This is a genomic window from Bifidobacterium sp. M3-N-101 (assembly GCF_023656805.1).
In the GTDB taxonomy this organism is placed as follows: Bacteria; Actinomycetota; Actinomycetes; order Actinomycetales; family Bifidobacteriaceae; genus Bifidobacterium; species Bifidobacterium breve.
On sequence record NZ_JAMOKQ010000008.1, the window covers coordinates 115343 to 157127 of the forward strand.

Annotated in this window: 36 protein-coding genes, 1 rRNA gene and 2 pseudogenes (1 of these 39 only partly in view); 12 read left to right on the top strand and 27 right to left on the bottom strand. The window is 56.5% G+C overall.

Annotated elements, in window-relative coordinates; translation table 11 throughout:
• Both lexA and NBH12_RS07995 read left to right on the top strand, forming a co-directional pair.
• Window positions 1-256 carry the final stretch of a transcriptional repressor LexA gene (gene lexA / locus NBH12_RS07990; protein WP_025221882.1) on the top strand. The gene continues 458 nt to the left of window position 1, outside the view, so only the last 256 of its 714 coding nucleotides appear in the window; its start codon lies off the left edge, out of view; the stop codon is at window positions 254-256.
• A 150-nt stretch (window positions 257-406) separates the two neighbouring features.
• Window positions 407-1351, top strand: a complete 945-nt coding sequence (locus NBH12_RS07995) for a cation diffusion facilitator family transporter (protein WP_060618455.1) — start codon at window positions 407-409, stop codon at window positions 1349-1351.
• 253 nt (window positions 1352-1604) lie between these two features.
• Here NBH12_RS07995 and NBH12_RS08000 read toward each other — a convergent pair whose 3' ends face one another.
• A complete protein-coding gene (locus tag NBH12_RS08000; RefSeq protein ID WP_003830428.1) occupies window positions 1605-2567 on the bottom strand; it encodes an L-lactate dehydrogenase in 963 nt (320 codons plus the stop codon).
• 184 nt (window positions 2568-2751) lie between these two features.
• On the bottom strand, window positions 2752-4257 hold the full coding sequence (gene hflX, locus NBH12_RS08005; RefSeq protein ID WP_014483587.1) for a GTPase HflX: 1506 nt from the start codon (window positions 4255-4257) through the stop codon (window positions 2752-2754).
• A gap of 123 nt (window positions 4258-4380) precedes the next feature.
• On the opposite strand from hflX, the gene NBH12_RS08010 reads away from it, so the two are divergent.
• Both NBH12_RS08010 and NBH12_RS08015 read left to right on the top strand, forming a co-directional pair.
• Window positions 4381-5037 carry a class I SAM-dependent methyltransferase gene (locus NBH12_RS08010; RefSeq protein WP_014483586.1) on the top strand — a complete coding sequence of 219 codons (657 nt, stop codon included), beginning with the start codon at window positions 4381-4383 and terminating at the stop codon, window positions 5035-5037.
• Window positions 5027-9163 carry a DUF3418 domain-containing protein gene (locus NBH12_RS08015; RefSeq protein WP_250819344.1) on the top strand — a complete coding sequence of 1379 codons (4137 nt, stop codon included), beginning with the start codon at window positions 5027-5029 and terminating at the stop codon, window positions 9161-9163. The genes NBH12_RS08010 and NBH12_RS08015 overlap by 11 nt, the downstream gene beginning before the upstream one ends.
• 8 nt (window positions 9164-9171) lie before the next feature.
• Here NBH12_RS08015 and NBH12_RS08020 read toward each other — a convergent pair whose 3' ends face one another.
• Together NBH12_RS08020 and glnA are read right to left on the bottom strand one after the other, a co-directional pair.
• Window positions 9172-10377: an MFS transporter gene (locus NBH12_RS08020; RefSeq protein WP_025299922.1), complete on the bottom strand. Its 1206-nt coding sequence runs from the start codon at window positions 10375-10377 to the stop codon at window positions 9172-9174.
• 210 nt (window positions 10378-10587) lie between these two features.
• Complete coding sequence (gene glnA, locus NBH12_RS08025) at window positions 10588-11925, bottom strand: type I glutamate--ammonia ligase (RefSeq protein WP_003830419.1); 1338 nt, start codon at window positions 11923-11925, stop codon at window positions 10588-10590.
• Window positions 11926-12026: 101 nt separating this feature from the next.
• Between glnA and NBH12_RS08030 the strand changes: the two genes are divergently transcribed.
• Complete coding sequence (locus NBH12_RS08030; RefSeq protein ID WP_025299923.1) at window positions 12027-13463, top strand: DUF2252 domain-containing protein; 1437 nt, start codon at window positions 12027-12029, stop codon at window positions 13461-13463.
• 289 nt (window positions 13464-13752) lie between these two features.
• Here the strand turns inward: NBH12_RS08030 and priA are convergent, their stop codons facing one another.
• The 7 genes from priA to NBH12_RS08065 all read right to left on the bottom strand — a co-directional run bounded on the left by priA (window position 13753) and on the right by NBH12_RS08065 (window position 19568).
• Entirely contained in the window at window positions 13753-14478 is a 726-nt protein-coding gene (priA, locus tag NBH12_RS08035) for a bifunctional 1-(5-phosphoribosyl)-5-((5-phosphoribosylamino)methylideneamino)imidazole-4-carboxamide isomerase/phosphoribosylanthranilate isomerase PriA (protein ID WP_003832047.1), read from the bottom strand.
• Window positions 14479-14501: 23 nt separating this feature from the next.
• A complete protein-coding gene (gene hisH / locus NBH12_RS08040) occupies window positions 14502-15149 on the bottom strand; it encodes an imidazole glycerol phosphate synthase subunit HisH (RefSeq protein WP_065453280.1) in 648 nt (215 codons plus the stop codon).
• Between the two features lie 30 nt (window positions 15150-15179).
• On the bottom strand, window positions 15180-15926 hold the full coding sequence (locus tag NBH12_RS08045) for a hypothetical protein (RefSeq protein WP_014483582.1): 747 nt from the start codon (window positions 15924-15926) through the stop codon (window positions 15180-15182).
• On the bottom strand, window positions 15926-16525 hold the full coding sequence (hisB, locus tag NBH12_RS08050) for an imidazoleglycerol-phosphate dehydratase HisB (RefSeq protein WP_015438983.1): 600 nt from the start codon (window positions 16523-16525) through the stop codon (window positions 15926-15928). Before hisB ends, NBH12_RS08045 begins: the two co-directional genes overlap by 1 nt.
• Before the next feature lie 77 nt (window positions 16526-16602).
• Window positions 16603-17763 (bottom strand): histidinol-phosphate transaminase, encoded by a 1161-nt coding sequence (locus NBH12_RS08055; RefSeq protein WP_003830410.1) that lies wholly within the window; start codon window positions 17761-17763, stop codon window positions 16603-16605.
• On the bottom strand, window positions 17760-19157 hold the full coding sequence (gene hisD / locus NBH12_RS08060; protein WP_065452709.1) for a histidinol dehydrogenase: 1398 nt from the start codon (window positions 19155-19157) through the stop codon (window positions 17760-17762). Before hisD ends, NBH12_RS08055 begins: the two co-directional genes overlap by 4 nt.
• Before the next feature lie 87 nt (window positions 19158-19244).
• Window positions 19245-19568: an acylphosphatase gene (locus tag NBH12_RS08065; RefSeq protein WP_003830407.1), complete on the bottom strand. Its 324-nt coding sequence runs from the start codon at window positions 19566-19568 to the stop codon at window positions 19245-19247.
• Window positions 19569-19682: 114 nt separating this feature from the next.
• On the opposite strand from NBH12_RS08065, the gene NBH12_RS08070 reads away from it, so the two are divergent.
• On the top strand, window positions 19683-20510 hold the full coding sequence (locus NBH12_RS08070; protein ID WP_250819345.1) for an aldo/keto reductase: 828 nt from the start codon (window positions 19683-19685) through the stop codon (window positions 20508-20510).
• Between the two features lie 143 nt (window positions 20511-20653).
• Here NBH12_RS08070 and NBH12_RS08075 read toward each other — a convergent pair whose 3' ends face one another.
• The 8 genes from NBH12_RS08075 to NBH12_RS08110 form a co-directional block, all read right to left on the bottom strand.
• Window positions 20654-23005 carry a glycosyl hydrolase family 95 catalytic domain-containing protein gene (locus NBH12_RS08075; protein ID WP_250819346.1) on the bottom strand — a complete coding sequence of 784 codons (2352 nt, stop codon included), beginning with the start codon at window positions 23003-23005 and terminating at the stop codon, window positions 20654-20656.
• Between the two features lie 26 nt (window positions 23006-23031).
• A complete protein-coding gene (locus tag NBH12_RS08080; RefSeq protein WP_250819347.1) occupies window positions 23032-23925 on the bottom strand; it encodes a dihydrodipicolinate synthase family protein in 894 nt (297 codons plus the stop codon).
• Complete coding sequence (locus tag NBH12_RS08085; protein WP_250819348.1) at window positions 23922-24743, bottom strand: amidohydrolase family protein; 822 nt, start codon at window positions 24741-24743, stop codon at window positions 23922-23924. The genes NBH12_RS08080 and NBH12_RS08085 overlap by 4 nt, the downstream gene beginning before the upstream one ends.
• Window positions 24744-24753: 10 nt before the next feature.
• Window positions 24754-25545: an L-fucose dehydrogenase gene (locus tag NBH12_RS08090; RefSeq protein WP_250819349.1), complete on the bottom strand. Its 792-nt coding sequence runs from the start codon at window positions 25543-25545 to the stop codon at window positions 24754-24756.
• Window positions 25546-25560: 15 nt separating this feature from the next.
• On the bottom strand, window positions 25561-26838 hold the full coding sequence (locus NBH12_RS08095; protein ID WP_250819350.1) for an enolase C-terminal domain-like protein: 1278 nt from the start codon (window positions 26836-26838) through the stop codon (window positions 25561-25563).
• 91 nt (window positions 26839-26929) lie between these two features.
• A complete protein-coding gene (locus tag NBH12_RS08100; RefSeq protein ID WP_250819351.1) occupies window positions 26930-28315 on the bottom strand; it encodes an ABC transporter substrate-binding protein in 1386 nt (461 codons plus the stop codon).
• A gap of 114 nt (window positions 28316-28429) precedes the next feature.
• Complete coding sequence (locus NBH12_RS08105; protein ID WP_065504784.1) at window positions 28430-29407, bottom strand: carbohydrate ABC transporter permease; 978 nt, start codon at window positions 29405-29407, stop codon at window positions 28430-28432.
• The gene (locus tag NBH12_RS08110) at window positions 29407-30318 is read right to left on the bottom strand and encodes a carbohydrate ABC transporter permease (RefSeq protein ID WP_052792519.1); all 912 of its coding nucleotides are present in this window, start codon (window positions 30316-30318) and stop codon (window positions 29407-29409) included. Before NBH12_RS08110 ends, NBH12_RS08105 begins: the two co-directional genes overlap by 1 nt.
• A gap of 357 nt (window positions 30319-30675) precedes the next feature.
• On the opposite strand from NBH12_RS08110, the gene NBH12_RS08115 reads away from it, so the two are divergent.
• From NBH12_RS08115 to NBH12_RS08130, 5 genes are all read left to right on the top strand, one after another.
• The gene (locus NBH12_RS08115) at window positions 30676-31296 is read left to right on the top strand and encodes a LacI family DNA-binding transcriptional regulator (RefSeq protein ID WP_226790714.1); all 621 of its coding nucleotides are present in this window, start codon (window positions 30676-30678) and stop codon (window positions 31294-31296) included.
• The gene (locus NBH12_RS08120) at window positions 31202-31930 is read left to right on the top strand and encodes a substrate-binding domain-containing protein (RefSeq protein WP_437124133.1); all 729 of its coding nucleotides are present in this window, start codon (window positions 31202-31204) and stop codon (window positions 31928-31930) included. Before NBH12_RS08115 ends, NBH12_RS08120 begins: the two co-directional genes overlap by 95 nt.
• Window positions 31931-32046: 116 nt before the next feature.
• Window positions 32047-32169, top strand: coding sequence for a hypothetical protein (locus NBH12_RS10870; protein WP_022244567.1), 123 nt, complete (start codon window positions 32047-32049; stop codon window positions 32167-32169).
• Between the two features lie 296 nt (window positions 32170-32465).
• Window positions 32466-32777: a type II toxin-antitoxin system RelE/ParE family toxin gene (locus tag NBH12_RS08125; RefSeq protein WP_052789775.1), complete on the top strand. Its 312-nt coding sequence runs from the start codon at window positions 32466-32468 to the stop codon at window positions 32775-32777.
• Window positions 32771-33064, top strand: a complete 294-nt coding sequence (locus tag NBH12_RS08130; protein ID WP_052789767.1) for an addiction module antidote protein — start codon at window positions 32771-32773, stop codon at window positions 33062-33064. The genes NBH12_RS08125 and NBH12_RS08130 overlap by 7 nt, the downstream gene beginning before the upstream one ends.
• 50 nt (window positions 33065-33114) lie before the next feature.
• Here the strand turns inward: NBH12_RS08130 and NBH12_RS08135 are convergent, their stop codons facing one another.
• Window positions 33115-33390, bottom strand: a complete 276-nt coding sequence (locus tag NBH12_RS08135) for a hypothetical protein (protein ID WP_155465850.1) — start codon at window positions 33388-33390, stop codon at window positions 33115-33117.
• A 116-nt stretch (window positions 33391-33506) separates the two neighbouring features.
• Between NBH12_RS08135 and NBH12_RS08140 the strand changes: the two genes are divergently transcribed.
• Window positions 33507-33725 (top strand): hypothetical protein, encoded by a 219-nt coding sequence (locus NBH12_RS08140; RefSeq protein ID WP_250819352.1) that lies wholly within the window; start codon window positions 33507-33509, stop codon window positions 33723-33725.
• Window positions 33726-34207: 482 nt separating this feature from the next.
• On the opposite strand, the pseudogene NBH12_RS08145 reads toward NBH12_RS08140, so the two are convergent.
• From NBH12_RS08145 to rrf, 7 genes and pseudogenes are all read right to left on the bottom strand, one after another.
• Window positions 34208-34690 (bottom strand): annotated as a pseudogene (locus NBH12_RS08145) (hypothetical protein); the annotation flags it as partial.
• A gap of 81 nt (window positions 34691-34771) precedes the next feature.
• Entirely contained in the window at window positions 34772-36691 is a 1920-nt protein-coding gene (locus NBH12_RS08150) for an ABC transporter ATP-binding protein (RefSeq protein WP_250819354.1), read from the bottom strand.
• Window positions 36692-36694: 3 nt separating this feature from the next.
• Window positions 36695-37582 carry an ABC transporter permease gene (locus NBH12_RS08155; RefSeq protein ID WP_164463545.1) on the bottom strand — a complete coding sequence of 296 codons (888 nt, stop codon included), beginning with the start codon at window positions 37580-37582 and terminating at the stop codon, window positions 36695-36697.
• A 61-nt stretch (window positions 37583-37643) separates the two neighbouring features.
• Window positions 37644-38615: an ABC transporter permease gene (locus NBH12_RS08160; protein WP_065465007.1), complete on the bottom strand. Its 972-nt coding sequence runs from the start codon at window positions 38613-38615 to the stop codon at window positions 37644-37646.
• Between the two features lie 159 nt (window positions 38616-38774).
• Window positions 38775-40484: an ABC transporter substrate-binding protein gene (locus tag NBH12_RS08165; protein ID WP_052789772.1), complete on the bottom strand. Its 1710-nt coding sequence runs from the start codon at window positions 40482-40484 to the stop codon at window positions 38775-38777.
• Between the two features lie 560 nt (window positions 40485-41044).
• Window positions 41045-41520 (bottom strand): annotated as a pseudogene (locus tag NBH12_RS11155) (FAD-dependent oxidoreductase); the annotation flags it as partial.
• A 143-nt stretch (window positions 41521-41663) separates the two neighbouring features.
• A 5S ribosomal RNA gene (gene rrf / locus NBH12_RS08175) occupies window positions 41664-41780 on the bottom strand.
• Between the last annotated feature and the right edge of the window lie 5 nt (window positions 41781-41785).

Sequence of the window (41785 nt, forward strand, 5' to 3'; positions counted from 1 at the left end):
CATGTTGGAAGTACACGGCGATTCCATGGTTGATGCCGCCATCTGCGACGGTGACTTCGTGGTGGTGCGCGAACAGAACTCCGCCGTGAACGGAGATATCGTGGCCGCACTGCTGGATGACGAGGCCACCGTCAAGACCTTCCGCAAGGAAAACGGCCACATCTGGCTTATGCCGCATAATCCCGCATACTCCCCCATCGACGGCACTTACGCCACGATTATGGGCAAGGTCGTCACCGTATTGCGCAAGCTATGAATTTCTCTCGCAGCCGATTCGCTCATATCGTGCTATAGTCGCTCTCAGTTCATGAAACCCCGGCCTCGCGCCGGGGTTTCGTCGTATTTGCACCATAACGGAAATGGAAATGAGAAGCGGTTTCAACACCGTGCACAAGGAGGAACAGACATGGCTCACAATCATGCACCGGCACCATCACCATCATCCGGCGTCGACGCGGCCGCTCACCAGCGCCGCCTCATAGCCACGCTGGCCGTCACCGGCTCCGTTTTCCTTATCGAAGTCATATCCGCCGTGCTTACCGGATCCCTGGCCCTGCTCGTGGATGCCGGACATATGCTCACCGACATGTCAGTATTGGTTGCCTCGACCATCACCGCGGCACTGATGCGCCGCAAACCAAGCAATACGCGCACCTGGGGCTGGGCACGGCTCGAAGTAATCACTGCGGCCGCCGGCGCTGTTGTGCTGCTCATCGTAGGTATCTACGCACTGATCGAGGCCGGCATGCGTTTGTTCGGTGGATCCAAAGCGGAGATCGACGATATCGGACTGCTGCTGTTCGTCGGTATTCTCGGCCTCGCGGCAAACATCATCTCAATCTTTATTCTCGCCTCGCAACGCAAAGACAATATGAATATGAAGGCCGCATTCCTCGAAGTGATGAACGACGCACTCGGATCGGTTGCCGTGGTAGCCTCCGCATTGGTCATGATTTCCACCGGCTGGAATGGTTTCGATGCCGTGGCCGGCGCGGTCATCGCATTGATGATGATTCCCCGGGCCATCAAGTTGCTGTCCAACGCGGTCAAGGTACTGCTGGAAGAGACCCCTGAGGGGCTTGACCTCGACAAGGTTCGCGAGCATCTGGAGAACGTTCCCCATGTTGTCGCCGTTCACGATCTGCATGCCAGCACGGTTTCCACCGGCATGCCGATTCTTATGGCGCACGTGGTAGTGGAACGGGGACTCACCATGGAACAGGCATCGGGCATCCTCACCCAACTTCAGGATTGCCTGCGCGAACACTTCCCCGTCTCAGTCCCCCACACCACGTTCCAACTGGAGCCCGAAGGTTACAGCTCCCCCTCCTCCAACGAACTCCACGAATGATGCCCTGTGGAGCGTCTCCGTCGTTGCCCCTCGGTCGACGTACCCTCGTACGCCTTCCCTCGGTGCGCCTAGAGGCCGCACGCGCAGACCATTATTCGCGCAAATAAAAAAACCTCGACTCAATCGAGTCGAGGATTCCCGTTCGATATAAAAATCGTTCTGCGCGTGCGGCCTCCAGGCGCGGCAGGCGAAGGCGTACGAAGGTACGTCGAGCCTGCCGTAACGACGAGGACGTCCGCAGAACGATTTTTTATCAGAAGCCGAACTGGGCGGCGGTTTCCTTCAGCGTCTCGGCGGAGCGCTTCAGAGCGGCGAGCTCCTTGTCAGACACCGGGGTGTTGATGGCGGTGTTGACGCCCTGACGGTTGAGGAGGGTCGGCACGGACATGCAGATGTCGGAGATGCCGTGGAAGTCCTTGAGCATGGAGCTCACAGGCAGGATGCGGTTGGTGTCGTGCATGACGGCCTCGATGATGTCAACGCCGGACATACCGATGGCGTAGTTGGTGGCACCCTTACCATTGATGATCTTGTAGGCAGCGTTCTTGACTTCCTGGTGAATCTCCTCGCGCTTGGCAGCATCGAGCGGTTCGTGACCGGGCAGCGGGGTCCAGTCGCACATGGGGACGCCACCGATGGTGGCGGAAGCCCACAGCGGAACCTCGGAGTCACCGTGCTCGCCAGCGATGTAGGCGTGCACGTTCTTGACGTTGACGCCGGTCTGCTGGGCGATCAGGAAGCGCAGACGAGCGGAGTCCAGGTTGGTGCCAGAGCCGAAGACCTGGTTCTCAGGCAGACCGGTGATCTTCTGAGCCACGTGGGTGGCGATGTCGACCGGGTTGGTGATGAGCATGTAGATAGCGTTCGGAGCCACCTTGACAAGGTTCGGCATAATGGCCTTGAGAATGTTGACAGTGGCGCCAACGAGCTCAAGACGAGACTGGCCCGGCTTCTGGCGAGGGCCAGCGGTGATGACGACCATGTCGGCGTCGCGGCAAATCTCAGGATCGTCGGAACCGGCGATGGACACAGTCGGGTAGAAGCTGGAGCCGTGCTGCATGTCGAGCACCTCGGCCTCCACGCGCTCCTTGGCGATGTCCTCGAGCACGATCTCGCGAGCGACGCCACGCTGTGCAGCGGCAAAGGCAAGAGTAGAGCCAACGGCACCGGCACCAATAACAGCAAGCTTCGTGGGCTTAACGGTAGTTTCCGCCATGATGGATAAACCTCTCTTCAAAGGCGGTCTGCTGATGAATGGCAGGCCTTGTAACTAACGGTTTCACTTTATAAACCCGCTAAGACGTTTCGCGGGCCACAATGCATATCCAATGATGCCATAACCCTAATGTTTTCAGCAGTTGTTAGCGCTCACAGCCATTATGTGATTTTCGTCACGTTATTTATGCGATCGATTGCTCCATGATTTGCGCAGCCAAGTGCGAATCGACATCCGCTTCGAGCGCCACTCCGTCATCGCGATATTCCACGGAATCCACCTTGCCGTATTCACGTACACGGGAAAGCAGAGACCCCGCCGTGTACGGCAGCAACGCATTGATATGCACATGCGGCACGGGCAACAGCTCTTCGACCGCATCGCGCAACGCATCCAATCCCTTACCGCTGTATGCCGACACGATGAACGCATCTGGCTGCAAGGCGGCCAGACGTTCTCGTTTGGCGTCATCAATCTGATCGGCCTTATTGAACACGAGAATACGGGGGATGGAGGCGGTGCCTTCAATATCCGCAAGCACATCGTTCACCGCATCGATCTGGGAGAACGGATCCGGGTGGGAGCCATCAACCACATGCACAATCACATCGGCCTCTCCCACTTCCTCCAGTGTGGATTTGAATGCCTCGACCAGCTGCGTGGGCAGTCGACGCACGAACCCGACCGTATCCACGTAAGCGAATGCACGCCCGTCATGGGTTTTGGCACGGCGCACCGCCGTATCCAGCGTGGCGAACAGCGCGTTCTCCACCAATTCCGCAGACCCCGTCAGCCGGTTGGTCAACGACGATTTACCTGCATTCGTATACCCCACCACAGCCACGGTAGGCAGCCCGAATCTCCTACGGGAGCCACGCTTGATCTCACGCGCCGGTGCCATTTCGCGAATCTGCCGACGCAAGCGGGCGATACGCGCACGAATCACACGGCGATCCATCTCGATCTTGGTCTCGCCAGGACCACGCGATCCGATGCCCGCATCCGCACCAGCCGCACGACCACCGGCCTGACGGGATAGAGATCCACCCCAGCCGCGCAGTCGTGGCAGCATGTATTCAAGCTGCGCAAGCTCCACCTGGGCCTTGCCCTCACGCGAAGTGGCATGCTGGGCAAAAATATCGAGAATCACCGCAGTGCGATCCACCACTTTGACTTTGGCGGCATCCTCAAGTGCACGACGTTGAGACGGTGCCAGATCATCATCCACGACAATCGTATCGGCCTCTTCACGGGCCACGATATCCGCGATTTCCCGTGCTTTGCCGGAACCGACATATGTAGCGGCATCCGGCTTGGACCGATGCTGCAATAAGCCATCGCACACCACGGCACCTGCCGTTTCGGCGAGAGCCGCCAACTCCCTGAGCGACTCCTCCGCCTTGGCCTGGGTGGTCACCGCCGATGACCAGACACCGACCAACACCACACGCTCAAGACGCACCTTACGGTATTCGACCTCAGTAACATCCTGAAGCTCACCCAAGCCGGCCACATGTTTCAGCTCGTTACGAGCCTCACGCTCCTCCCATTCCTGGTTGGAGTCTTCATGCCATCCCGCAGCTCGTTGGGTATCGTCGAGCAGCACATTGGATTGACCGGACAACACTCCCGATGGGGCTTCATCAGCGTCGCTGCGATCAATGTCGGTGTACTGGGTGTTGTCGGTCAAAGGAACCTCGGTGTCAGTCAAGTGTTCACGATTCTTCTATGCCTCCTTATTATCATCGATTGAGGTGACATGACAGCATTGGCATATGCAAGAAGCGGGAAACCCGCGGGAATGGAGCGAAACATGGCCGAACAGTATTTCTCCGCGGAGCCATCGTCAAAGGACGTGCGCCGCACGCTCAATGTGACGTTGCAAGGTCATGATGCCCAAGTACAGGTATCGAACGGAGTGTTTTCCGGCTCCCGCGTCGACTTGGGAACTTCCGTGTTGCTCAAGCACGCTCCGGAACCGCCGGTATCCGGCAATGTGCTGGATCTGGGTTGCGGCTGGGGGCCAATCGCCCTCGCTCTGGCGTTCGCATCGCCCGAAGCGAACGTATGGGCCGTGGACGTCAACGAACGCGCCCTGGAACTCACCCATGTCAACGCCGAGGCCAATGGCTGCCGCAATATTCACACCACACAGGTGGATGAAACCAGCACCCCACTGCCAGCCGACCGCCAGAGCGCACATTGCGAGCCGATTCCCGGCGACCTCACATTCGATGCGATATGGTCGAACCCCCCGATTCGCATCGGCAAGGAGGCCTTGCATACGCTGCTCATGGCCTGGCTGCCCAAACTCAAGGTGGGAGGAGCGGCTTATCTGGTGGTGCAAAAGAACCTTGGCTCCGACTCGCTGATCCCCTGGCTGGACGAATCGCTGGGCGAAGGGTTCACTGCAAGCAAATACGCGAGCTCCAAGGGCTTCCGTATCATTGAAGTTCGTCATGAAATATGAGTATCCTGCCGAACTTCCCGTATCCGCCGCACGTGATGAGATAGCCAACGCTGTCCGTCGTTCACAAGTCGTCATTGTTTCCGGTCAGACCGGTTCCGGCAAAACCACGCAGCTGCCGAAGATTCTGTTGGAACTCGGCCGGGGCACACACGGCAAGCAGATCGTGCATACCCAGCCCCGCCGTATCGCCGCACGCACGGTGGCCGAACGCATCGCCTCCGAAATGGGCGTACGTCTGGGCGATGAAGTCGGCTATCAGGTGCGCTTCACCGACGAAAGCTCCCCGAATACGCGTCTGCGCGTGGTGACCGACGGTATTCTGCTCGCCCAGATTCAACGCGATCCGAAGCTCAGCCAGTATGACACGATCATCATCGACGAGGCCCACGAGCGCAGCCTGAACATCGACTTTCTGCTCGGATATCTAACGGCCCTGCTCCCCCAGCGTCGCGACCTGAAGCTCATCATCACCTCCGCAACCATCGATTCGGTGAAGTTCCAAGAACATTTCGCGCACGCATTGCACGAGAAAGTACCAGTGATCGAGGTGTCCGGCCGCACCTTCCCTGTGCAGGTGGTGTACGAACCGCTCGGCACCGCACCCGCACTGATGCGTGAGGTGCCGGGCTTTGCGACCGGCGCCCGCCCCGGAGACGCCGACTATGACGAGCTGGCGAGCGCCATCGCCGAATCCGATGCCGATCATTCCCGCAGACGCGGCAATGCCGATTACGCCGACGACGGCATCACCGACATGCCCACAGCGGTGGCCCGAGCCTGTGCCGAGCTGGTCATCCATTCCTCCCATGAGCGCGGCCCGCGTGACATTCTGGTCTTCGCTTCCGGCGAGCGCGACATTCACGAGTTCGAGGCAGCTCTGCGTCACCATTACGGCCCGCGAGCCGATGACATGCACCGCCCCGACGCCATTGAGATCATGCCGTTGTTCGCGCGCCTGTCGGCCGCCGACCAGCACAAGGTGTTCGAGTCTCACACCCATCAGCGCATCGTCATCGCCACCAACGTGGCCGAGACCTCGCTGACCGTGCCCGGTATCCGTTATGTGGTGGATCCCGGCACCGCGCGCATCTCCCGTTATTCGAAGACCGCTAAGGTGCAGCGTCTGCCCATCGAGCCGATCAGCCAGGCCAGCGCCGATCAGCGGTCCGGCCGATGCGGACGTGTGGCCGACGGCATTGCCATCCGGTTGTATTCGCGTGAGGATTACGAGACCCGTCCCCGTTTCACCGAGCCGGAGATCCTGCGAACCTCGCTAGGCGCGGTGGTGCTGCACATGCTCTCCGTGGGTGTGGCCCGTACGGCGGAAGACGTCACGAACTTCGGTTTCATCGACCCACCGGACATGAAGGCTGTGTCCGACGGATTCAACGAGCTGACCGAGCTGAAGGCCATAGGCCGCAAGCGTGGCGAGGTGACGCTCACCCATACCGGTCGTCAGCTGGCGCGTATTCCCATCGACGTGCGTCTGGGCCGCATGGTCATCGAAGCGGCCAAGGCCGGTTCACCGAATCTTCTGGCTTCGGTGCTCGTGGTGGTGGCGTTCCTCAGCTTGCAGGACCCCCGCGAGCGCCCGGATGACAAGCGTGAGGAAGCCGACCGCATTCATAACCGGTATGCGGATGAAACCAGTGATTTTCTGACGGCGTTGAATATCTGGGATCGCGTATTCCAGGCGGATGGCGATCCGAGCAACAATGCGTTGCGCCGTATCTGCAGAACCGAATATTTCAGCTGGCTCAGGATGCGCCAGTGGAAGGATCTGGTCTCTCAGCTCAGGCAGATGTGCAAGGAGCTGAAGTTCAAGGTCGGCGACCCGTTGCCGTCTTCCCGCCCCGGTTTGGAGATTCGTCAGCTGCCATTGAATCAGCAGGCCGCGCATTCGCTGTGCTGTTCGTGGGATACGGACGGCATTCATAAATCGATGCTTGCCGGCTTGCTGTCCATGATGGGCATGCAGGTGATCCGAGAGCCCAAGGCCTCCGACTTTGCGGGACTCAGTGGAGCGGCTCGTGCCCGCGCGATGAAACGCGCCCAGAAGATGTCGAAGAATGACTATCAAGGTGCGCGCGGCACTCGTTTCGCCTTGTTCCCGGCCTCCGCCGTAGCCAAGAAGACCCCTTCATGGGTGATGAGCACCGAACTGGTGGAGACCTCTCGTCTGTGGGCCCGGTATTCGGCCGCCATTGACCCGGCATGGGCCGAACCGCTGGCCGGCCAGCTAACCCGCACCACGTATGCAGAACCGCATTGGTCCGGCTCGCGCGGCTCCGCCGTGGCCACCGCACGCGTCTTGCTCTATGGTCTGCCGATTGTGCAGGATCGTGCCGTGCAGTGGGGGCGCATCAATCCGCTTGAGGCCCGTGATTTCCTGATTCGTCAAGGCTTGGTGGAAGGTGACATTCAGCAGCGCTTCAGCTACGACGAATTCGTGGGCAGGAATCGCGACATTCTTGAGGATGCCGCCGATGATGCCAGCCGCACCCGTCAGCTGGCGGACACCGTGTCCGACGAGGATCTGTTCGATTTTTATAATGCCGTCATTCCCAATGATGTGACCTGTGTGGCCGATTTGGCGAAATGGTGGAAGATCGACCACGATAAGCAGCCGGATTTGCTGGATTTCGACCCGGCCAAGGTGGAACGCCTGGCATCCAGCGATTCGGTCAGTTTGGATGATTACCCCGACCATTGGCATACCACGGGTTCCGATGGCCAGCCTATCGACCTGCGCCTGAGCTACGTGTACGACCCAACCGACCCGGCCGATGGCGTCACCGTGCATGTGCCGCTCAAGGCACTCTCGCGCATTACCCCCGACCAGTTCACATGGAATGTGCCGGGCTTGTTGGATGAGCTGATTCTGGCGATGATTAAGGCACTGCCCAAGCAGCTGCGTGTCCAGTTCGTACCGGCTCCGGACGCCGCACGCTCGATTCGCGATTGGATTAACGAACATTACCCCGATTTGCCGGGTTCCGGCTCGCAGCAGAAACCGAATCTGCCACCGGTGGATGAGGAAGGCACCACTGTTGGCTGGCCCGATCTGGCGCATGTGTTTACCAAGGCGGCCATCGCTACCGTGGGAGCGCAGATTCATCCTGAGGTGTTGGGACCGGAATTGGTCGAGCGTCTGTCCCCGTATTTGCGGGTTACGTTCTCAGTGGAGCAGCAGTTGCCGGCCGGCAAACATCCGCGTGGCCGCCGTCACGCACGCGGGCCGGTTAAAGTGCTGGGCACCGCCAAAGATCTGAAGGCATTGCAACGCGAATTCGCCGCGCAGGCGGAGGCTTCGGCCCGTCAGATGGTCAAGAAACAGGCCGAACAGGCCGGCGAGCAAGGCAAGCTGGTGCAACAGGCGAATCTGCTGCATAAGGCGGGTGCCACTACCGAGTCGAGGGCCACGATGCTATGGCGTGGCGCATTGGATGCGTTGCGCTTGCCGGGCGAACGCATTTCGTCTCGTTGGCTGGGCACCGAAGCGTTGATGCTGGCTGCCGCCCCCTACAAGTCCACCAAGGAATTGGTTGAGGATTTGCAGCTGGCCACGGTCAAGCGTCTGCTGCCGAACGTCGACAAGCTCACGGATGATGAAGCTCTGGCCAACGCAGTGCTCGACATACGCGAAGTGTATGAGGATACCGTGTACCAGGTGGCGCATGATGTCATCGGCATCATGAAGTCTTATGCCGACGTGGATAAGGCCACTTCCGGCAAGGCCGATCTGCCCATGCTTTCGGTGTTGCAGTCTATCCGTGACCATATCGCCACGCTTGTCTACCCAGGTTTTATCGGCCGCACTCCCCCGGATGCGCTGAAATCATTGAGCCGTTATCTGAAGGCGGATGTGAGCCGTCTGAACAAGGCGAAAACCGATAAGAACCGTGACGTCAAGTGGGCATGGCAGGCCGACGAGGCCAAGCAATTGGTCGATAAAGCATTGGCACGGGCAAAAGCCGAACCGGCTGGCCCGAAGCATGAAGCACTGATGCAGCAGGCCGAGCAGGCGCGTTGGATACTTGAAGAATTCTATGTGTCTCTCTGGGCTCAGGAACTCGGCACCAAGGGGCCGGCATCGCTCAACCGCATCAAGAAAGCGCTGTCCTAGCCCTTAAATCACCGCTGAATATACGGACGCAGCAGTGTGGTGATGCCAGCAGCGAATAATGCGAATATCGCACCGACCGGCCCCAGCCAGGCGAGTCCAAGGAGATCGTTGACCAGACCGCCGACCGCCGAACCGATGGCGATGCCGATGTTGAAAGACATGGAGTTCAGGGATGCGGCCAAGTTCACCGAGCCTGGATGGGACTGGTAAGCCACGTCCATGTATAGCACCTGAGACGCGGAATTCTGCAGGTACATGAGCATGCCGAGCGCCACCAGCAGCAACGCGCCGGCCGCCGGCACCAGCGAGGCAAAGGCCAGCAGGCACAGGCAGACCGCCTGCACACAGTAAATCGGGCGAATGTGCGTCAGCGGCTCCACACCGCGCCCTTTGTCGGCCAATTTGCCGCCGTACAGGTTGCTCCACAAACAGGCGCAGCCATAAATCACCAGGCCAATGCTGAGGTACTGTTCGGGCACACCGATTTCGTCTCGCATGATGGGAGACAGGTATGTGTAGAAGACATAGGAAGCCGCTGCGCCGCACACCACATCAAGCACGCCGAGCTGAATACGGCGGTCGAAGAACAAGCGGAACTGCCGCAGGAAGCCGATTTTCGCCGGGTGTGAGTTGCGCGGCAATACCAAGGCCATCGAAATCATCAGTACCGCAGTAAGCACGGAAACCAAATAAAACGTGACACGCCAGCCGAAAGTATTGGCCACCCATGTACCAATCGGCACGCCCACCACGGAGGCGATGGAGAACCCGGAGAACACCCAGGCGATGAATTTGGTGCGGTACTTATCCGTGGTCACATCCGGCGCAAAAGTCATGGAAATGGCCACCAGCGTGCCGGAGACGGAGGCAATCAGCAGTCTGGCGATCAACAACACCGGATAGTTCGGAGCAAGGGCGCACAGGATGTTGCCGACCAAGAACACACCCATCAATATCAGATAGGTAGCAAAACGAGGGAATCGTGCGGACAGTGCCGAGCCAATCGGCGTACATGGTGCATATACGAAGGCGAACAGCGCCACCAGATTGCCCACGGTCACTTCGGATATCTTGAGACCCGAGGCGATATCCGGCAGAATACCCACCACCACGAATTCGCTCATGCCCAGCATAAAACTGGCGAAAATCAGGATAGTGACCGGAAAGTTGAAGAAGCGGTCGGTACGCGCATTGGTCACAGGTGCGTTCGTCATATGTCTCTCTCGCATGCTCTCGGCTATGTGGGTTCAGTCTGTGTGCTCAGTCGACGTGATTGTTTCATCTCTGCTCGTCAAACGATTACTATCAGCTCCGCGACAACACTATTCCCACCTCTGCCCGCTATCAGTCGTCACCACACGCTATGAAAACCCCGCCGATGAACCACGCATCGACGGGGTGCAACAGATGTGCAACGCCTGCAATCACAGCTTTGGCAGGTACTTCTTCAACTCGTAAGGAGTGACCTGCTGGTTGTATTCCGCCCATTCCTGACGCTTATTGTCCAGGAAGTAGCCGAACGCATGCTCACCCAAGACATCCGCCACGAAGTCAGACCGCTCCATGATCTTCAGCGCTTCGTCCAGCGAGCTCGGCAACGGCTGAATGCCCATGGCCTGACGTTCACCGTCGGTAAGCTCCCAGACGTCGTCACTGGTGGGCTCGCCCAGCTGCATCTGCTTGTCGATGCCGTCGAGGCCAGCAGCCAGCAGCACCGAGTAGGCCAGATACGGGTTGGCCACCGGGTCGAGCGCGCGGAACTCCATGCGCGCGGAGTTGCCCTTGCCAGGCTTGTACTGCGGGATGCGCAGCAGTGCGGAACGGTTGTTGTGGCCCCAGCAAATGTAGCTCGGAGCCTCGTTGCCGCCCCACAGGCGCTTGTACGAGTTGACGTATTGGTCAGTGACCGCGCAGATTTCGGCCGCATGGTACAGGATGCCAGCGGCGAACTGGCGGGCGGTCAGGGACATGTTGAATTCCTGACCGGCCTCGTAGAAGGCGTTGGAGTCGCCCTCGAACAAGCTCAGGTGAGTGTGCATGCCGGAACCAGGCGCGTCGGCCAAAGGCTTGGGCATGAAGCTGGCATGGATGCCGCGCTCCAGCGAAATCTCCTTGACCACCGTACGGAACGTCATGATGTTGTCGGCAGTGGTGAGCGCATCCGCATAACGCAAATCGATCTCGTTCTGGCCAGGACCCGCCTCATGGTGCGAGTATTCCACCGAGATGCCCATCTGCTCGAGCATGTTCACGGTGGCGCGGCGGAAGTCCATGCCCGGGCTGCGCGGCACGTGATCGAAGTAGCCGCCTTCATCAATCGGGGTCGGCGCCTTGGACCAATCATCCTGGCTTTCGAACAGATAAAACTCAATCTCAGGGTGCACGTAGAACGTGAAACCCTTATCCTTGGCCTTGGCAAGCGCACGCTTCAACACGTGGCGAGGATCGCCGAGCGACGGCTCGCCGTCCGGGGTCAGAATGTCACAGAACATGCGAGCGGTACCTTGCGGGCCGCCGCGCCATGGCAGAATCTGGAAGGTTGAGGGGTCGGGTTGAACGATCATGTCGTCTTCGGACACACGGGTCATGCCCTCGATGGCGGAACCGTCGAAGCCAAGACCCTCCTCAAATGCGGCTTCCAGTTCGGCCGGAGCAATCGCCACGGATTTCAGTGTTCCCAACACATCCGTGAACCAGAGACGAATGAAGCGCACGTCGCGTTCTTCGACCGTGCGCAGCGCAAACTCCTGCTGTCTATCCATAATCGCTTATCGTTCCATATCCGTGTTACGAGGGGCGTTAACATCTCACCGGTGTGCCGTGTTACATGATTCGGCGGCGAAGCCGCGCTAAGGTGTGGTTTATGAGCGAAGACCACCTCACCCCATCCGCCAATCCACCTGTCGATGTAACCAGCTGGAAGCAGGCCACCGATCCGCGCGACCGGTCACGTGCCGGCATATCCACTCGAGCCAAGGCGCCATTGGATTCCCATGCCATTTGGCAGGCGCAGGAGGGCCGGAGAGAGGCGATCAGCCTTTTGGAGGAGCAGTCCGCCATCCGCGTGCCCGAACTGGTTCCGTTGCGATACAAGCGTATGAGCGCCAGCCCGTTCACGTTCTATCGCGGCACAGTGCTCATCATGACCAACGATCTGGCGACCACGCCGGTAACCGGGATACCGGTGCAGTGTGTAGGCGACGCGCATATCGGTAATTTTGGTATCTTCCGCTCCCCTTCCGCACGACTGGTATTCGACATCAACGATTTCGACGAAACCGCAGTGGGTCCCTGGGAATGGGATTTGAAGCGACTTGCGGCCTCGGTGGAAATATGTGGCCGCGCCAACAAAATCAAGGAGAAGGATCGCCGCGCCGCCGTGGTGCAATGCGTGCGCACCTACCGTACCCGCATGAAGTGGTTCTCCGAGATGGATTATCTCGATGCTTGGTACGAGCACCTCGATGTGGAGGAAACGCTGGATCGTTTTGAAACCACCGGTTCCAAGCGCAGTCGCGTACTGCGCGAAGCAGCTATGAAGGCGTTGCTGAAAGACAACGACGCGGCAGCAGCCAAGCTCTGCAAATTCGAGAACGGCAAGCTGCGATTCAAATCGAATCCTCCCGAATTGGTGCCCATCAATCAGCTTGACGATTACGCCGATTTGGATGCCTTGCAGGCGCGTCTCGATGCATTGATCGAAAGCTATCGTCATTCCCTCTACGATGATCGACGCTGGGTGTTCGACCATCTGCGCTATCAGGATGCCGCCCGCAAAGTGGTGGGCGTCGGCTCGGTCGGACAACGTGCATGGGCCTCGGTATGGATCGCACGCGACGCTGATGATCCGATGATGCTGCAGATGAAGGAAGCCACATATTCCGTGCTGGAGCACTATTGCGGAGCCTCGCCCTATGCCACGCACGGCGAGCGCGTGGTGCAGGGTCAGAAGCTGATTCAGAATACGGCGGACGTGCTGCTGGGTTGGTCAAGCTTTATGGCCGAGGATGGACGCAAGCGCGATTATTATGTGCGTCAGCTGTGGAACGGCAAGGGCTCCATCGACATCGACAATCTCAATGCCTCAGGTTTAAGCGATCTCTCACGCATGTGTGCATGGTCATTGGCGCACGCTCATGCCCGCACCGGCGATTCGATCGCCATTGCCAACTACATGGGCGGTACCGACGAATTCGACCAGTCCATTGCCTCGTTTGCTGTAAGTTACGCCGAGCAGAACGATGAGGATTACGCCATATTCAAGAAACTCATCAAGTCCGGCGAACTCCCCTGCGCCTGATACAAAGTAACGGTTGTTGCTGGGCTCGTTGCAGTCATCTTTGACGCCAATGGGCTCGCCGTCCGTTCGGTATATTCTCTAGCGCAAATAATTCTCGTAGAAAACGGTCATTTCGAGAATTGTTTGCACTAACTCGCGCTCAGTGCAAATAATTCTCGAAATAAGCATTTTGTTCGAGAAATCTTTGCACTAGCAACGACTCAGCGCAAGAAATTCTCGCAATCAAGGTTTATTTCGAGAATTTCTTGCGCTGAGAAAACACCAACGTTTGTCAGTGCCAAATCACACATCATCGAGCGACTTCGAGCGCTTCCTGAAGCGTGAAGGCACGCGCGTAGAGGGACTTGCCGAGGATGGCGGAATCTACGCCAATCTCGGCCAGAGTCTTGATGGCACGCAGGTCATCAAGCTTGGAAATACCGCCGGAAGCGGTGACCTTGGCATCGGTGCGTTCAGCCACTTCACGCAGCAGTCCGATGTTCGGCCCGGACATCATGCCGTCCTTGGCCACATCAGTGACCACGTATCGCGAGCAGCCGACCGAGTCGAGGAACTTCATGGTCTCGAACAGGTCACCGCCCTCCTTGGTCCAGCCACGAGCCGCAAGCGTATGCCCACGCACGTCAAGACCAACGGCCACCCGATCGCCATACTTCTTGATGACCGAAGCGGTCCAATCAGGGTTCTCCAAGGCCGCGGTGCCGATGTTCACACGCGCAGCACCGGCCTCCAATGCAGCATCCAGCGAATCATCATCACGAACGCCACCGGACAATTCGATATTGACCCGGTCACCAAGTTCGTGAACGATTTCACGCAACTGATCGCGGTTGTTGCCCGTGCCAAATGCGGCATCGAGATCCACCAGATGAATCCATTCGGCACCGGCCTCGACCCAAGTGCGTGCCGCCTCGAACGGCGAACCGTAATCCGTTTCGGAGCCGGATTCACCCTGGCGCAGGCGCACGGCCTTGCCATCGCGCACATCAACAGCGGGAAGAAGAGTCAACGACATCAGAGAACAACCTTTCTTATGAACTACAGCGTGGCAATCCAGTTTTTCAGCAACTGAGCACCGGCATCACCGGACTTTTCAGGATGGAATTGCGTGGCAGATAGCGGACCACGCTCATAAGCCGCCACAAAACGCGAACGTCCGTATGTGCACCAGCTCACTCGTTCAGTGGAAGTCTGCAGATCAATGTCAAAACGCGCGGTGTCGGCGGGCTTGACCTCCATTGCGGCATAGGAATGCACGAAATAGAAGCGCTCGTTTTCCACACCGTTGAGCAGCACGGAATCGGGAGCGGCCTCAATGGTGTCCCAGCCCATATGCGGCACCACATCGGCAACCAGCAGATTCACCGAGCCACCGATCAGACCAATACCGGAGGCATGAGCACCATGTTCCAAGCCACGCTCAAACATAATCTGTTCGCCCACACACACGCCCAATACTGGACGGCCAGCACGGATACGGTCATAGATCACGCGGTCGCCATCGACTTTTTTGAGACCGTCCATGCAGGCGGCAAACGCGCCCACACCCGGAACGACCAGACCGTCGGCTTCCAAAGCCTGACGGTAATCGGAGGTAAGTGTGGTATCGACGCCAAGGTCGGCAAGAGCACGCACCATGGATCGTACGTTGCCAAAGCCATAATCGAAAACAACCGCTGTGGTCATAGTCTGTCCTAACCTGTTCTATTCCTACGCCTATTCGATATGCGATCCGCGGCCACCACGCCCACGCTTGGTGTGGTCGGCGAGAATCTGCATGGCCTGGTCATGATCGAGGTCGGCCGACTCCACCACTTCAAAACCTTGGGTTTTGAGCTGATTCAACGAGACGATGCCGAGCATAAGATCTTCCACAAATCGCGGAGTGGACGAAAACAGCACCGGCGGAGCAAAGGTCTGGCCAACCTGCCCCTGCATGATCATGGACACTTCGAGCTTGTCCGCACGATTGACCGCCAAAATCACCACCATGCCGGAAACCACGGTGGTCAGATCTTTGGCGGCCGCCTCCGGAGCGTCCCCATCAAGATTCTTCAGCACTGCCACCGCACCCTGATTGGCACCGATGCATGCAGCGGAGATGTCCGAAAGCTGGCAGAATGCGGCCAGAAGATCCGCCGAAGCGATACGGGTAACGATTAACGCCATCTTGGCTTTGTCACCAAGAAGGCCGGCCAGCTCATTATCGAATCCGGCCGAGGGATCCACCACATCGGCCATGGCTTCGTTGACGGCATCCGCCACAGAACTAGAGATATCATCTGCGGCTTGTGTATCAGCGCCGTTATCAATCGACTTGGCATCCGCCGCAGAATCGGCTTGATCGTCGTCCCCCGTATCCGTGTCGTTCTCGAATTCCTTCTCGAATCCGGCCAGTGCAGCCTCCAGCTCCTCGTCGGAGAAATGCGTATCGTCCGGATTGAAATCCTTATCGTCGGACATCACAGGGCTCCCTTGGTGCTGGGCACACCATCCACACGGGGATCAATTTCCACGGCAAAGCGAAGCGCACGGGCCAAGGCCTTGAATTCGGCTTCAGCGACATGGTGCGGATCGCGCCCGGCGAGTACCTGCATGTGCAGGCAAATGCCAGCGTGAAACGCGATGGATTCCATGACGTGACGAACCAGCGAGCCAGTGAAGTGGCCACCGATCATGCAGAATTCGTAGCCTTCGGGCTCGCCACTGCACACGCAGTACGGGCGGCCGGAGATATCGACCACGGCTTTGGCCAAGGCCTCGTCCAACGGCACGGTGGCATCGGCAAAACGGCGAATGCCCTTCTTGTCTCCCAGCGCCTGCTTCAGGGCCTCACCGAACACGATGGCGGTGTCTTCCACAGTGTGGTGCACATCGATATCGGTATCGCCATGCGCATGGATGGTTAGGTCAATCAGCGAATGCTTGCCCAGCGCGGTCATCATATGGTTGTAGAACGGCACGGAGGTATCGATATCGGTTTTACCGGTACCGTCGAGATTCAGCTCGAGGTCGATGTGCGATTCGCTGGTCTCACGAACAATATGTGCGGTTCTTGCCATCATGTCTCCTGGTTGATAGGTGTCGCATCATGCCGCCGCAATCGATGATGGTCACGGCAGCATGATGTACGAGTCTCTTATGCTGCTTCTACTATACGAAGCACTTCGGCAAGGGCATTACGGAACGTTTCCATTTCCTCGTCAGTGCCCATGCATACGCGCAGCCAGCCGTCTGGCCCGACCACACGAATCAGTACACCACGCTTGAGCAATTCGTCAAAAATCGCCTCACGGTTGTCGAAATGCCCGCCGAAAAGCAGGAAGTTCGAGCCGGATTCGGCCACCTCAAGCGGCTGCCCCTTATAGGTCTGCTCTTTAAGCCAGGAAGCAGTTGCCTCGCGGGTCTCGCGCAGGTGTTCCACTCGGCTCAGCTGCTCGTCGGTGTGCTCAAACGCAGCCAGTGCGGCGGCCTGGGTCACGGCCGACAGGTGGTACGGCATACGCACGATGCGCACGCAGTCGATAATGCCCTTGGACGCAGCCAAGTAACCGACTCGTGCACCGGCGAAAGCGAAAGCCTTGCTCATGGTGCGGCTGACGGCCAGATTCGGGTGGTTCTTGATAAGGCTTACCGCGCTCGGGGTGCCGGGCTTGCGGAATTCCACGTAGGCTTCGTCGATGACGAGGATCGGGTGGACGCCCTCACCCGCGCCAGCCACTTCAGCGGTTTCGCAGGCGGCAAGAACACGCTCGATGTCTTCCATAGGCAGAGGGGTGCCGGTCGGGTTATTCGGGCTGGTGAGCAACACCATCGAAGGCTTGACCTCGTTGATGGCTTCAAGCACCTTGTCTACGTTCAACGTAAAGTCGGCGTTGCGGTGAGCCAGCTTCCAACCGGTGAAGGTGTCGCGGGCGTATTCCGGGTACATGGAGTACGTCGGGTCAGCGCCGAGAGCGGTCCTCCCCGGGCCGCCGAAGGCCTGGAACAGCTGCAGCATAATCTCGTTGGAACCATTCGCACCCCACAGCTCGTCCACATCCAGACGGGCGCCGGATTCACGGGCCAGATAATCGCTGAACGCCTGACGCAGCTCAATATGTTCACGATCCGGGTAACGGTTCAGCGTCGGCGCAATCTCACGTACACGCTTGGCAATGGTATCGCATACAGCCGGATCCGATGCATATGGATTCTCATTGACGTTAAGACATACCGGGACATCAAGCTGAGGAGCACCATACGGTTCCTCACCAATTAAATCATTGCGCAGCGGCAAGTTTGCGGGAATCGAGCTCATCGCAGACCGGCTTCTTTCTCCTGCTCGCGCAGGGTGGCCTTGTCATAGGGATCCTTGACGAAACGGCTCAGCACGCACTCACCGTGGGCCGGCAGGTCTTCGGAAACGGCAAAGGCATTGATACGGGCAGCCAGGGCTTTGAGGCCTTCCTCGTCATATTCGATGACTTCGACAGGCTTCATGAAGGTGTGCACGCCAAGGCCTGCAGCAAAGCGAGCGGTACCGCCGGTGGGCAGCACGTGGTTGGAGCCGGACATGTAATCGCCCAGCGGCACCGGAGAGTACGGGCCACGGAAAATGGCACCAGCGTTCTTGATACGCTTGACCACGGCATCGGCATCCTCGGTCTGGATCTCAAGGTGCTCGGCGGCATAAGCGTTGGCCGCATTGATGGACTGGTCGAGGTTGTCGGTCAGTACGATGGCGGACTGGGTGCCGCTCAGGGACGTGTGGACGCGCTCGGCGTGCTCGGTCTTCGGCACACGGTAGTTGAGGTTCTCCTGCACCTTCTCAGCAATATCGGTGGAGTCGGTGAACAGTACGGAACCGGCAAGCTCATCATGCTCGGCCTGTCCGATGAGGTCGGCGGCCAACAGGCTCGGGTTGGCGGTCTTATCAGCGATGATGCCGATTTCGGTCGGACCGGCAACCGCATCGATGCCTACGAATGCGGAAACAAGAGACTTGGCGGTGGCCACGAAGATGTTGCCCGGGCCGGTGATCTTGTCGACCGGGTCGCACAATACGTCGCCATCCTGAGGCTCGCTGCCCTTGGCGCCGTACGCGAACATGGCGATGGCCTGGGCGCCACCGACCGCGTATACCTCATCAACACCGAGGATGGCGCAGGTGGCAAGGATGGTCTTGTTCGGCAGGCCCTCCTCGTTATCGCGGGCGGGCGGAGTGGCAATGGCCAGCGATTCGACGCCAGCGGCCTGAGCCGGCACGGCATTCATGATCACGGAAGACGGGTAAACAGCCTTGCCACCAGGCACATACAGGCCGACGCGCTGAATCGGAATCCAACGTTCGGCAACACGAGCGCCCTCGGCCAAGTCGGTGTAGAAGTCCTTCGGCACCTGATTGGCAGCCACAGCACGGGCACGACGCACAGATTCCTCAATGGCGGCGCGCACTTCGGGATCAAGTGTGGCCAGGGCATCCTGAATCGCTTCGACCGGCACACGCAGGTGCTTCGGGCGCACATGGTCGAACTTCTCCTCGAAGTCACGAAGAGCGGCAGCTCCGCGCTCCTTCACATCGTCCAGAATCGGACGCACCAAGTCGGTGGCTTCGGAAGTGCCCATTGCGGCGCGCGGCATCGCAGCAAGCAGTTCGGCACGGGACAGTTTGCGACCACGAAGGTCAATAATGCGCATGATATTCTCACTCATAATGTCCCATCGTAGCAACGTACGGAGTCTAACCGCCGAGGAACGCCCATGTTCACCCGTATCGTGAGATTATCGGAACGCTATGAGCTACTCGAGAACGCGAAACGCGGACGGTGCATCGTCTTTGACCGGCACATCCTGTATGTCGATATGGCGTACATCGGACCACCGCGGGCCTAGTTTCAGCTGTTTCACCAGCGCCTGCACCGACTCCTGGCTGCCTTGGGCCTCCACTTCAACTGATCCGTCGTATCGGTTACGCACCCAACCGCTGACGCCAAGTTGACGGGCCTGTATGACCGTGAAATAACGAAAGCCCACACCTTGTACTAGTCCGGTAATCACCATGTGTTTGCGCACCACATCCGAGGCTTGCTCTTGCAACGAATGGTTCTTTGACCAATGATTCATCAGCTTCCCCGTTCAGTTCGATAACCGTTATGCCGGGCGTAGAATCTCAGCACAGCCACGCATTTCCTCATACAATAAAATATGACAAAGCATAGCTATCGGCAAAGAGGAACTATGGCAATTCAATCGACAATCACGCTGAACAACGGCACGGTTATTCCACAGGTGGGCTTGGGCGTATTCCAGACGCCGGATGGCGATACCACGGTGAATGCGATGCAGACTGCGTTGGAGAACGGTTATCGTCATATTGACACGGCGATGATCTATCGTAATGAGGCTTCAGTGGGCGAAGGTATCCGTCGTGCCGGATTGCCTCGTGGCGACTTCTTCGTGACTACCAAGCTCTGGAATGACGATATTCGCGCCCATCGCGGCAAGGATGCATTTCAGGCAAGCCTGGATCGCCTTGGGCTAGATTATGTGGACTTGTATCTGATTCATTGGCCGGCCGATGGATGGCAACAAGCGTGGGACGACCTGCAGGAGATTTATGCCTCCGGCCGAGCGAAAGCCATCGGTGTCAGCAACTTCCAGAAGCACCATATCGATGAGTTGCTTGCCAACAGCGACGTGCTACCCGCCGTAGATCAGATTGAGTCCTCCCCGCAGTTCACCAATCATGAGTTGATTGGACAGCTACGTTCCAAGGGCATTGTCGCTGAGGCATGGAGCCCGCTCGGTGGCACCGGAGGCAATCTGCTGGGCAGCCCGGTTCTTGCTGAAATAGGCGCCAAGTATGGCAAGTCCGCAGCTCAGGTGGTGATTCGTTGGCACATCCAACGCGGCGTCGTCGTATTGCCGAAGTCCACTCATGCCGAACGCATCAAGCAGAACTTCGATGTTTTCGATTTCAACCTGACGTCTGAGGATATGACAGCCATTACTGCACTCAACACCGGCAAACGCAACGGTGCGGATCCGGATAATTTCGATTTCTGATCCATACGCTGCACAATACGCAAAAAGGGGATTGATTCCCCATGACGAGGAATCTCCTTTTCCATCAAAAAAAGATTGCGGACCGTCCTCCCCTATTAGGAAAGACGGTCCGCAACATTTCGTAACGGATATAACGCAATACGTTAACGCCGGATGGATCCCTTGAATGGCTTATCCGGAGATAGCGCGACACGTCCCATATCAGTCCCCAGAACGTTCAGCGTAATCTCCGTGGGCTTCGAACAGCGCAACGTATATTCCACTGTCTGATCCGTCCATGTCGCATCCACTTGGATTCCGCCTCTTGCGCGGAGCGCATGGAAGGTTCCCTCATGCCAATCCTCCGGCAGGGCCGGAAGAATGCGAATCCAGCCATCGTGGCTTTGGACAAGCATCTCCGACAAGGCCGCTGGGAATCCAAGGTTCCCGTCGATCTGGAACGGCGGGTGAGCGCATAATCCGCTGTCGTACACGCCTCCGCCCAACAGATTGGTTTCAGCGTTCGCATCCACCGGCCGCAGGAACATGCCTATGATTCGTTTGGCATGCTCCGCATCACGCAGGCGTGCCCACATGATCATGCGCCATACGATGCTCCAGCCGGAACCATCATCGCCACGCACTTCGAGGGATTTCCTAGCGGCTTCCTCCAGGTGCGGAGTCTTAGACGTGATGCCTGCACCAGGATGCAGTTCGTAAAGGTGGGACAGATGACGGTGCTGTGGATCGGATTCGATGAATTCGTCGTTCCATTCGAGGATTCTTCCATCAGCTCCCAATCGCGTTTCAGCCAGTTGGGAACGGACGTATTCCGCTTCACGGACCAGATCTCTGTCCTCTTCGTCAAGGTTTTCCAAATCGTGAGAAGCCTGAATTAAATCATCAAGCAGATTACGCACGATGGCCGTGGCATTCTCACTGCTTTGTGCAACGGATACCGGTTCTCCGTTCACCAAGAAACAGTTCTCCGGTGATGTTGCAGGGGACGGGGCCAGTCCATGCTCTGTCTCCGATAGGAAATCCATGCAGAATCGCGCGTTGTCCCGCATGATCGGCCAGATGCGGGCCAGGTACGATGCATCCTGGTTGAACAGATATTCATCGAACAGGTTCCGGCACATCCATGCCTGACCGAACGGCCAGAACGACCACATCGGGTCGCCGTTCGCAGGAAGGGCCCTGCGCCAGAGATCGACATTATGGAAGACCGCCGATCCTCGGCAGCCAAGAATCCTGTCAGCGGCGTCGCGCCCCGGCGCTAGCAGCTCCTCATTCATGGAGACGAGCGGCTCGATGAGTTCTTGGAGGGCGCATGGGCCTGTCATCCAATAGTTCATCTCGACGTTGATGTTCGTCGTGTAGGCGCTGTACCAGTTCGGGAAATCCTTATGGTTCCAAATCCCCTGCAGATTCGCCGGCTGGGTGTGTGGCCTGGATGAGGAGATAAGCAGATACCGGCCGAAATCGAACATTGCCTCTGCCAGCATCTCCAGACGATGCGATTCTTTGTTCTCATCCGAGCGAAGGATCGCCGAGAACAGTAGTTCCGCATCATCAGCATGGGCTGAACCGAGATGGATGGCCACCCTGTCGAAATATCTGCGGTAGTCCGCGATGTGGCGGTCGAGCATGGTCTGCAGGTCAGTCGACCACTCGTCAATGGTTTTCTCCAGATGGTCGGCGATAACCGTCATGCTTCGTTCCGGCTGCTGGTCGCTTCCCTTGAATCCGCTCATACTGCGGAAGCGGAGCGATAACCCGGTGATGTTCGAACATTGCAGACTGTTGTCGCCCACGTTGATGTCGCCACCTGTTACGGTAAGGGAGAACGCACCGGCGTACGCCATTCCGGTTCCGTCCTGCTCATCTTCCCAAGGATTTTCGGAAGGGTGAGGCAGAAGTCCGATGTTGAGTCCAGGCATCCGACCCATGACGATGAGGGTAGCCCGATGGCCGTCGGATACCGTTTCCAACGAAGCGCGTGATTGCTTGAGGAAAGTGCCGGAGACACTGATATTCACATCAATCGGCGCATCCGATGACATCCTGTAGACCAACAGGTCATCAGGCTCGCTGCACCATGCGTCGACATGAACGTTGGCATCACCCATCTGGAACGTTTCACCGGTGAGCGCCCTTGCAAGATCCAGCTGGCGTTTCATGCTCTCACGGCCGTCTGCAGAGGTCGAGTACTGAATACGGGCCGTTCCGAATGGCTCGTAAATCTGCTCGTCTTTTTCCTGCAGTGTGGCTTCCTTGATGATTCGCGTGGCGGTGGCGTAATCGTCATGCAACGACGCCTGGCGCGCCTTGGCCACAATCTCCGGCGTCACCGGCGAGGTTTCCGCGTGTGGATATCCTGACCAAAGGGTGTCGTCGTTGAGATACAGCACGTCGGTTTCCGGTTCGGAGCACAGGACCGCTCCCATGCGTCCATTGCCGAGTGGGATGCCTTCTTCCCAGCACGAAGAGATTCCATCGAATGTGAGTTTCATGCGTAAAGTCTCCTTGGCAGATTTGCTTATTTGAGAATGCTCTGGATATTGCGGTACTGTTCGTCGGTCAGCTGCACGGCGGGTTCATGGATGGACGTGTCGATTGGCAGTCCCTTCGCCTTGACCGCGCCCTTGATGGCGCTGATGAACAGGTCGGCAGTGTCGTACAGGCGCATCAGATAGGAAATGCGTTCAGCCGATTTGATGGCCATGGCGTAATCACCGGACTGCCATGCATGATGCAGGCTGACGAAAGTCTCCGGCTCCACATTGGTCAATCCGCACAGCACGCCATTGCCGCCGCTGATTCGGTTGACGGTGTAGTATTCGTCGAATCCGGACAGCACGCTGAACGATGGATTCACCTTACGAACGGCAGCGATGACCTTCCTGGTGTGGCTGATGGTGTCGACGGTGTCTTTGACGCCGATGATGTTCTGGTTCTCCGCTGCGAGATCCGCCACCAGCTCGGGTGTGAGGTCGTTGCCCGTCCTGGCTGGGAAGTTGTACAGAATGACCGGCAGCGTCGTTGCCTTGGCCACCGCAGAGAAGTAACGCTTCGCGCAATCCGAGGATGGTCCGAAATAGTACGGGGATACTGCAACCAATGCATCGGCTCCGGCTACTTCGCTTTCCGCCGCCAATGTTCTCACATTGTCTAGGTTGGTGTCTCCCACTCCGACGAGCACCTTCATGCGTCCGGCGACTTTCGAAACTGCGAAGCGCACTGCTTCTGCCTTCGTCTTGACGTCGATGGCGTAGAATTCTCCGATGCTACCGAACAGCAGCACACCGTCGATGCCCGCATCGATGAGATGATCAAGGTGCTTGCCCCAATTGTCGTAGTCAATGGTCCCATCCGCGTTCGTGATGGTGATGGAGGGGCAGAACACGCCTTCGAACTGGGCGTTGCAAGTCATGATATTTTCCTTTCGACGATATGGTAGGCGTTTCGCGCGTTATTGAGGAAGAAGTCGTCATTCCCTGCGAAACGGTTAAGCAGGATTGACAGATGACTGTCGAAATCGGCGTATAGACCGACGACAGGCCAATTCGACGCATACAGCAACCGCTTGTTAGAGAACGCGGCTTGTGCGAGATCGAGCAGGGTTGAGACGAATCGTGGGTCATCGGTTGGATACCCCGATACCTTGACGTATACGTTTGGCAGCTCTCCGAGCCTATGCAGGGCATCGGACGAGGATTCGAGATTGTGAAGATCGGATATGTTGCCCATATGGTCAACGATGACGATTGCTTCGGGCACCTGCTCACAAGCCTGAGCGAGATCGCCAAGTTCATCCACCCTTACGCATGCGTCGAATGGCATGTTCTTATCGGCCATAAGCTGCAAACCGCGGATGAAGTCATCTTGCAGGCACCGTCCCCGCGGCGATGCCGGCGTATGCAATGGCTCACGAACGCCATGCGCGTACAGCGGCACGCGCATGGCCGGCCCGACGGTGGACCGCATAGATGTTGCCAACAGCAGAGGATCATGGTTTTCGGACAGCAGCCGATCTTCCAATGACGTATCGTCCGTGTCGACTTCCACATACACACCGCCGATGAAATTGACCGCAACGTCTGGGTGGTGCTCATTGTATGAGGCATAGGCGTGTTTGAGGCAGTCCATGTCGTAACGGCGGGTGATGGACCCATCCGTACCGTCGAGCCATGAAAGCGGTTGGACGGATGGATCCCAGATATGGAAATGCGAATCGATGATCCTCTGCATGTCGCACGTCCTAGTCGAGTGCCCTATCGAGGTGGACGTATCCGCCGTCGGGGAAGACCCATTGTCCGGTGGTGTGCGAAGACCTGTCGGACAGAAGGAAAGCCACGGTGTCCGCGATTTCCGAAGTCTCGGTCATGCGGTGGCCGAGAGGAATCCTGTCGGTGATCTTCGCCAACTGCTCACGCTGCGCCTGCTCGTCGCCGAACGTCTTGATCCATTGCGCGTACAGCGGCGTCCATGCTTCGGCCACGACGACGGCATTGACCCGAACCTCGGCCGGGGCGAGGGCGGCGGCCCACTCGCGGGTCAGGCCCAGAATCGCACCTTTCGCTGCGGCATAGGCGCTAGTCTTGCCCTGACCGGTCAATGCGGTCTTGGAACCGATATTGACCACCGAGCCCTTGCTGGCCTTGAGTGCTGGCACGCACTGATGAACCAGCTCGTAATAGTGGGTCAGATTGCCGTGAAGAGACTCCTCGAACTGACGCCATGACGTGGTCTCGAGCGCGAGGTTGTCGTTTCTGCCGGCATTGTTGACCACACCATCGATATGGCCGTATTTCTTCATGACCGATTCAACAATGGGGGCGATCTCATCGGTGTTGTTCAGGTCAATCAGATAGGTGCCATACGAATCGGTGATCTGTTCGATATCCTGTCGGAATTCGTCGTCGGCACCATCCGAACGATTCAGCACCACCGGAATGGCACCTTCTTCGGCCAGTCGCAGCGTTATGCCCTTGCCGACGCCTTTGAATCCTCCGGTGACAATAATCACCTTGTTCTTAAGATGCAGGTCCATCTCAGGTCCTTCCGACTAGTCCTTGTGCAGGTACTTCATGCATTCGTCGAGCTTCATCTCCGTGCCGTTGCCCGGAGCGAGCGGCGCGACGTATCGTCCGTTCTTGATGACGGTCGGATGTACGAAATACTCATGCTGGTTGTCCACGTATTCGACGACGCGGTCCTCCATCTCGCCAGAGACGGACACGTAATCGAACATCGCAAGCTGGCTGATGGCTTCGCACAGGCCGACACCACCCGCGTGAGGGCAGACCTTGACGCCGAACTTCTTGGCGAGCAGGTATTCGAGGACGATTTCCTGGGGGCCGGCGACTCGGGTCGCGTCAATCTGCATGACCTTGAAGCTGCCAGCCTGCAGGTACTGCTTGTACATGACTCGGTTCTGCATCTGTTCGCCGGTGGCCACCGGAATCGGATCGATGGCCTTCTGGATTGCGGCATGGCCAAGAACATCATCCGGGCAGGTCGGTTCCTCAACCCACGCGAGATCGTAGTCCTTGAATTTGCCGATCCATTCAATGGCCTGTGGCACATCCCAGACCTGGTTGGCGTCTACGGCGATGGCGATGTCCGGGCCGACCGCTTCACGGGCGAGCTTGAGCCTGCGCAGATCGTCTTCGAGGTTTTGACCGACCTTAAGCTTGATCTGCTTGAAGCCCATGACCTCGGTCTCTTGCTTGGCCAAACGGACCATCTTCTCGTCGGAATAGCCGAGCCATCCAGCTGCGGTTGAATATCCCGGATAGCCGACTTCCTTGAGGTGGGCGATGCGTTCCGCCTTGCCTTCCTGGGCGGCACGCAGAATCTCGAGGGCTTCCTGCGGAGTGAGGGCATCGGTCAGGTAGCGGAAGTCGAGAGTCGCAACGAGCTCTTCGGGCTCCATCTCGGAAAGGAGCAGCCAGAGCGGCTTGCCGGCGCGCTTGGCTTTGAGGTCCCACAGAGCCGAAAGCACGGCACCGATTGCCATATGCTCGACACCCTTCTCAGGGCCAAGCCAGCGTAGCTGCGAATCGCGCACGAACATATCCCATGCGAGACGCATGCTGTCGAGCAGTTCCTCGACGTTGCGTCCGATGAGGGTTTCGGACATGGAGTCGATGGCTCGGACGACGACATCATTGCCGCGGCCGATGGTGAAGACGAATCCGTTGCCGGAATCACCGGCATCCGTGGCGATGACAACATAGGCAGAGGAATAATCCGGATCGGGGTTCATGGCGTCGGAGCCGGAGAAGGTGGCCGATGTCGGGAATCGGAAATCATAGGTGGTGACTTTGGTAATAACGCTCACGATGCGCTTCCTTCTTTGGAAAAATGTTTAATCTCAAAAAGGGAGGGCGGCCATTCGGCCGCCCTCCCTAGCGGTGGCGGGCAACCGGATGTCAGTCGGCGTCAGTGGTGACCTTAAAGCCGTTGTCTTCCGCGTATGCCTTGAGCTTCTGCTGAGCCTTGGCCATGGCGCCTACCAGATCGCCGTTCTCATTCATCTCCGGCACGATGACGTCGTTGAACACGACCTCCACCTGAGACATGAACGGGAGATACTCCCAATCGGTATTGACGTTATCCATGGAATCGAAATAGACCGAGTTAACGTCCGTATTCGCGAAGTATCCATCGGTTTCTTTCTTCTCGCGCACCGTCTTATCGTCCTGATAGACGGAAGCCGCCATGAAGTAATTGCCGCTGTTGGTATCCTGCCAAGACTGGATGGCGTCCGGAGCGGAATCGAGCCAGTTGATAAAGGCAAGGGCTGCTGCTTGCTTTTCCTTCGGGCATGCCGCAGCCACGCTCATCATGGAGCCGACGGAGGAGGACTGGAAATGCTGGTTGTTCCAGGATGGCGGAGTTGTGACCACCATCTTTCCCTTGAGGCTCGGGTTCTGGTCCTTATACATGTTGCCCATCCAGTTTTCGCTGATGAAGGTGGCATAACGGCCATCGTTGACCGAACGGTTGAACTCGTCAGTGTAGACGGTACCGCCTTCAAGGACGCCATCCTTCAGGCACTTCTGCAAGAATTCCGTGAATTCCCTTGCTTTTCCGCTGTTCATAGTCAGTTCGACGTCGTTCACGGAATTAACCTTCCACAGACGCGCTCCAACGGAGCGGTAGAGGTTGGTGAAGATGGAGATGTCAGATCCCAGGATTCCCATATACTTGTTGGAATCTTCTTTGTGGAGCTTCACGCCCTCGTTGTAGATATCTTCCCAGCTTTCTGGCACCTGCAGGTTATGTTCGTCCAGGATATCCTTTCGCACATAGTTGGCCAATGGCGTGGCATCCTGTGGCACACCGTAAAGGCCGCCGGCGTAATGCACCTGAGCCCATGCAGTCTTGGTGTACAACTTGCTCCATGCCTTGTCGATGCTGTCGTTGGCAAAATTCAGCAATGCGCCCGAAACCGCAAACTGCTGGAATTTATTAGCGCTCATCTGTACAACGTCGGGGATGTCTTTATTGGCCTGAACGACATTCTGGAACTTGGTGAAATGGTCGGCAGCGGCACCGGTGTTGACAAATTTAATCTTGATATGCGGATACTTCTCCTCGAATGCCTTGACGGTAGGCTCCATCTGCTTGGCGGAATAGGCCCAAACGGTCAGTTCGACGTTCTTCGACGTATCGGTCAGAGCGCTTTCCACTTCCTTCGCGGTCACTTCGCTCTTAGCCTGGCTTCCGTTAGTGTCGGAACCACATGCCGAGATCCCGGCCGTCATTGCCAGCGCCGCGATAGCGGCCACAAGCCTGACACTCTTCTTCTTCATGATTACTCCTTTGTGTGTCATGAATTACTATTTTGTTGTTTTTTCAAAAGGACGGATGCCGCACGGTCACCAAGGCAACGAATGGGTGATCGTAGGGACCGTGCGGCCGAGGGTTCACTGCTTGACAGAACCGGCCGCGAGGCCAGACTGCCAGTACTTCTGCAGGAACATGAATGCAATGATCAACGGAACAACTGCGATAAGCGAGCCCGTGATGATGAGGTTGTTCGGAACCTGACCGTTGGCAGTTCCCTGGGCACCCATCTTCAGCCACATGTTCAGACCGACTGTCAACGGGTAGTCGTTGGTGTCCGAGAGCATGATCAGCGGCAGGAAGTAATTGTTCCAGACGCCAACCAGCGTGAACAGCAGTACAGTGACGAAACCTGGAGACAGCAGCGGGAAACCGACCTTCCAGAAGATGGTCCAAGTGCTTGCACCGTCCAGTTTCGCGGCTTCAATCAGCGAGACCGGAATCGAGGTCTGCGCATAGATGATCATCAAATACAAGCCGAACGGCGTAGCCAGCTGCGGAATAATCACGGCCCATGGAGTGCCGACCAGACCGATCTTCGAGTACATGAGGAACAGCGGCACGGTGATTACCGTAGAAGGAATTGACATGAATGCCAAAGTGACGGCCAGCAGGGCGTTACGTCCGGGGAATCGCATGGTGGCGATGGCATACCCAGCGAAAGTGGCAATGATGGTTGCACCAACACCTGCGACCGCTGCGTACATGATCGTATTAAACAGCCAGCGGGTATAGGCGCCATTCTGGTAGGCGAATGTGTCTTGCACGTTCTGCCAGAACACATTCTTGTCATCGAACCACAGACCAAAAGAGCTGAAGATGCCCTCACTGGTCTTTGTGGAGGAGAAGATGACCCACAGTAGCGGCACGAGGCAGTAGATGACCATCAAAACCATAATGATGTGCAGCAGCCAGTTGAGCACACGCTGCTTGCCGGTCAGCTTCGGAGCCGGCTCACGTCGCTGCATGCGCTTGTAACGCTTGCTTGCCTTAAGCGCCAGTTTGGCGTCTCTGCGCTGCAGCGACTTGGAACGTGGTTTTGCGATTGCTTCACTCATCACTTGTTCTCCCACTTGTTGCCGATAATCTTAACGACGGCGACCAAGGCCATGACGATGATGCCGACGACCAGAGAGACGGCAGCAGCATAGTTGACGTTCTGACCATTGAATGCGAGGTTGTAGGTGTAGATGTTCGGCGTATAGCTGCTGTTGATCACGTCCGGGGCAGAAGTACGCAAGATGTTCGGTTCGTTGAACAGCTGGAGCGTGCCGATTACAGAGAAGAGGACTGTCATCACGATGGTGCTCTTAATCTGAGGAATCTTCACGGACCAAGCGATGCGCAGCTCCGAAGCGCCGTCAATACGGGCAGATTCGTACAGGTCGTTCGGAATGCCGATCAGTGCAGAATAATAAATCAGCATGTTATAGCCAAGGAAGCACCAAGTGCAGATGTTTGCGATGGCGAATAGCATGAGCTGCTTCGACAGCATATTAGGAGCCGTTACGTCAAGCATGCCGGCGATTTGTCCAAAAAGACCATACTTATCGCCGTAAATGTATCCCCACATCAGCGCTGCAATGACGCCTGGGACGGCATAAGGCAGGAACAGCAGAATTCGCGGCACTGCGATATGGCGGATTCTCTGGGAGTCCAAGATAAGCGCCGCTACGAGGGACAGAATCAGATTCATCGGAATCTGAATCGCCGCGTAAATCAGCACATTCTTAAAGCCGCCCCACAAAGCCTCATCCTTGAACGCTCGGATGAAATTGTCGAAGCCCGCGAAGGTGGTGCCACCGAGAAGGGACTGCTTGAAGAAGCTGAGATAAAGCGCGTAGAACATCGGGATGATCATGCCGAACAGGAAGACCACCACGTATGGAAGACAATACAATATGCCTATGTACTCGCGCTTCGGCTTGCGCATCCCGGAAGTATCCGGTTTCGCCGTTGCATTTGTCATAGTTTTTCTCTTTCTTCTTAACCCGTCTGAATGAGCCTGCCAACAACGTCGTTGCCATTGCCGTTTCATCCATCGGTACGTTCTTCAATATACAAGGCTTAAAAAAAAAGCAAATAAAACTTCATTGCGCGTGGCGAAATTTTCGTTATCTTGTTTTCCCGCCTTAGAGGGGCTTTATTGCAACGATATGCACAAATCGCACTCATCGAAGAAACAGCAGCCAATCCATGGCTACAGCATCCATCTCCGCTATATAGGCAGCAACACGCTGATAGAAAAGCTGTTCTAGAGTAGCGAAAATTTCTCTACTCTATATGTAACGTTTTTTGCAGCGTCGCGTACGAAAAGAGAAGGGTCATGACCACAATCAAAACAGCAAATAGACCGAAGGTCTCCGATATCGCCCAAGCGGCGGGAGTATCCCCTGCCACCGTGTCCAAGGTCATCAACGGCCGTGATGGAGTCTCCGACGAGACCCGCGATAGGGTGGAACTGCTCCTCGAAGAAGCCGGATTCCGCAAAAAACTTCCCACAACCAAAACCATGCGGTCAATCGAACTGGTCGTCAACGAAATGACCAACAACGGATCCGTGGAGATGGTCAAGGAGACAACTTCATACGCCAGAGATTTTGGCATCGGCATCACCGTAAGCTGCGCCGGACCAGATTTCAAAGAATACGCAACGAGAAACGAGACCAGCAACTGTCTCCGTAGCGCCATCGAACGCAACCCATTAGGCGTCATACTCCTCTTATCGAATATCTCATCGGCTGAGGAATCGCTACTGCAGACGAGGAACATCCCATATGTAATTGTCGATCCGGTCGGACAGGTCTCCGCTGACGCATTGGGGGTGGGCATTGATAACTGGACCGGGGGGAATGCTTGCCACGCAATATCTCATATCATTGGGGCACCGACGAATCGCCGTCATCACCGGCCCCACCAATTCACAATCCTCGCAAGCGCGACTTAGCGAGTACATGGCGGCGCTGCAGAAAAACGGCATCAGCGCGGATCCGCATCTCATCAAGGTTGGCGACTACGTATCCGACAAGGCATACAAGGCGGCATGCGATCTCCTTGAAATGAGGGAACAGGACCGACCGACCGCCATCTTCGCGTTCAACGATCTCGGCGCGATCAACGTCTATCGCGCCGCCCGACAGCACGGCATCAGTCTGCCAACAGTTATCGATCATCGGTTTCGACGATGTCGATCCTGCGGCAAGCATGTGTCCGTCTTTGACGACCATCAGGCAGCCATTCGACCTCATCGCCAGACAATGCATCGATCTGATTCTCGAAGCACGGGAGGGAAAGGTGGAACAGAATTACTTCATTCTTCCCACGCAGCTCGTCGAACGCGAAAGCTGCGTATCTCCAGCACAGCGGTAGTGCGTCAGGAGCATTTCACCCATTCGCCATTCTCGGCATTTATCCCGTTTATCCCAGTTGACGATATGGACCAGGCGAAGAACATCAGAGACAATGGAAAATCCGCCATTACGGGTACTACCCTTTCCACGAAGCACCCCTGCATATGCAATATGCCTCCGTCACAAGCATTTATTTCTGTTTACCAGATGAAGATACAAAAGAAGCGATGAAACTGACGAGATTTCACATCAGAGGTATGCCTACAATGAAGCCACAACAGAAAAACGGCTCCGCACGAAGCATGAACCAACAAACGAAACGACGAGCCGCGTGAAAGGAAGAAAAAATGCAGAACAACACCTTCGACCAGATCGCCAACGCCAACACCGTTTCCATGGATGCCGGCCTCAGCCAGTTCGCCTTCGCCAAGGCCTCCTCCACCTTGTTCAAGAAGGTTTTCAGCAAGTAAGATTCCTAAAGGTCTTTATCAAACGCCTCGGCTGCTGTGATGAACCGGTCCAGCAGCCGAGGCGTTCCCATATATATGCTCCTGTAATGCGAGCAAAGACCTCCCCGCCCGCGTCGCCCGGCCCTAGACTGTGGCCGGCGGCAGCGCACGGAACGGGCCTCGTATGATTTTTTTTTGGGGGGGGGACATGGACGAGCCAGCGGATGGGCGCGGGAGCACCGGATTCCGATATGACAACAAATGGTTCGAGACCGCCACGCTTGCATTATTGTATCTTACAGGATACAATAGTGCATGTGGAAATCCAACAAACCGACCAGTTCCGCAAGTGGTTGCACAGACTGCGCGACCATGCCGCCAAAGCGCGGATCGCTGCCCGGATCAGACAGTGTGCACTGGCGGGACAACCGGTCGGCGATATGCACCCGGTCGGTAAAGGCGTGAACGAATTGCGTTTCTTCTTCGGCCCAGGCTACCGCGTCTACTTCGCCCAGAAAGGCAATCAAATCATGTTGCTGCTCGCCGGCGGGGACAAGACCGGACAGGACAAGACCATAAAAGAGGCACAGAAAATGCTCGAATCACTTATCAAGGAGGGACAATGGTAAACATCAGCAATTTTGATGCCAGCGAATACATCGAAAACGAAGAAGACGCCATCGCATACCTCAACGCCGCCGCGGAAACCGGCGACCCGGCGCTTCTGCAGGCCGCCATCGGCGACATAGCCAAGGCGCGTGGCATGGGCCAAATCGCCAAGGAAGCCGGAGTCGGCCGCGAAAGCCTCTACAAAAGCCTCAACAAAGAAGGCAACCCAAGTTTCCGCACCATCGTCAAGGTCGTCGATGCACTTGGAGGCCGACTTGTCATCGAACCCTTGCCCGCCACGGCATGAAAGGCTTCCATCATTTTCATGCTGCCTGTCAACTGTGGCAGTCATGCTGACTACCAGAGTCTTTGTTGCTCATCTTCGTAAATATTATTCTGATACTGATGCTCCTGCTCGTCCCACATGGGATCAGCCTTTGCAGCCCACACCGGAAAAACGATTCTACAAACAGCATGATCCTGTAAATCATTAATCTCATCCTGTCCGCCGCAGCTATGCTCGTCATTGCACCATCGCTCATCGCGTTCTTCATTTTCCAGCGTCAGTTCATCAGCAGCTTTATGATGTCCGGCATTAAATGATATCGAGTGCCTACGCGCCGACCAGTTCAAGCATCTGCGGAATGCTCTTCTTGCCGAACTCGACCCGTCGCGTGCCGCCGGCCTGCAGAACACGGGCTGATTTCCGGCCGACCGACCGCTTGACGAACGGGGAGGTTCCGTGCCGATTGACGGCGCGCGCCTCCCCGCTCGCGTCATACGGCCCTAGACTGGCCGGCGACGGCATCAAGGCGGAGGGCGATGCCGGAAACGAACGCCACATTTGCAAAGCGAATCCGGCTACAACCGATGACATTGGGAAGAAACATGGCATGGAAGATGCATCGGAAAAATTTTTCCGGCGAGAAATCCGCTTTGGCACCGAAAGCGGCTACCAAATTCCTTAAGGCGAGTAGATGCTATGTGGTTTTGGGCAAGGCCAGACGTGTGTTATGGTGGCTGGGATTACTATTGCTTTCACCAGCACTTATTTTGTGGGCGGAATGGGGCACCAATGGCGATGATGATACTATAATCTGCAGAGTTCTAACGTTCTCTTCCTCTTCGTGCATGAATTTAACTACGGCAACTGAGTATGTACGTAGACTTACCTTAGTATTGATTATGGGGGTAGTCTGCTGGATTGCGGCGCTTGTCATCTTTGGCGTGCGTTCATATATGCGATCTACGTATCCGGAACTTCGTGATCATTCCCCTTCCGCCTCGCATGTCCTTGTGGGAATCATATCGTTTCTCGTGCTGGTTATGGTCTTTCCCGTTCTTGTGATAACGCTACTTTCCGCTCTAATGACTCTATGACGTTTTACCAGAGGTGCATTGCGTGGAATGGCTGAATCATTCCACGCAATGCGATCACAACCATGATTGATTAACGGTTCGGATTTTCAAGAGATTCAGCATAGGATAATGCCAATATACCAGCCTCCGCTTGACTCGGGAGTCGGTCTGCATGTGACGCAATGAGCAGTGCTTTTTTACTTCCGGATACGTTATCGAATATTCCAAGATCGATTCCATCAACGAGCTTTCGAAATGCGATGACCAGGTTGTCCGCACTTCCCTTGAACCGGGACTGATAGAACCGTTTAATTCGATTCGTCTCGCTTTGCGCGAACATGTCCCGCATAGCGGTGGACAAAGACCTTTCGGAGGAATTGCTCTGCATGGACTGCGCCAGCAACCATGCATCACAGTCCGCGAGAACATCGCTGTAACCGAATCCCATACGGGCGTCTTGCTCGCCGAGATGAGTGTGCAGCCATGACGCCAGGTCCTCTTCCGGGGCATTCGCCAGGTAGCTTCCCCGGATCTGCAACAAATCCAGGGCCCATCCGCCCAGATCACCGAGACCTAGGACCGGCGCCGCCGCCCACTCACTGTGAACCCGATCCACTCCAACAGAGGAAAGACGCAATGCACAATCCTGCAGGCATCAGCTCCAAGCCACCCAATGATGCTCATTGACCTTGCGTAACTCCGGTACCTGCCCGTCACGAATGTCATGCGCATACGATCTTCGAACCGCAAAGGGTTCGGAATCCGACTTCCGCAGAGCATGCCTCCCCTTCGGATTCGCTGCAGGAATCGCATCCAAAAGCTCCTTCGTATAAGGGTGTATCGGATTGGAGAAGATCTCCTCTCGACTTCCGACTTCCACAATCACACCCAGATACATGATCATCAGCCGTGAGCACAAATGCTCCACAACACTGAGATCATGCGAGATGAACATGAAAGTCGTGCCTCGCCGCTCCTGCAGATCACTGAAAAGATTGATGATCTGCGCCTGCACGGATACATCCAGTGAAGCCACAGGTTCATCGGCCACCACGAAATCCGGCTTCAAACCCATCGCCCGAGCAATGCCGATACGCTGCCGCTGACCGCCCGAGAACTCATGTGGATATCGATCCAAGGCATCGGCATCCATGCCGCATAGCCGCAATACATCCGCCACCCGATCACGCACGTTCGTCTCGTCGGCGAGCCCATGCTCGAGCATCGGCTCGCCAATCGCCGTGATGATGGGTAGACGAGGATTCAGGGAACTATATGGATCCTGGAAGATGTACTGCATCTGCGGGCGCAGATCACGCAGACTATCGCGGTCCAGATCGAATATATTCCGTCCTCGAAACCTGACTTCCCCGCCAGTCTTGTTCTGCAGTCGGAGGACGGTCTGTCCCAAAGTCGTCTTACCCGAGCCTGATTCTCCCACCAAGCCCACTGCCTCTCCGGGAAATATCTCGAAACTGACGTCATTGACGCCACGCACTGTATGGGTAGTGCGAGAGAAGAAACCTTCTTGCGACACGAAGTATTTCTTAAGATGTTTGACCTCCACCAAAGGCTCATCCGGCTTCGTCAACACTGGCGGGCTTTCGCGGGAATCATTGCGCCCATGATTCCATTCTCCGTCCTCGGGCACCGGAGCATCATCGAGCACAGCCAAGGGATTCCCACCAGACAACGCCGAGAACCGAGGCGCCAGATCACGGACCGTGGGCAGGCGATGACGACGCTCGCCGATCATCGGACGAGTTTCCAGCAATGCCTTGGTATACGGATGCTGCGGATGGTCGAAGATACCATACACATCGCCGTGTTCCACGACCCTGCCCTCATACATCACCACAACGTAATCCGCCACTTCCGCAACCACGCCAAAATCATGCGTAATGAAGAGGATGGAAAGGCCTATCTCCTCCTTCAGTTTCAACAGCAGATGAATGATCTGAGCCTGGATGGTCACATCGAGCGCAGTCGTAGGTTCATCGGCAATCAGTAGTTTCGGCCCACAGCACAAAGCGATTGCAATCATCACACGCTGGGCCATGCCTCCCGATAATTCGTGCGGGTACATGTTCATGACGCGCTCGGGATTCGGTAATCCCACACGCTTCAGCCATTGCATGGAACGCTTCCAGGCAGATTCCCTGGAAGCACCGCTATGCACCTGTATGGTCTCGCTAAGCTGCTTGCCTACGCGCAGCACTGGATTCAATGAATGCATGGGCTCTTGAAAGATCATGGAGATTCCTTCACCACGCAGCCGCTCAAGATTCTTATGGTTGAGCGATAACACGTCGTGACCATCAAAGGTGATGGTTCCACCCACAATTCGTCCAGGCTCATCCACCAGATCAATCGTGGACATGGCGGTGACGGATTTTCCGGAGCCGGACTCACCCACCAAGCACGTCACCGAACCATGAGGAACATCGAAGCTCACATCATTGACTGCATGGCGAACCTCTCCTCCTTCCAGAGGAAAGTCAACACACAGATCACGCACGCGCAGCAACGGCTCATGCGTATCCGAACCATTTCTCGTATCGTAAACAATAGCCATGTCTCACGCCCTCTCATTCTTCGGATCGTAGATGTCGCGTAGCCGATCACCCAGGACATTGATGGCCACCACCGTAACGAATACGGCGACCCCTGGCGGGATCCAAAGCCATGGACGTTTCTGAAAGTCCATGAGGTTGGAAGCCGCCGCCATCATATTTCCCCACGACGCATTCGGCGGCACGACTCCAAGACCCAGAAAGCTCAATGTGGATTCCATGAGAATGCCGCCGGCGACGCTTAACGTGGTCTGCACAATCAACAGCGGCAGTACATTGGGCAGCAGATGATGGAGCAACCTCGACCTTGTGCTCAGGCCCAACGCCTCGGTGGCTTTCATATACAAACGCTCCCTTAATGAAAGCACTTCACCGCGGATCATGCGCGACATACCCGGCCAGCCGATAATCGACAACATGACCATCACCACATAGATGCGGGAACTCGCAGGAACCTTGAACTCCGAGAGCAATGCGGCCATGATGATCAATAAAGGCAAACTTGGAATCGACATCAGCAAATCCGCCATACGCATGATAACGGCATCGATCCATCCGCCAAAATAACCGGACGCAATGCCGATCGTGGCACCAAGCACCACAGAAAGGACCGTGGACGCCAATCCGATGGTCAAGGAAATACGACCGGCATACATCAATCGCGTAAGGATATCTCGCCCATAATCATCCGTGCCAAGCAGATGGTCCAGAGTAGGACCCTGTTCGGCATTGGGAACATCCAACTGGTTTTGCCCGTATGGACTGAATAAAGGCCCCAGAACACTGAGCACCAGTACGAGAACCAGCGTGGCGATGCTGACGGCCGCGGCACGTGTGTGCATCAACCGGACAAGATTGCGATACCATAACGGACGAACGCCAGAATTCTGCATCTTTCCCCCATTGACTGATCGCTGCGATCGTGATCGTGATTCACTGCGAAGTAGTTTCATGTCAATCCTGAACTTTCTGCGCCAACCGGACACGTGGATCCGCAGCGGCATACATGATGTCGGCCAGGAAATTGGCCAGGATCGTTAAAAACGACAGCAGAAGCGTACAAGTCATCAGCACCTCATAGTCGCGCGCGTTCAAGGCCGTTAGCTGAATGCTGCCGATACCCGGCCAATTGAATATCTGTTCGGTGATGATCGCGCCTGAGAACAATCCGGGAATCTCGAAGGCAAGCAGCGTGATAGCCGGCAACAAGGCGTTTCTCAACGCATGGCCGAAAACGACCGACCGCTCGGAGATGCCACGGGCGCGCGCACAACGGACAAAATCCATGCGCAGCACATCCAACATTCCGGAACGGAAATAGCGGGTCAACGAACCGGCTGAGAAGAACGCCAATAGTAGTGTCGGCATGATCATATGCCGCAATACCTCAAGAACATACGCGAAACCGGTGCTGTTCGACCCCGTATCGACCATGCCTCCGGTCGGCAGCCAACGAAGATCGACCGCAAAGAATTTGATAGCCAGCAGACCAATGAAAAAAGAAGGGAACGACAATGAGGCGAAGACGACAACAGTGACCAGTTTATCGACCAGAGAGTATTGATGAGTCGCGGAGAACACGCCAATGACCACGGCAACGGTCCACGCAATGACCACAGCGGCCAAAGCGACGATGAAGGAATTCATCATGTACGTCTTCAGGAGGCGCGTGACCGGCTCATTGTATTGCAACGACCATCCGAAGTCACCGTGAAAGACATTCTTCAGCCATATGAAGTAGCGGACGATGGTGGGCTGATCAAGTCCGTATAATGCTCGCAGCTCAGCCAGTCGGGCGGGTTTCAGCTTCCTGTTGCCCGAGAAGAAATCGCCGGGCATCAACGCAAAGAGGAAAAACACCAGGATGGAAAGCAGGAAAAGCATGAATACCATCTGGGCGAATCGTCGTAACGTATATCGCAACATGAACCGTATTTCCTTTCAGACATGGCCAACAATCACAGCGACGTATCCAAACACCGCAGAACGTTGTGGCCCCAAGCCAACCCACGCAAGGGGCCATGACGACGATGCATGCCGATCAGCGGTTATCCAACGCTTTGGACACGAAACGCAGCCGACCGCCTATTCGATCGAAAGCTTTGCGAGGACGAGCGCCGCATCGCTATTGCCGGTCGAATAGTTCTCAACACCCTTGACACGGGTGTTCCATGCCGCGATGGACTGCCGATAGCTCAATGGAATGGTGGGCGGATCATTGTTCAGAACCTTGTAAAGCTCCGCATAGATGGCCTTGCGTTTTGTCTTATCCTGAGTGGACAGCCCTTCCTTGGCGAGCTTGTCGGCTTCCTCATTGTGGTAGCCCGTGAGGTTGATGGACTTGTCGTGCGAGACGAATTCGGAAATCGCGTCGTTCGGATCCGACAAACCATTGGTGCGGAATCCGCCGATCAAATCCCAATCGCCGCCCTGCGTCCATCGTTCGACGATGGTGTCGCCATCGAGCACTTCAGGCTGGAAGTCAATGCCGATGGCTTTGTAGTTCTCCGTAGCAATCGGGATCGTCTCATCCGTGTCCTTGGAAGTCAGGTATCGGACGGTGAGCTTCTTGCCGTCCTTTTCGCGGATCCCGTCCGAGCCGGTCTTCCAACCAGCCTCGTCAAGCAGCTTACCCGCCTTGTCCGGATCGAACTTGTACTTGTTGACCCCCTTATCGGTGTACGACCATTGCGTAGGAGCGGCATACACATTCGCCACCTGACCGAATCCCTTATACGCCACGTTGATGATCTGCTGACGGTTGAGACCATAGATCAACGCTTGACGGACTCGCTTATCGTTGAACGGGGCCTTGAGATTATTGATCCAGATTTCACTCATATCCGGCACCGTGCTTTCGCGTACACTGGCGAAGCCAAGCTGTTTCAGTGCGTCAAGATTATCCTTGTCCGGGCTGAAACCATCAAAGTCAGTCTCTCCGTTCTGGAAGTTAGACAGCGCCGTATCCTTGGAGGTGACCTTAAAAATCAGATTCCTGATTTTCGGCTCGCCGCCATAGTAGTATTTGTTGGCAACATACCGCACTTCCTGACCATCCACATATTTAGACAGCTTGTAGGGGCCGGCACCCAAAGGCTTGCCGTACAGATCCTTCAGATAATCAAGGTGTCCGCGCTGGTAGTCCTTGCCGTAATATGACTTCGACAGCACCTGGCCGCCAAGAACGCCCAATGTCAGCGGATTCACTTTCGTGGTCTCAATGGTGATGGTCCGCTCGTCGATCACCCGGATGCCGGAGATGGAATCGGCCTTGCCCGACTTGTACGCATCAACGCCTTTGATGCCGATGTCAGAGAAATCACTACCGCCCGAGTAAGCCGGATCATTGAGCAGCGTCAGGCTGAAAGCCACATCATCTGCGGTCAGCGGCGACCCGTCCGAGAATTTCAGATTGTCGCGCAGATGGAAAGTGTACGTGAGCTGATCACTGGAGATATCCCATTTCTCGGCCAAGTCAGGAATATACTGTCCTGAATCATCAGTCACCACCAGACTTGCGAAAATCGGCTGTTGCGCGTTGCCATCCCAGCCATTGTCATTAAACCCCGGCAAAAACACACCGCTCGGCGAATTGATCGTGGCGATGAATGTGTCCTTACGACCATTGGCCTTGGCGGGGCTTTTACTTGGATCGCCCTTAACCACGACCTTGTTCAGGCTTCCGTCAACGATGGTTTCCGTGGATGCCGCATTACTGCCGCCGCTCGTGCCGCCACAACCAGCTACCAACAGCAATGCCGCCGCCGCGATCATAGCTACAAGATGCTTACGCATAATCCCTCCTTGCGTTGTACCAGGGATTCGTGTCACCGAAAGAATGTCAGTGCTCTTTCAATCCCCCGAACCGTGAATCCCTTACCTTGAGATACATCCACAATCCCTTTCTCGATGTATCTGTGCACAGTGTACGTAAGGCGGAAAGTAAACACTCGCTGTATGTACTCACCGTTTTTTATGGAAGGTCATCAGGATTCCTGATAGACAGGATTCCATGATGGTGATTTCGCAACGGGCTTCCCAACCCGTATCGCACGGCTCTGAAACGTCCGCAGAGCCGTGTTTACGCGCCGATCAATTCGAGCATCTGCGGGATGCTCTTCTTGCCGAACTCGACCCGCTGCGTGCCATCGGCCCGTGTGATGACGATGCAGGGCACGCTCATCGCGCCATACTGGTCCCTAAGCTCAGGGAAGTGCGCAACATCGTAGGCCTCGGCGCGCACGGCCCGTATCGTCCTTCTTGTACTCGCCATCGACCACCGTCGATTTCAGCTTGCCGCCAGACAACGTGACCAACGCATCAATGAATCCCCGCAGTTCCGTGGACAGCGGCGTATCATCCAGCTCCACCACGCCACGCACCAGATCCGTGGCGGGCACATATCCCGCGAACACGAACACGCCGAACGTGCCACCGTCAGCAGGCTTCCATGTTTCGGTCCGGCCGGTGGCCCGATTCAGGATCGAAGCTTCACGTAAACCGCCTTGCCCAGCAGTGACGCCTTGCAACTCGACTTGGTAACGCACGTCGATTTTCGGATTGTTTTTGGCTGCTGCGGCCACCGTGGCGTCGCAAGTGAAGTCCTGCTCCCGCACGAGAACGGTGACTTTGGAGGCGTATGTGGTCAGGAACACGGATTCCTCGGCTGCTGCGAACCCTCCACCGACCACCAGTACTTCCTTGCCGGCAAAGAACTCGCCATCGCAGGTGGCGCAGTAGGCCACACCGCGACCAGCGTATTCGGACTCCCCTTCAAACCCTAGTTTGCAAACCCTAGTTTGCGTGGGTTGGCACCGGTGGCGATGAGAATTTCGTTATACTTCCTGCTATTCCCCTCATGTGATTGCGGAGCAAGACAGGTTTTAGATTTGCGATTATGCGGCAAAGGATTGCAGATATGAGAAGACCCCGGGAGCCGTCAGGCTCGACCGGGGTCCTCATATTTTAAATTTGATGCGGCGGCGTGCTACTCTCCCACACCCTGTCGGGTGCAGTACCATCGCCGTGCCAGGCCTTAGCTTCCGGGTTCGGAATGGGACCGGGCGTCTCACCTGGGCCATGGCCGCCGCAAATCT

Bases quoted from the DNA above. Each gene is read 5' to 3' on its own strand.
- NBH12_RS07995 (WP_060618455.1), top strand. From the start codon at position 407: ATGGCTCACAATCATGCACCGGCACCATCACCATCATCCGGCGTCGAC.
- NBH12_RS08000 (WP_003830428.1), bottom strand. From the start codon at position 2,567: ATGGCGGAAACTACCGTTAAGCCCACGAAGCTTGCTGTTATTGGTGCC.
- NBH12_RS08010 (WP_014483586.1), top strand. From the start codon at position 4,381: ATGGCCGAACAGTATTTCTCCGCGGAGCCATCGTCAAAGGACGTGCGC.
- NBH12_RS08015 (WP_250819344.1), top strand. From the start codon at position 5,027: ATGAAATATGAGTATCCTGCCGAACTTCCCGTATCCGCCGCACGTGAT.
- NBH12_RS08020 (WP_025299922.1), bottom strand. From the start codon at position 10,377: ATGACGAACGCACCTGTGACCAATGCGCGTACCGACCGCTTCTTCAAC.
- glnA (WP_003830419.1), bottom strand. From the start codon at position 11,925: ATGGATAGACAGCAGGAGTTTGCGCTGCGCACGGTCGAAGAACGCGAC.
- NBH12_RS08030 (WP_025299923.1), top strand. From the start codon at position 12,027: ATGAGCGAAGACCACCTCACCCCATCCGCCAATCCACCTGTCGATGTA.
- priA (WP_003832047.1), bottom strand. From the start codon at position 14,478: ATGTCGTTGACTCTTCTTCCCGCTGTTGATGTGCGCGATGGCAAGGCC.
- hisH (WP_065453280.1), bottom strand. From the start codon at position 15,149: ATGACCACAGCGGTTGTTTTCGATTATGGCTTTGGCAACGTACGATCC.
- NBH12_RS08045 (WP_014483582.1), bottom strand. From the start codon at position 15,926: ATGTCCGACGATAAGGATTTCAATCCGGACGATACGCATTTCTCCGAC.
- hisB (WP_015438983.1), bottom strand. From the start codon at position 16,525: ATGGCAAGAACCGCACATATTGTTCGTGAGACCAGCGAATCGCACATC.
- NBH12_RS08055 (WP_003830410.1), bottom strand. From the start codon at position 17,763: ATGAGCTCGATTCCCGCAAACTTGCCGCTGCGCAATGATTTAATTGGT.
- hisD (WP_065452709.1), bottom strand. From the start codon at position 19,157: ATGAGTGAGAATATCATGCGCATTATTGACCTTCGTGGTCGCAAACTG.
- NBH12_RS08065 (WP_003830407.1), bottom strand. From the start codon at position 19,568: ATGAATCATTGGTCAAAGAACCATTCGTTGCAAGAGCAAGCCTCGGAT.
- NBH12_RS08070 (WP_250819345.1), top strand. From the start codon at position 19,683: ATGGCAATTCAATCGACAATCACGCTGAACAACGGCACGGTTATTCCA.
- NBH12_RS08075 (WP_250819346.1), bottom strand. From the start codon at position 23,005: ATGAAACTCACATTCGATGGAATCTCTTCGTGCTGGGAAGAAGGCATC.
- NBH12_RS08080 (WP_250819347.1), bottom strand. From the start codon at position 23,925: ATGACTTGCAACGCCCAGTTCGAAGGCGTGTTCTGCCCCTCCATCACC.
- NBH12_RS08085 (WP_250819348.1), bottom strand. From the start codon at position 24,743: ATGCAGAGGATCATCGATTCGCATTTCCATATCTGGGATCCATCCGTC.
- NBH12_RS08090 (WP_250819349.1), bottom strand. From the start codon at position 25,545: ATGGACCTGCATCTTAAGAACAAGGTGATTATTGTCACCGGAGGATTC.
- NBH12_RS08100 (WP_250819351.1), bottom strand. From the start codon at position 28,315: ATGAAGAAGAAGAGTGTCAGGCTTGTGGCCGCTATCGCGGCGCTGGCA.
- NBH12_RS08105 (WP_065504784.1), bottom strand. From the start codon at position 29,407: ATGAGTGAAGCAATCGCAAAACCACGTTCCAAGTCGCTGCAGCGCAGA.
- NBH12_RS08110 (WP_052792519.1), bottom strand. From the start codon at position 30,318: ATGACAAATGCAACGGCGAAACCGGATACTTCCGGGATGCGCAAGCCG.
- NBH12_RS08115 (WP_226790714.1), top strand. From the start codon at position 30,676: ATGACCACAATCAAAACAGCAAATAGACCGAAGGTCTCCGATATCGCC.
- NBH12_RS08120 (WP_437124133.1), top strand. From the start codon at position 31,202: ATGCTTGCCACGCAATATCTCATATCATTGGGGCACCGACGAATCGCC.
- NBH12_RS10870 (WP_022244567.1), top strand. From the start codon at position 32,047: ATGCAGAACAACACCTTCGACCAGATCGCCAACGCCAACACCGTTTCC.
- NBH12_RS08130 (WP_052789767.1), top strand. From the start codon at position 32,771: ATGGTAAACATCAGCAATTTTGATGCCAGCGAATACATCGAAAACGAA.
- NBH12_RS08150 (WP_250819354.1), bottom strand. From the start codon at position 36,691: ATGGCTATTGTTTACGATACGAGAAATGGTTCGGATACGCATGAGCCG.
- NBH12_RS08155 (WP_164463545.1), bottom strand. From the start codon at position 37,582: ATGCAGAATTCTGGCGTTCGTCCGTTATGGTATCGCAATCTTGTCCGG.
- NBH12_RS08160 (WP_065465007.1), bottom strand. From the start codon at position 38,615: ATGTTGCGATATACGTTACGACGATTCGCCCAGATGGTATTCATGCTT.
- NBH12_RS08165 (WP_052789772.1), bottom strand. From the start codon at position 40,484: ATGCGTAAGCATCTTGTAGCTATGATCGCGGCGGCGGCATTGCTGTTG.